The organism is Mycobacterium paragordonae (assembly GCF_003614435.1).
Taxonomy (GTDB): domain Bacteria; phylum Actinomycetota; class Actinomycetes; order Mycobacteriales; family Mycobacteriaceae; genus Mycobacterium; species Mycobacterium paragordonae.
In genome coordinates this window covers 4,415,476-4,473,146 of the sequence record NZ_CP025546.1, presented here as the reverse complement: position 1 = coordinate 4,473,146, position 57,671 = coordinate 4,415,476, and the positions used below count along the sequence as shown (strand labels likewise).

48 protein-coding genes, 1 tRNA gene and 3 pseudogenes (2 of these 52 only partly in view) are annotated in these 57,671 nt (G+C 66.5%); 27 read left to right on the top strand and 25 right to left on the bottom strand.

What is annotated here, in order from left to right; translation table 11 throughout:
• The 7 genes from ddaH to C0J29_RS20205 all read left to right on the top strand — a co-directional run.
• Positions 1–129 carry the end of a dimethylargininase gene (gene ddaH, locus C0J29_RS20235; protein ID WP_120793378.1) on the top strand. Its footprint begins 735 nt before the window's first position, so 129 of the gene's 864 nt are visible here — the last part of the coding sequence; the start codon falls outside the window, past its left edge; the stop codon is at positions 127–129.
• Positions 126–1,352 (top strand): ornithine--oxo-acid transaminase, encoded by a 1,227-nt coding sequence (rocD, locus tag C0J29_RS20230; protein WP_120793377.1) that lies wholly within the window; start codon positions 126–128, stop codon positions 1,350–1,352. Before ddaH ends, rocD begins: the two co-directional genes overlap by 4 nt.
• Positions 1,353–1,371: 19 nt before the next feature.
• Entirely contained in the window at positions 1,372–2,817 is a 1,446-nt protein-coding gene (locus C0J29_RS20225) for an amino acid permease (protein ID WP_120793376.1), read from the top strand.
• Positions 2,814–3,689 (top strand): universal stress protein, encoded by an 876-nt coding sequence (locus tag C0J29_RS20220; RefSeq protein WP_120793375.1) that lies wholly within the window; start codon positions 2,814–2,816, stop codon positions 3,687–3,689. Before C0J29_RS20225 ends, C0J29_RS20220 begins: the two co-directional genes overlap by 4 nt.
• 225 nt (positions 3,690–3,914) lie before the next feature.
• Positions 3,915–5,135, top strand: a complete 1,221-nt coding sequence (locus C0J29_RS20215; RefSeq protein ID WP_120793374.1) for an alkane 1-monooxygenase — start codon at positions 3,915–3,917, stop codon at positions 5,133–5,135.
• Positions 5,135–5,359 (top strand): rubredoxin, encoded by a 225-nt coding sequence (locus tag C0J29_RS20210; protein ID WP_120793373.1) that lies wholly within the window; start codon positions 5,135–5,137, stop codon positions 5,357–5,359. Before C0J29_RS20215 ends, C0J29_RS20210 begins: the two co-directional genes overlap by 1 nt.
• A 10-nt stretch (positions 5,360–5,369) precedes the next feature.
• A complete protein-coding gene (locus C0J29_RS20205; RefSeq protein WP_232004087.1) occupies positions 5,370–5,987 on the top strand; it encodes a TetR/AcrR family transcriptional regulator in 618 nt (205 codons plus the stop codon).
• Between the two features lie 34 nt (positions 5,988–6,021).
• On the opposite strand, the gene C0J29_RS20200 is transcribed toward C0J29_RS20205, so the two are convergent.
• From C0J29_RS20200 to C0J29_RS20175, 6 genes are all read right to left on the bottom strand, one after another.
• Positions 6,022–7,092: a 2Fe-2S iron-sulfur cluster-binding protein gene (locus C0J29_RS20200; RefSeq protein WP_120793372.1), complete on the bottom strand. Its 1,071-nt coding sequence runs from the start codon at positions 7,090–7,092 to the stop codon at positions 6,022–6,024.
• The gene (gene hcp, locus C0J29_RS20195; RefSeq protein WP_120793371.1) at positions 7,092–8,774 is read right to left on the bottom strand and encodes a hydroxylamine reductase; all 1,683 of its coding nucleotides are present in this window, start codon (positions 8,772–8,774) and stop codon (positions 7,092–7,094) included. Before hcp ends, C0J29_RS20200 begins: the two co-directional genes overlap by 1 nt.
• A 97-nt stretch (positions 8,775–8,871) precedes the next feature.
• Positions 8,872–9,606, bottom strand: coding sequence for a Crp/Fnr family transcriptional regulator (locus C0J29_RS20190; protein WP_120793370.1), 735 nt, complete (start codon positions 9,604–9,606; stop codon positions 8,872–8,874).
• Positions 9,607–9,645: 39 nt separating this feature from the next.
• Positions 9,646–10,965 carry an ABC transporter substrate-binding protein gene (locus tag C0J29_RS20185; RefSeq protein ID WP_242460494.1) on the bottom strand — a complete coding sequence of 440 codons (1,320 nt, stop codon included), beginning with the start codon at positions 10,963–10,965 and terminating at the stop codon, positions 9,646–9,648.
• Between the two features lie 257 nt (positions 10,966–11,222).
• Positions 11,223–12,044 carry a carbohydrate ABC transporter permease gene (locus tag C0J29_RS20180; RefSeq protein ID WP_120793368.1) on the bottom strand — a complete coding sequence of 274 codons (822 nt, stop codon included), beginning with the start codon at positions 12,042–12,044 and terminating at the stop codon, positions 11,223–11,225.
• Positions 12,031–12,903 carry a carbohydrate ABC transporter permease gene (locus tag C0J29_RS20175; RefSeq protein WP_120793367.1) on the bottom strand — a complete coding sequence of 291 codons (873 nt, stop codon included), beginning with the start codon at positions 12,901–12,903 and terminating at the stop codon, positions 12,031–12,033. The genes C0J29_RS20180 and C0J29_RS20175 overlap by 14 nt, the downstream gene beginning before the upstream one ends.
• A 33-nt stretch (positions 12,904–12,936) precedes the next feature.
• Here C0J29_RS20175 and C0J29_RS20170 point away from each other — a divergent pair, with 33 nt between their 5' ends.
• Genes C0J29_RS20170 through C0J29_RS20160 form a run of 3 tightly spaced genes read left to right on the top strand, consistent with a single transcriptional unit; the run spans position 12,937 to position 16,674 of the window.
• Positions 12,937–14,454, top strand: a complete 1,518-nt coding sequence (locus C0J29_RS20170; protein WP_120793366.1) for a TldD/PmbA family protein — start codon at positions 12,937–12,939, stop codon at positions 14,452–14,454.
• On the top strand, positions 14,451–15,824 hold the full coding sequence (locus C0J29_RS20165; RefSeq protein WP_065043112.1) for a TldD/PmbA family protein: 1,374 nt from the start codon (positions 14,451–14,453) through the stop codon (positions 15,822–15,824). Before C0J29_RS20170 ends, C0J29_RS20165 begins: the two co-directional genes overlap by 4 nt.
• Positions 15,825–15,834: 10 nt before the next feature.
• Positions 15,835–16,674, top strand: a complete 840-nt coding sequence (locus C0J29_RS20160; RefSeq protein WP_120793365.1) for a carboxymuconolactone decarboxylase family protein — start codon at positions 15,835–15,837, stop codon at positions 16,672–16,674.
• Here C0J29_RS20160 and C0J29_RS20155 read toward each other — a convergent pair.
• Complete coding sequence (locus C0J29_RS20155; protein WP_120793364.1) at positions 16,656–19,229, bottom strand: cation-translocating P-type ATPase; 2,574 nt, start codon at positions 19,227–19,229, stop codon at positions 16,656–16,658. The genes C0J29_RS20160 and C0J29_RS20155 overlap by 19 nt on opposite strands.
• 88 nt (positions 19,230–19,317) lie before the next feature.
• Between C0J29_RS20155 and C0J29_RS20150 the strand changes: the two genes are divergently transcribed.
• Positions 19,318–20,082 carry an Rv1352/Rv1906c domain-containing protein gene (locus tag C0J29_RS20150; protein ID WP_174814850.1) on the top strand — a complete coding sequence of 255 codons (765 nt, stop codon included), beginning with the start codon at positions 19,318–19,320 and terminating at the stop codon, positions 20,080–20,082.
• A gap of 28 nt (positions 20,083–20,110) precedes the next feature.
• The gene (locus C0J29_RS20145; RefSeq protein ID WP_172834700.1) at positions 20,111–20,623 is read left to right on the top strand and encodes a nitroreductase family deazaflavin-dependent oxidoreductase; all 513 of its coding nucleotides are present in this window, start codon (positions 20,111–20,113) and stop codon (positions 20,621–20,623) included.
• Position 20,624: 1 nt separating this feature from the next.
• On the opposite strand, the gene C0J29_RS20140 is transcribed toward C0J29_RS20145, so the two are convergent.
• Positions 20,625–21,866 (bottom strand): fatty acid desaturase family protein, encoded by a 1,242-nt coding sequence (locus tag C0J29_RS20140; protein ID WP_120793363.1) that lies wholly within the window; start codon positions 21,864–21,866, stop codon positions 20,625–20,627.
• Positions 21,867–22,255: 389 nt separating this feature from the next.
• Between C0J29_RS20140 and C0J29_RS20135 the strand changes: the two genes are divergently transcribed.
• The 4 genes from C0J29_RS20135 to C0J29_RS20120 all read left to right on the top strand — a co-directional run bounded on the left by C0J29_RS20135 (position 22,256) and on the right by C0J29_RS20120 (position 26,008).
• Positions 22,256–22,329, top strand: a tRNA-Ile gene (locus tag C0J29_RS20135).
• Positions 22,330–22,442: 113 nt separating this feature from the next.
• A complete protein-coding gene (locus tag C0J29_RS20130) occupies positions 22,443–23,630 on the top strand; it encodes an IS481 family transposase (protein WP_120791153.1) in 1,188 nt (395 codons plus the stop codon).
• Between the two features lie 558 nt (positions 23,631–24,188).
• Positions 24,189–25,196 carry a PE family protein gene (locus C0J29_RS34490; protein WP_120793362.1) on the top strand — a complete coding sequence of 336 codons (1,008 nt, stop codon included), beginning with the start codon at positions 24,189–24,191 and terminating at the stop codon, positions 25,194–25,196.
• A 287-nt stretch (positions 25,197–25,483) separates the two neighbouring features.
• Positions 25,484–26,008: a PE family protein gene (locus C0J29_RS20120; RefSeq protein ID WP_120793361.1), complete on the top strand. Its 525-nt coding sequence runs from the start codon at positions 25,484–25,486 to the stop codon at positions 26,006–26,008.
• Here C0J29_RS20120 and C0J29_RS33915 read toward each other — a convergent pair.
• From C0J29_RS33915 to C0J29_RS20095, 7 genes and pseudogenes are all read right to left on the bottom strand, one after another.
• Positions 26,008–26,185: pseudogene (locus C0J29_RS33915) on the bottom strand (transposase); the annotation flags it as partial. The gene C0J29_RS20120 and the pseudogene C0J29_RS33915 sit on opposite strands and share 1 nt — an antisense overlap.
• A gap of 70 nt (positions 26,186–26,255) precedes the next feature.
• Positions 26,256–28,217: a PE family protein gene (locus tag C0J29_RS34485; protein ID WP_120793360.1), complete on the bottom strand. Its 1,962-nt coding sequence runs from the start codon at positions 28,215–28,217 to the stop codon at positions 26,256–26,258.
• A 494-nt stretch (positions 28,218–28,711) separates the two neighbouring features.
• Positions 28,712–29,467: a nucleotidyl transferase AbiEii/AbiGii toxin family protein gene (locus C0J29_RS20110; RefSeq protein ID WP_120793359.1), complete on the bottom strand. Its 756-nt coding sequence runs from the start codon at positions 29,465–29,467 to the stop codon at positions 28,712–28,714.
• Positions 29,464–30,105: a type IV toxin-antitoxin system AbiEi family antitoxin domain-containing protein gene (locus C0J29_RS20105; RefSeq protein ID WP_120793358.1), complete on the bottom strand. Its 642-nt coding sequence runs from the start codon at positions 30,103–30,105 to the stop codon at positions 29,464–29,466. Before C0J29_RS20105 ends, C0J29_RS20110 begins: the two co-directional genes overlap by 4 nt.
• Positions 30,106–30,240: 135 nt before the next feature.
• The gene (locus C0J29_RS32915; protein ID WP_133450058.1) at positions 30,241–30,633 is read right to left on the bottom strand and encodes a hypothetical protein; all 393 of its coding nucleotides are present in this window, start codon (positions 30,631–30,633) and stop codon (positions 30,241–30,243) included.
• A gap of 126 nt (positions 30,634–30,759) precedes the next feature.
• On the bottom strand, positions 30,760–31,155 hold the full coding sequence (locus C0J29_RS20100) for a nitroreductase family deazaflavin-dependent oxidoreductase (protein ID WP_120793357.1): 396 nt from the start codon (positions 31,153–31,155) through the stop codon (positions 30,760–30,762).
• Positions 31,156–31,164: 9 nt separating this feature from the next.
• Positions 31,165–31,467 (bottom strand): limonene-1,2-epoxide hydrolase family protein, encoded by a 303-nt coding sequence (locus C0J29_RS20095; RefSeq protein WP_120794855.1) that lies wholly within the window; start codon positions 31,465–31,467, stop codon positions 31,165–31,167.
• 39 nt (positions 31,468–31,506) lie between these two features.
• On the opposite strand from C0J29_RS20095, the gene C0J29_RS20090 reads away from it, so the two are divergent.
• Entirely contained in the window at positions 31,507–31,830 is a 324-nt protein-coding gene (locus C0J29_RS20090; RefSeq protein ID WP_242460493.1) for a CoA transferase, read from the top strand.
• A 135-nt stretch (positions 31,831–31,965) separates the two neighbouring features.
• Positions 31,966–33,396, top strand: coding sequence for an adenylate/guanylate cyclase domain-containing protein (locus C0J29_RS20085; RefSeq protein WP_120793356.1), 1,431 nt, complete (start codon positions 31,966–31,968; stop codon positions 33,394–33,396).
• A gap of 116 nt (positions 33,397–33,512) precedes the next feature.
• Here the strand turns inward: C0J29_RS20085 and C0J29_RS20080 are convergent, their stop codons facing one another.
• Positions 33,513–34,829 (bottom strand): ABC1 kinase family protein, encoded by a 1,317-nt coding sequence (locus tag C0J29_RS20080; protein ID WP_120793355.1) that lies wholly within the window; start codon positions 34,827–34,829, stop codon positions 33,513–33,515.
• Positions 34,830–34,968: 139 nt separating this feature from the next.
• Between C0J29_RS20080 and C0J29_RS20075 the strand changes: the two genes are divergently transcribed.
• The 5 genes from C0J29_RS20075 (at position 34,969) to C0J29_RS20060 (ending at position 41,337) form a co-directional block, all read left to right on the top strand.
• Positions 34,969–36,264: a cytochrome P450 gene (locus tag C0J29_RS20075; protein ID WP_120793354.1), complete on the top strand. Its 1,296-nt coding sequence runs from the start codon at positions 34,969–34,971 to the stop codon at positions 36,262–36,264.
• 96 nt (positions 36,265–36,360) lie between these two features.
• Positions 36,361–37,365: an LLM class flavin-dependent oxidoreductase gene (locus tag C0J29_RS20070; protein ID WP_120793353.1), complete on the top strand. Its 1,005-nt coding sequence runs from the start codon at positions 36,361–36,363 to the stop codon at positions 37,363–37,365.
• Between the two features lie 147 nt (positions 37,366–37,512).
• Positions 37,513–38,583 (top strand): phosphotransferase, encoded by a 1,071-nt coding sequence (locus C0J29_RS20065; RefSeq protein ID WP_120794854.1) that lies wholly within the window; start codon positions 37,513–37,515, stop codon positions 38,581–38,583.
• Between the two features lie 314 nt (positions 38,584–38,897).
• A complete protein-coding gene (locus C0J29_RS32910) occupies positions 38,898–39,062 on the top strand; it encodes a hypothetical protein (protein WP_162951519.1) in 165 nt (54 codons plus the stop codon).
• Positions 39,063–39,102: 40 nt separating this feature from the next.
• Entirely contained in the window at positions 39,103–41,337 is a 2,235-nt protein-coding gene (locus C0J29_RS20060) for a molybdopterin oxidoreductase family protein (protein ID WP_120793352.1), read from the top strand.
• Positions 41,338–41,353: 16 nt separating this feature from the next.
• On the opposite strand, the pseudogene C0J29_RS20055 reads toward C0J29_RS20060, so the two are convergent.
• Positions 41,354–41,500, bottom strand: a pseudogene (locus C0J29_RS20055) (SUMF1/EgtB/PvdO family nonheme iron enzyme); the annotation flags it as partial.
• Between the two features lie 127 nt (positions 41,501–41,627).
• Between C0J29_RS20055 and C0J29_RS20050 the strand changes: the two are divergent.
• Positions 41,628–42,668, top strand: coding sequence for a hypothetical protein (locus tag C0J29_RS20050; RefSeq protein WP_162951352.1), 1,041 nt, complete (start codon positions 41,628–41,630; stop codon positions 42,666–42,668).
• A 138-nt stretch (positions 42,669–42,806) separates the two neighbouring features.
• Here C0J29_RS20050 and C0J29_RS32905 read toward each other — a convergent pair whose 3' ends face one another.
• The 3 genes from C0J29_RS32905 to C0J29_RS20035 form a co-directional block, all read right to left on the bottom strand.
• Complete coding sequence (locus C0J29_RS32905; RefSeq protein ID WP_133450068.1) at positions 42,807–42,989, bottom strand: hypothetical protein; 183 nt, start codon at positions 42,987–42,989, stop codon at positions 42,807–42,809.
• Between the two features lie 80 nt (positions 42,990–43,069).
• On the bottom strand, positions 43,070–43,585 hold the full coding sequence (locus C0J29_RS20040; RefSeq protein WP_065042720.1) for a GreA/GreB family elongation factor: 516 nt from the start codon (positions 43,583–43,585) through the stop codon (positions 43,070–43,072).
• Between the two features lie 127 nt (positions 43,586–43,712).
• Positions 43,713–44,993: an NAD(P)/FAD-dependent oxidoreductase gene (locus C0J29_RS20035; protein WP_120793349.1), complete on the bottom strand. Its 1,281-nt coding sequence runs from the start codon at positions 44,991–44,993 to the stop codon at positions 43,713–43,715.
• Between the two features lie 284 nt (positions 44,994–45,277).
• Between C0J29_RS20035 and C0J29_RS20030 the strand changes: the two genes are divergently transcribed.
• Both C0J29_RS20030 and C0J29_RS20025 read left to right on the top strand, forming a co-directional pair.
• Complete coding sequence (locus C0J29_RS20030; RefSeq protein WP_120793348.1) at positions 45,278–47,824, top strand: excinuclease ABC subunit UvrA; 2,547 nt, start codon at positions 45,278–45,280, stop codon at positions 47,822–47,824.
• Positions 47,825–47,981: 157 nt separating this feature from the next.
• Positions 47,982–48,932: pseudogene (locus tag C0J29_RS20025) on the top strand (PE family protein); the annotation flags it as partial.
• Between the two features lie 61 nt (positions 48,933–48,993).
• Here C0J29_RS20025 and asnB read toward each other — a convergent pair.
• On the bottom strand, positions 48,994–50,910 hold the full coding sequence (gene asnB, locus C0J29_RS20020; RefSeq protein WP_120793346.1) for an asparagine synthase (glutamine-hydrolyzing): 1,917 nt from the start codon (positions 50,908–50,910) through the stop codon (positions 48,994–48,996).
• A 270-nt stretch (positions 50,911–51,180) separates the two neighbouring features.
• Positions 51,181–51,840: a TNT domain-containing protein gene (locus C0J29_RS20015; protein WP_120793345.1), complete on the bottom strand. Its 660-nt coding sequence runs from the start codon at positions 51,838–51,840 to the stop codon at positions 51,181–51,183.
• Positions 51,841–52,101: 261 nt separating this feature from the next.
• Here C0J29_RS20015 and C0J29_RS34480 point away from each other — a divergent pair, with 261 nt between their 5' ends.
• Positions 52,102–53,574: a PE family protein gene (locus C0J29_RS34480; RefSeq protein WP_120793344.1), complete on the top strand. Its 1,473-nt coding sequence runs from the start codon at positions 52,102–52,104 to the stop codon at positions 53,572–53,574.
• Positions 53,575–53,586: 12 nt separating this feature from the next.
• On the opposite strand, the gene C0J29_RS20005 is transcribed toward C0J29_RS34480, so the two are convergent.
• From C0J29_RS20005 to C0J29_RS34470, 3 genes are all read right to left on the bottom strand, one after another.
• On the bottom strand, positions 53,587–54,102 hold the full coding sequence (locus C0J29_RS20005; protein WP_371872417.1) for an MTB12 family secreted protein: 516 nt from the start codon (positions 54,100–54,102) through the stop codon (positions 53,587–53,589).
• 239 nt (positions 54,103–54,341) lie between these two features.
• The gene (locus C0J29_RS34475) at positions 54,342–56,321 is read right to left on the bottom strand and encodes a PE family protein (protein ID WP_120793343.1); all 1,980 of its coding nucleotides are present in this window, start codon (positions 56,319–56,321) and stop codon (positions 54,342–54,344) included.
• Positions 56,322–56,635: 314 nt separating this feature from the next.
• Positions 56,636–57,671 carry the 3' end of a PE family protein gene (locus C0J29_RS34470; protein ID WP_120793342.1) on the bottom strand. The gene runs 3,464 nt beyond the window's last position, so the window shows 1,036 of its 4,500 coding nt (coding positions 3,465–4,500); its start codon lies beyond the right edge, outside the window — the gene reads right to left on this strand; the stop codon is at positions 56,636–56,638.

Here is a 57,671-nt window from a genome sequence, read left to right as displayed (position 1 = left end):
CCCGCTGCGGCAACGGGTTTCGCCCATCAGTTACGTGCCGCCGGCTTCGAGCCGATCGGAGTCGACCTGTCCGAACTACGCAAGGGTGGCGGTTCGGTGAAGTGCTGCACATTGGAGGTGCACTCATGACGGTATTGGCCGACCTGACCGACACGTCCATCGCGCTGGTGGAAAGGCATGCAGCGCACAATTATTCACCGCTGCCGGTGGTGGCCGCCAGCGCTGAGGGAGCCTGGATCACCGACGTCGACGGCCGCCGCTACCTGGACTGCCTGGCTGCCTATTCCGCGGTCAACTTCGGACACCGTCATCCCGAGATCATTGCGACGGCGCACGCCCAACTCGACACCGTCACGCTGGTGAGCCGCGCGTTCCATTCCGACCGCCTGGGCCCCTTCTGCGCGGCGCTGTCCGATCTCTGCGGCAAGGACATGGTGCTGCCGATGAACTCGGGCGCCGAGGCCGTCGAAAGCGGTCTCAAGGTGGCCCGCAAGTGGGGCGCCGAAGTCAAGGGCGTCCCAGCCGGCAAGGCCAACATCATCGTGGCCGACAACAACTTTCACGGTCGCACGATCAGCATCGTCAGTTTCTCGTCGGATCCGGTGGCGCGTGGGGGATTCGGCCCGTTCACACCCGGCTTCCGCTCCGTGCCGTTCGGTGACGCCGCCGCGCTGGCTCAGGCGATTGACGACAACACCGTCGCAGTGCTGCTGGAGCCGATCCAGGGCGAGGCGGGCATCATCGTGCCTCCGGACGACTACCTGTCCGCGGTACGCGCGCTCTGCAGCGAACACAACGTATTGATGATCGCCGACGAGATCCAGTCGGGTTTGGCGCGCACGGGCTACACGTTCGCCTGCGACCGCTGGGGCGTGGTGCCCGACGTGTACCTACTCGGCAAGGCGCTGGGCGGAGGCGTGGTTCCCCTGTCAGCCGTGGTCGCCGACCGCGACGTGCTTGGGGTGCTCAATCCCGGTGAGCACGGCTCGACGTTCGGCGGTAACCCGTTGGCGGCGGCGATCGGCACCACCGTGGTGGGCATGCTGGCGCGGGGGGAGTTCCAGGCCCGCTCGGCCGAATTGGGCGCGCACCTGCACGAGGGGTTGGGTGCGCTGCTCGGCAACGGGGTGACTTCGGTGCGCGGTTTCGGCTTGTGGGCCGGTGTCGATATCGACCCGGAGTTTGGCACCGGCAAGCAGATCAGCCTGCGACTGGCCGAGCGCGGGGTGCTGGTCAAGGACACTCACGACTGGACACTGCGTTTCGCGCCGCCGCTGGTGATCACCGCCGCGGAGATCGAATGGGTGGTGGAACACTTCGCCGATGTGCTGCGAGAGGCCATACTGAGCTGACACAGCGAGGGGAGCGCAGTTGCCGGCCACTTCGATCAGCCTCAAGGAGCAAATGCTGCGCCGCCGCCCGGTAGGTGGCGCACCCGTCGCTCAGGGAGCCGCTCCCGAGCTCAAGCGCAGTTTCGGCACCTTCCAGCTGACCCTGTTCGGAGTCGGATCGACCGTCGGCACCGGAATCTTTTTCGTGCTGTCCCAAGCGGTTCCCGAGGCCGGCCCTGGCGTGCTGGTGTCGTTTTTGGTGGCCGGCATCGCGGCCGGGCTTGCCGCCATCTGCTACGCCGAATTGGCCTCGGCCGTACCGGTTTCGGGTTCGTCGTACTCGTACGCCTACGCCACGCTGGGGGAGGCGGTGGCCATGGTGGTGGCCGCGTGCCTGCTGCTGGAGTACGGGGTGGCCACCGCCGCGGTGGCCGTCGGGTGGAGCGGTTACCTCAACAAGCTGCTGCACAACCTGCTGGGAGCGGAACTGCCGCATGCGTTGTCGGCGGCGCCGTGGGACACGACGCCACCGGGTGTCTCCCACGGCTGGGTGAACCTGCCGGCCGTCATCCTGATCGTCATGTGTGCGCTGCTGTTGATCCGTGGCGCCAGTGAATCGGCGAAGGTCAACACCATCATGGTGCTGATCAAGCTCGGCGTGCTGGGAATGTTCGCGGTAATCGCTTTCACGGCCTTCAACGACGACCACCTCAAGGACTTCGCGCCGTTCGGTGTCGCGGGCATCGGCACGGCGGCCGGCACCATCTTCTTCTCCTACATCGGCCTGGACGCCGTCTCGACCGCCGGCGACGAGGTGAAGGACCCGCAGAAGACCATGCCGCGTGCGCTGATCTCGGCACTGGTGGTGGTCACCGGCGTGTACCTGCTCGTGGCGCTGTCGGCGCTCGGCACGCAGCCGTGGCAGGCCTTCGCCGCCCAGGAAAACGCGGGCCTGGCGACCATCCTCGACAACGTCACGCACAGTCGGTGGGCCGGCACGGTACTGGCCGCGGGAGCGGTGATCTCCATCTTCACCGTCACCCTGGTCACCATGTACGGCCAGACGCGCATCTTGTTCGCGATGGGCCGTGACGGGTTGTTGCCCACCCGGTTCGCGACGGTGAACCCGACCACCATGACCCCGGTCAACAACACCGTGATCGTCGCGGTCGCGGCGGGACTGCTGGCCGCGTTCGTGCCGCTGGACAAGCTGGCGGACATGGTGTCCATCGGCACCCTGACCGCGTTCATCGTGGTGTCGGTCGGCGTCATCATCCTGCGGGTGCGCGAACCCGACCTGCCGCGCGGCTTCCGCGTGCCCGGATACCCCGTCACGCCAGTGCTTTCGGTGATGGCCTGCGGCTACATCCTGGCCAGCCTGCACTGGTACACCTGGTTGGCGTTCAGCGGGTGGATCGCGGTGGCGCTGATCTACTACTTCGTGTGGGGGCGGCATCACAGCGCCCTGAACGAGAATCCGCCGTGACCGTCTGCGTCGGGTACCGCGCCGACAAGGTCGGGCTTTCGGGTCTGTACCTGGCTATCGGCATTGCCCGCACGCTGCAGACCTCGCTGACGGTGGCCACCGTCGTTCCCCAATCCTGGCCCACACCGTCACTGGCGCGGGTCGACGCCGAATACGAGCACTGGACCCGGCATCTGGCGGAGAACTCCGCCAACGAAGTCCGTAGTTACCTGATGCCGCTGGTCGAAGGCCTGGAGGTCAACTACTGCCAGCGGGCACATCGGTCGGTGTCGAGGGGGCTGGCCGAAGTGGTCGAGGAAGTCGGGGCCGAGATCCTGGTGCTCGGGTCGTTGCCCAGCAGTGGGCCGGTGCACATGGTCGGCACCACCGCAGACTCGCTGCTGCACTCCTCGCCGGTGCCGGTGGCGATCAGCTCTCCGGGATACCAGTCGCGCACCGGTCGATTGACCCGACTCACCTGTGCGTACTCAGCCGTCCCGCAGTCGGTCGACGTGGTGAGCCGCTGCGCGGAGTACGCCGAGCGGATGCAGATACCGTTGCGCATCATGACTTTCGCCGTCCGCGGGCGCACGATGTATCCGCCGGACGTCGGGCTGGACGCCGAGGACAGCATCCTGGAGGCGTGGGCAGCGCAGGCGCGAGACACGCTGGGCGCCTTGAAGATTGACGGCGTCATCGGCAATGACGTTGCCTTGCAGGTGATTACCGGTCACAGCTGGCTGGAGGCGCTGCACCGGGCGGACTGGGTCGACGGCGAAATCCTCACGCTGGGCACATCGCCGAGTGGTGACCTCCGGCGGGTGTTTCTCGGGGTGCGCAGCGGCAAGATCATTCGGCACAGTCCGGTGCCGGTGCTGGTGCTGCCCGGCTGACGTCGGGCCTTGGCAGGCCACGAGTCGGTGTGTGTCGACACCGCGTAATGCACCCTTCGTCGCTCACGGCGAGGTCGCTTCCCTCCGCAGGTCAACGCCGTCAGCTTCTCTCCCGGGTTTGAACATATGCAGAAATTCATGCATGGGTTGAACAAATCAGCTGATATGTTCATTAGCGGACGACGACGTCTAGGGGGCCCTGATGATGAGTTGAGGAGGTTCGCGATGGCGAACATCGCAAGGCTGAGTCCCGACGCTGACGTCGCGGTATGGCGGGATCGCAAGCGTTATCTGTGGCCGTTGGGCTTGATTCTGCCGACGTCCTTGCTGGTGGCGGTCGGTGCCGCCTGGCTGTTCGGCACGCTGGGGTGGACCGCGGCCACGCCGGCGGTGTGGTGGGTAGGGCCGATCCTGCTCTACGTGTTGCTGCCGATTCTCGATACTTTCTTCGGCGCCGACGATCAGAATCCGCCGGACGAGGTGATCGACTACCTGGAGAACGACCGGTACTACCGGTACTGCACCTACGCCTTCATTCCGCTGCAGTTCGCCAGCCTGATCGTGGCGTGCTACCTCTGGTCGGCCGATGACCTGAGCTGGCTGGGGATCAGCGGTGGTCTGGGCTTGATCTCCAAGATCGGCGTGATGGCGACGATGGGCGTCATCGGCGGGGTGGGTATCAACACGGCTCACGAAATGGGCCACAAGCGCGAGGACCTGGAGCGCTGGCTGTCCAAAGTGACACTCGCGCAGACCCTTTACGGGCACTTCTACATCGAACACAACTGCGGCCACCACGTGCGCGTCTCCACCCCGGAGGACCCGGCCAGCGCGCGCTTCGGCGAGAGCTTCTGGATGTTCCTGCCGCGCAGCGTTTTCGGCTCACTCAGGTCGGCCTGGGAGCTGGAGAAGACCCGGATGCAGCGACTTGGCAAGTCCCCGTGGAATATTGAGAACGACGTGCTGAACGCGTGGTTGATGTCTGTGGTGCTGTTCGGCGCGCTGACCGCCGTTTTCGGCTGGCGGGTGCTGCCCTTCCTGATTATCCAGGCTGCTTACGGTGCCTCGCTGCTGGAATCGGTGAATTTCCTCGAGCACTACGGCCTGCTGCGTCAGAAGACCTCATCGGGACGGTACGAGCGCTGCGCGCCGGTGCACAGCTGGAATTCCGACCACATCGTCACCAACGTCTTCCTGTACCACCTGCAGCGGCACAGCGACCACCACGCCAACCCCGTGCGGCGCTATCAGACCCTGCGCAGCATGGACGGTGCGCCCAACCTGCCCAGCGGCTACGCCACGCTGATCGGGTTGACCTACTTGCCGCCGCTGTGGCGCCGGCTGATGGACCACCGGGTCATCGAGCACTACGACGGCGACATCACTCGGGTCAACATCGATCCGCGCCAGCGGGACAAGGTTCTCGCGCGGTACGGAGCCTGTTGATGGCCGCCTACAAGTGCCCGGACTGTGACTACACCTACGACGAAACAATGGGCGCACCTCAGCTGGGTTATGCGGCCGGAACCAGCTGGGACGACGTGGAAGACGGCTGGCGCTGCCCGGACTGCGGCGTCCGCGAGAAGTTCGACTTCAACCCGAGGCGTGCCCAATCGACAGCCCAATCGACAGCCCAATCGACAAGAGGAGCCGAGCGCGATGCGCAATAGTGTCGACTGGATGGTTGAGCCGACGTCCCCGCGGAATCGAAGTCCGTATCAGAACAACGCCATCGCCCTGATGCGCAACGGGGTGCTCGACGCGATGCAGCGGTTGCTGGTCGAACGCAAGTGGTCGACGATCACCATGGCCGATGTCGCCAAGGCGGCGGGAATCAGCCGGGGCACGCTCTACAACGAGTTCGGCACCCGGCGAGGACTGGCGCGCAATTACGCGCTGCGGCTTACCGACAGCATCATCACCGGTATGGAAGCGGCGGTCCATGACCATCCGGGCGATGGCTACGGCACCCTGCGGTCGGCATTCGGTCAGTTCTTCGGCTACGCCGACACCGATCCGCTGGTGCGGGCGCTGCGCACCGAGGACGCGCCCAACGATCTGCTCAGAATGATCACGGTGGAAAGCCAATTCATCGTCGACTATGCCGCGGAACACCTTGCCGAGATTTTCCAGCGGAGCTGGGTGGGGGCCGGTGCCGTCGACGCGGCCGTGCTCGGCCGGACGATCGCCCGTTCGGCGCTGAGCTTTCTCGCACTCCCTCCGGTCGGCACCGAGGACGCGGCGGAGACCATTGCCCACGTGTTGGCGCCGTTCCTCAGCGCGATCCGCTCGGGCTAGGTAACGGCTCAAGCCTGCTCGCGCCACGCGCCTTTTACTGCACGGCGGAGAACCGCTCGGCGTGGATCTGGTCGCGAGGTATGCCGACCGCGGTGAGCGCCGCATATGCCGCGTCGACCATCGGCGGCGGTCCGCACACGTAGACGTCCGGCCATTCGTCGAGCAGTGCTGCTTCCGCGGCGGCCAGCTCAACCGGATTGCCTGTGGCGCCCGGCCATTCGGGGTCGGAATGCCACACGACCGTGTCGAACCGGAAGTCCGGCAGCGACATGGTGAGCGCCCGCAACTCGTCCTGCCCGAACACCTCGGTGTGCCGGGTGACGCCGAAGAAGAGCCGCGCGGACTGGGCGTCTCCCCACTCGGCCATCCGGCTCAGCATCGACAGCAACGGGGACAGACCGGTGCCGCCCGCGATGAACCAGCGGGGCCGAAGTCCGTTCTCGCCCAAAGCGAAATCGCCGTTCGCGCTCGATACGGTCAACTCGTCGCCGATTGCGGCGGCGCCGATCAGGTATTCGGACATGAGTCCGCCCGGGAGCAGCCGGATGTAAAACTCAAGCACGCCATCCCAATTGGCGACGTTAGCCGGCGAGTAGGCACGCCGGGCCCCGGTGCCGGGTACCGTGACGCGGACGAACTGGCCGGATTCGAAGTCCGCGGAGCAGGACCCGTCGGCGTCGGGCAGCAGGGTAAGCCGTAGCCGCATCACCGTCTCGGCCACCAGGTCCAGGCCGACGATGCGCGCCCGGTGCAATGCGGGCGGGGCGGTGACGACCTGGCCGCGATCATAGGGCAGGTCTATTCGGCAGTCCGCCCGGGGAAAGCTGCGGCACAACAGGATTCCGCCCGCCTCTTCGGGTGTCTCGATGACATCGGGATCATGATCGCCCATTTCCACCTGCCCCTCGGACAGCACCGCCGAACACGCCCCGCAGCCACCGGCCTGGCACGCCGACTTCAGCACCAGGCCGGAACCCTCGGCTGCATCGAGCACCGTTGTCCCCGAGTCACATCGGATCGTGGACTGCACGCCCTCCTGGGTGACCAGGACGACGTCGTAGCACCGAAGTTCGGTGTCGACCGGGGTGTCGGCGATCTCGGTCATCAGGCGCCCGCCATCGCGTCGGCCAGGTCCTGGGCCGGGTCGCCGATCGGCTTGAGTGCGAACTTATCGACGAGAATGCCCACCACGGCCGGGGTGAGGAACGCGGGCAGGGTCGGGCCGAGCCGGATGTTGCGGATTCCCAGCGACAGCAGTGTCAGCAGCACCGCCGCGGCCTTCTGCTCGAACCACGACACGAACAGGCTCAGTGGCAGGTCGTTGACGCCGCAGTCGAAGGCGTCGGCGAGTGCCAGGGCGATCTGCACCGCGGAGTAGCTGTCGTTGCACTGCCCGATGTCCAGCAGCCGCGGGATGCCGCCGATGTCACCGAATTCGTGGCTGTTGAAGCGGTACTTGTTGCAGCCCAGCGTCATCAGCACGGTGTCATCGGGAGCATGGTCGGCCACCTCGGTGTAGTAGTTGCGTCCCGGCGCGGCCCCGTCGCAGCCTCCGATGAGCAGAAAACGTTTGATGGCACCGTCTTTCACGGCTTGGATGACCGTGTCGGCGACCGACAGCACCGCATCGCGCCCGAAGCCGGTGGTGACGGTTTCGGCGGGTACCTCGGTGGTGAAGCCGGGCAGCGACTGTGCCGCCTTGATCACCAGAGAAAGCTCAGCCGTGTCGAGGTGGCGGATGCCGGGCCAGCCGACCGGCCCGGTGGTGAAGATCCGGTTGCGGTAGGCCGGCCGCGGCTCGATGAGGCAGTTGGAGGTCATCACGATGGGGCCGGGGAAGGCGGTGAAGTCGCGCTGCTGGTCCTGCCACGCGCCACCGTAGTTGCCGATGAGGTGGGTGTGCTTGTGCAGTTCGGGATACCCGTGGGCGGGCAGTAGTTCACCGTGGGTATAGACGTTGATCCCGGTTCCCTCGGTGGCTTCCAGGATCCTTGCCAGGTCGTGCAGGTCGTGACCGGACACCAGAACCGCCTTGCCGACGACGGGGGTGACCCGCACGGGAGTGGGCACCGGGCTGCCGAAGCTGCCGGTGTTCGCCTCGTCCAGCATCGCCATCACCGCGTAATTCAACGAACCGAGCTCGAGGGCGTGCGCCAGCAGCGCGTCGGGGTCCGACGGTCCACCGGCCAGAAACGCCAGGCTCGCTTCGATTCCGGCGTCCGTCTCGTCGCTGCGATAGCCCAGCGCGTGCGCGTGGTGGGCGTAGGCGCAGACACCCTTGAGGCCGTAGAGGTTGAGGTTACGCAGGCCCACCACGTCGGCACCCAGGATGTCCAGTCCGGCGTCGACCCCGATCTCGAGGGCTTGCGCGACCACCTCGGAAATGGTTGTGGCCGGCAGGAATTGAGCCGCCCCGGACAGGGTTTCGGGTTCCACGCCGGCGGTGCGGGCGGCGTTCTCGTAGGCCAGCTTTGCCTGCTCCCGCATGCGGGCGGCTTCGGCGATCAGCGACATGAACCGCGTGGCGTTGAAGTTGACGTTGGTCAGGGTGGTGAACAGGTCGAAGCTGGCGTGCGCGGCGAACTGCGGGTCAGGAGAGCCGAGTTCGCGCGCCTTCTGCGCGTACTGACCGATGCCGAGGTTCACGTGGACCAGCACGTCCTGCAGCGCCGCGGTGGTGGCGTCTTTTCCGCAGTTGCCCTTGCTCGCGGCGCAGCCGAAGGTCAACAGGTTGGGGCGATCAGGGGAATCGGTGCGGTCGGTCTGTTCGCACTGGTAGCAGAACATGCGGGTCTCCTGTGGATGTGAGCGGCTGATGAGCTCACGCTAGGGAGACGCGGCGAGGCGGGGTTTGATCTAGATCAAGCGGTGGCTGTGTCAGCGGTCACAGAATCGACTGGCTGCGCGCATGTGCGTCCAGGGCGCTGACGTCGGGGATTTCGACGACGGATCCGTTCACCTGGATCAGCCCTTCGGCCGAGAGGGTGCGGATCGCCCGGGAGAAGGTCTCCGGTGTCATTCCGAGCCGGGAGGCGAGCACCTGCTTGAGCGCCGGCAGCTCGACGCTGGCGGAGTCGTGCCCGGGGGCGGTCGACGAATCCGCTCCGCCGGCCAGGTGGTAGGACCCGGCCCCCGCCGCGCCGAGCATGTAGGCGATGATCCGCTGGGTGGCCGACTGCAGTGACAGCATGGCGATGTCCTGGACTTTGGACTGCAGTCGGCGTGCCATCGAGGCCAGCATGATGCGGGCCATCGCCGGATCGCTGTCCAGCACCCGGTCAACGGCGCTGGCGGGGACGAAGAGCAGTTGGGTGTCGGCCAGAGCGGTGGCGTCGACCGGGTACGGCTCGTGCAGGAACATCACCGCATGGCCGAAAGCGCTTCCTGGACTCAAGATTTCGACTACTTTGATCACGCCCTCGGAGTTGGACACCGAAAGCTGCATCCGGCCCTCACGCACCATGTAGAACCCGGTCGACGGTGTTCCGCGGCGGAACAGCACCTGCCCGGCGGGCAGGAAGATGGGCCGGCTCTGCGCGGCCAGAAACTCCACGTGCTCCGGGTCCAGTCCGCCGAACATCGGGGCGGATGCGATGGCCTTGCGTAGGTCGTTGTTCATCGGGATCGACGCTAGCCTCAGCCTGGCGGCTCGCGCCACCTAGCGGGAGGCGGCGGCGTTGGCCGCGGTCTGCGCCTGCTGCAGCGTCGCCGCGATATCGCCGCGGCCCAGGAACATTTCGTCGAAGTAGGGTTGCAGTGCCTCGTTCCCGGCGGCGAACCCGGCACCGCCGGGAGCCGGGATCCGCGGTCCGCCCATGACCGAGAAGAACGGCGCGACGTCCACGCCCTTGGCCTTCCAATACGCGAAGTAGCCGGGCTGCGCCGAGAGCACCGCGGGGATGGCGGCGCCTTCGCGGCCCAGATAGGCATTGCCTTCGCTGCTGCCCATCCAGGCCAGCACCTGACGCACCGCGTCGGGGTGCTTGGATGCCGTATTGCCCGCTGCGGCAATGCCATTGGTCACGCTGACGCGGCCCTTGGGCCCGATCGGCATCATTGCCACCCCCCAATGGAAGGTGGCGTCGCGTGCCACGGCGGCCAGGCTGTAGGTCCCGGACTGGAAGAGCGCCATCTTGCCGGCCAGAAACTGGTTGCGCGAGAAGTCGCCGTTGTCGTTGGTGTCGGAGGCCGGCGGTGCGACGTGATCGGTGTTGATCAGGCCGACGAGGTAGCGGAACGCCAGCAGCGCTTCGGGATTGTCGAACGCGAATTCGTTGCCGCGCTGGAACACTCCGCCGGCCGAGCCGATGTAGTTGAGATAGATCGCCTGTGGGTCGTTGGCGGCGTTGTATCCCCACTGGCGCACCCGCCGGGGCTCGAAACCCGTTGTGCCGGCCAGATGTCCGTCGACGTCAACGGTCAGCCGGGTCAACAGCGCGCGCAGCGTGTCGTCGCTGCCCGGACTCCAGCGCAGCGTGTCCAACACGGCCGGATCGACACCGGCCGCGGCCAGCAGGTCGGCGTTGTAGAACAGCGCGATCCCGGCATCGGTGAGTTGCGGTACCGCCCACAGGACGCCGTTGCGGGTGAACTGCTCGGTGACCGCTGGGTCCCATCCCTGGTTGGGGCCGTCGATCTTGATCAGGCGACCGCTGTCCGCGTACGCATCGAGGTAGGCGTTGGACACCCAGAAGATGTCGTCGGCGCTGCCGCCGGCCACGTCGGTGCGCAGGGTGTCGAAGTAGTTCGAGAACGCCACCATGTTGGTGCGCACCTCGATGTCGGGGTGCGTGCGCGAGAATGCCTGGAACGACTCCTGATAGACCCGCGCGATGGGTTCGGCCCACAGTCGCACCGTCACCACGATCTTGCCATTGTCCCCGGAGCGGCCCATCAGCATCGCCGTCGTCAGCAGCAACGCCGCGATGAGGGTCAGCGCCAGGGCGAACAGTGTGGAGAACCGGGGCTTACTTCTCACTTGGGCCCCCTGGCGCGGCGTCATTTGGGCACCTGGTGCGTCGAGATTGCCCGGAGGGTCGTGATTCCGCGCGATCCGCAGCCGTGGCGGCAATCTCGGCGGCCTGAGGGGCCCGAGCGGGCCGCGCGATCCAGGCGACCCGCGCGACCCGCGGCGGCCCGTTCACTTGAGCCCCCGGGCGCGTCGAGATTGCCCGGAGGGTCGTGATTCCGCGCGATCGGCAGCCGTGACGGCAATCTCGGCGCCGAAAGGGGGGCTCATTTGAGCCCCGAGACGAGGATCGAGGACACGATATGCCGCTGGAACGTCAGGAACAGCACGATCAGGGGCACGATCGCGACCGTCGTCGCCGCCATCACCAGCGTCCACTGCGAGTTGTACCGGGACTGCAGGTCCGCGGTGGCCACCGTCAGCACCCGCCACTTGCGGCCGCTGGTGATCACCAACGGCCACATGAAGTTGTTCCACTGCGACACCACCGTGATCATCGTCAACGCGGCCAGCACCGGCTTGCTCGACGGCAGGATCACATGCACCAGCACGTCGAGTGTGTTGGCGCCGTCGAGGTGCGCGGCGTTGATCAGGTCATCGGGGATGAGCCGAAAGTGCTCGCGTAGCAGGAAGATTGCATACGGTGAGCCGAACATGAACGGAATTACCAACGCCCAGAACGTGTTCCGCAGACCCATTTGGGCCATCATCAGATACAGCGGCACCACGGTCACCGTGCCGGGCACCATCAACGTCGCGACATAGACCCAGAACAGGGCGTCACGCCCGGGAAAGTGCAGTCGGGCGAACGCGTAGCCGGCCAGCACCGAGAATGTCATCTGCCCCAACAGGATCACCGCGGTCATCAGCGCGGTCACCGCCGCCGCCCGGCCGAACCCGGCGCCGGCCAGGTCGGTGTAGTTGCTCAGGGTCGGCGGATGCGGCCACTGCAGCGGCGAACCCGTGGCGAACTGGTGCTCGGAGGTGAACGAGGTGAGTAACCCAAGCGCGAACGGCGCCAGCGTGATCAGTGCACCGGCGATCAGCCCCGCGTAGATCAGGCTCAACGGCACCCTAGACCAGGTCATAGCTGATCCGCTTGCGGAAGTAGAGGTGCTGAACGAACGTGACGCCGACCAGGATCACGAACAGCATAACGGCCATCACCGCGGCGCGGCCAATCGATGCCGCACCGAACGCCTCGGCGTAGATCTGGTGGGCCACCAGGTCGGTGCTGCCCTCCGGCCCACCGCCGGTCAGGGCATAGACGGTATCGAAAACCTGTGCGGTGCTGACGATCCCGGTGACCAGGACAAAGAACGTGGTGGGCCGCAGCATCGGCAGGGTGATGCGCCAGAACCGCTGCCACACACCGGCCCCGTCGGTGCGCGCCGCGTTGTGGACGTCCTCAGGGATGGCCAGCAGACCCGCCAGAAACGACAGCGACACGTAGCCGACGTTGGTCCAGATGACCACCGCCGAAACCATCGGTAGCGCCAGGTCGGGGTTGGTCAGCCATTCGATGCGGCGGCCCAGCAGGGTGCTGACCGCGCCGTCGGTGGGGGCCAGAATCCAGCGCCACAGCACCGCGATCGCCAGCGGCGCACAGATCCACGGCAGCACGTACAGCGTCCGGAACAACCCGCTGCCGGGAAGCCGGGGGGCCAGCAGCAGGGCGGCCAGCAGCCCCAGCGCCGTCTGCGCCGGCACCACCAGCGCGACGAAGATCGCGGTGACCACCAGCGAGTCAGCGAAGTCGCCGTCGTGCAGCACCGAGCGCCAGTTCGCGAACCCCACGTAATGCAACGGTCCCAGCAGGTCCCAGCGGTACAAGCTGAGCCAGACCACCACCAGAATCGGCAGCAACAGGAACGCGACGACGCCGAACAGGCTGGGCGCCAGCAGCGCATAGGCCAGCGCGGTGGAACGGCGTGGCGCGTCGGGCATGAATGTATTAAAGCCGGTCGATACGGTGTACCCGTGACAGCGAACCGGGGAATCGACGCCGACTTCCTTGACCTGCCGCGCCGCCAGTTGGCCGACGCCGCGTTGTCCGCGGCGAGGGCGGCCGGAGCCAGTTATGCAGACCTGCGGATTCACCGCATCAGCACCGAGATCATCCTGCTGCGCGACGGCGAGCTCGAGACGGCCGTGCTGTCCCGCGACATCGGGCTGGCGGTGCGGGTGATCGTGGCGGGCACGTGGGGCTTTGCCTCCCATGCCGAGTTGTCGCCGGAGGCGGCGGTTCGAACTGCGCGGCACGCCGTGCAGGTGGCCACCCTCCTGGCGGCGCTGAACACCGAACAGGTCAGGCTCGCACCCGAGCCGGTGTACGCCGACGCGATGTGGGCTTCGGACTACGAGATCGACCCGTTCGGGGTTCCGGCGTCGGAGAAGATCAGCGTGCTGGAGGACTACTCCCGGCGGCTGCTGGACGCCGACGGTGTCGACCACGTGTCGGCCACCCTGAACGCCGCCAAGGAACAGATCTTCTACGCCGACACCTTCGGATCCTCGATCACCCAGCAGCGGGTGCGGCTGCAGCCTCAACTCGACGCGGTGACCGTCAACGCCAAGGCGGGCAACTTCGAGTCGATGCGGACGCTGGCGCCACCGGCCGCACGGGGCTGGGAGCTCGTGGCCGGCGACGACATCTGGAATTGGTCGGCTGAGCTTGCGGAGCTGCCGGACCTGCTCTACGAGAAGGTGCACGCGCCGTCGGTGGTGCCGGGCCCCACGGACCTGGTGATCGACCCTTCCAATCTGTGGCTGACCATCCACGAATCCATCGGCCACGCAACCGAATACGATCGCGCGATCGGTTATGAGGCCGCCTACGCGGGGACGTCGTTCGCCACCCCCGACAAACTGGGCAGCATGCAGTACGGCTCGCCGGTTATGAATGTGACCGCCGACCGCACCGTCGAATACGGCTTGGCCACAGTGGGTTACGACGATGAAGGGGTCGCCGCGCAAAGCTGGGACCTGGTGCGCGACGGGGTGTTCGTCGGCTATCAACTCGACCGGGTGTTCGCGCCGCGACTGGGGGAACCGCGCTCCAACGGGTGCTCCTATGCCGACTCGGCCCACCACGTGCCGATCCAGCGGATGGCCAACGTGTCGCTGCAGCCGGGACCGGAGGATCTGAGCACCGAGGATCTGATCAGCCGGATCGACGATGGCATCTACATCGTCGGCGACAAGTCGTGGTCGATTGACATGCAGCGCTACAACTTTCAGTTCACCGGGCAGCGTTTCTACCGCATCCGCGACGGCCGCCTCTACGGGCAGTTGCGCGACGTGGCCTACCAGGCGACCACCACCGACTTCTGGAATGCGATGGAGGCCGTCGGTGGCCAGTCGACATGGCGACTGGGCGGCGCACTCAATTGCGGCAAGGCCCAACCCGGTCAGATCGCTCCCGTCAGCCACGGCTGCCCGTCGGCGCTGTTCCGCGGCATCAACGTGCTCAACACCCGGACCGAGGGCGGCCGATGATCACACCTCAGCACGTCATCAACATTGTCCTGGACGAGGCCGCCAAGATCGGGCGCGCCGACGAGACCATGGTGCTGGTCACCGACAAGGTCCAGGCATCGTTGCGCTGGGCGAACAGCACGATGACCACCAACGGCGTCGCGGTCACCCGTAGCGTCACGGTGATTTCCATTGTCCGGCAAGGCGATAGCGCCTATGTCGGCGCGGTGGTCACCGGAGAGGCGGACCCGACGGTGTTGCCCGGGCTGGTGGCGTCGTCCCAGGATGCGGCGCGCTCCGCACCGGAAGCCGGGGACGCGGCGCCGCTGATCGGCGACTCCGGTGAGCCCGCCGACTGGGATGCGCCGGTGCCCGGCACCGGCGCCGGGGTGTTCAGCGGCATCACCGGTGCGCTGTGCCGAGGTTTCCGCGGCAGTGACCGGTTGTACGGCTATGCGCACCACAGCGTTTCGACGACGTTCCTGGCGTCGTCGACCGGGCTGCGCCGGCGCTACACCCAGCCGACCGGGGCGATCGAGATCAATGCCAAGCGCGGCGACGCCAGCGCCTGGGCCGGCATCGGCACCTCGGATTTCATTGACGTGCCGATTGATTCACTGTTTTCGGATCTTTCGACCCGGCTCGGGTGGGCGTCGCGGTCGGTGGAACTGCCGGCCGGCCGCTACGAGACGATCATGCCTCCCTCGACCGTCGCCGACATGATGATCTACCTGGCCTGGAAGATGTCCGGCCGCGGCGCCGAGGAAGGCCGCACCGCGCTCTCGGCGCCCGGCGGCGGGACCCGGGTGGGGGAGCGGCTCACGGATCTGCCGCTCACCCTGTTCTCCGACCCGATGGCGCCGGGCCTGGCGTGCACGCCATTCGTCGCGGTGAGCAACTCCTCGGAGACCATGTCGGTGTTCGACAACGGCATGGAGATCAACCAGGTCGACTGGGTCCGCGAGGGCGTGATCAACGCGCTGGCATATCCGCGGGCCACGGCGGCGCGGTTCGATGCCCCGGTGGGGGTCGCCTGCGACAACATCATCATGACCGGCGGCACGGTCGAGCTCGCCGACATGATCGCCGCCACCGAGCGGGGACTGCTGCTGACCACCCTGTGGTACATCCGGGAGGTTGAGCCGACCACCCTGCTGTTGACGGGCCTGACCCGAGACGGCGTGTACCTGATCGAGGACGGCGAGGTGACCGGCGCGGTCAACAACTTCCGGTTCAACGAGAGCCCGTTGGACCTGCTCAGGCGGGCGACCGAGGCCGGTGTCAGCGAGAAGACGCTGCCGCGCGAATGGGGTGACTGGGCGACGCGGGTGGCGATGCCGTCGCTGCGGATACCCGACTTCCATATGTCCTCCGTGAGCCAGGCGCAGTAGCGTACGAAAGATGTCGCTTCCTGCTGACCAGCTGACCAAGTTGGTCGCGTTCACCGACGGGCGTCTGACGGGTCTGGTGCGCCAGGTGTGTGCTCAGACCATCTCGCTGCCGTCGTTGCCCAACCCCGTTGCGGTCGACGCGCCCGAGTCCGAGGCCGAGACCGTCGTCGCCGAGTTCGCCGAGCAGTTCAGCGCCGATGTCTCGGCGATCACCGTCGAACAACGGTCGCGTTTGTTCAAGTACTTGGGAGACAGCACTTTTCGCGTCGTCGTCGCGATGTTCATCGCCGACTTCGTACCCCGGGTGCGGGCCGGATTCGAGGCGCTGGGCGTCGGCGCGGAATACCTGGGCTGGGTGGACGGGCCGATCGAGTGGGACGACGCGCGCGATCCCTCGGACGAGTTGTTCAGTCGATTCCTGCCGAGGGTGGCCCGGGAGCGTGCCGTGGACCCGGTCACCTCCGAGCTGGTGCGACTGCGCGGGGCGACCGCCCACAACTGCCGGCTGTGCAAGTCGCTGCGCGAGGGACACGCCCTCGACGCGGGTGGTACCGAGTCGCTGTACGACGAAATTGCGCAGTTCGAGAACTCGGTCGTGCTGGATGAACGCGCAAAAGCAGCGCTGCGGTATGCGGATGCGTTAATTTGGACGCCTGCGCACCTCGCCGTCGACGATGCCGCCGAGGTGCGCTCCCGGTTTTCGCCGGATGAGGCCGTGGAGCTGACGTTCGACATCATGCGCAATGCCAGCAACAAGATCGCGGTGTCGCTGGGTGCCGATGCGCCGCGGGTGGAGTCCGGGACCGAGCGGTATCTGATCGACGTCGACGGTCAGACGGTTTTCAGCTGACGCGCGCGTAGCCGCTTATCCAGCGCGTCGACCGCGAGCAGGATCGGCATCGATGCGAGTGCCACGATCCATCCCCACAGCGGTGGATTCCACTGGCCCAGCAGCCGCGCTATCGGTGGCACCCACAGTTCGAGCAGCGAGATCACCAGCCCGGTCAGGGCCGCGGGGACCAGCAACCGGTTGGTGAACCAGCCCAGCGCTCCCGGCCACCGGGAGGACGATCGGCAGGCGAACACGTTGGCCGTCTGGGCCAGGACGACGGTGATGAAGGCCGCACCGGACGCCGCGGCCAGCGCATGCCCGGTGGGGAACGGGTTGCCGGGCCGCCAGCCTAAGGCCAGTAGGGACACGACGAAGGCGGCGAGCGAGAGAACCGCTTCCAGCGGACCCAGCAGACCGAAGGCCCGGCGCAGCACCGTCCGGTTCATCAGCCGGCCATGCACGGGCGGTCCCTCCAGCAGGTGCTTGGCGGGTGGTTCGGCGCCCAGCGCGACCGCCGACAGGGTGTCGGTGCCGAGGTCGAGCGCGATGATCTGCAGGACGCCGAGCGCCAGCGGGAAGTATCCGCCGGAGAGCGCCCAGACGAGAAACGGCGCCAGTTCGGCGACGTTGTCGGTCAGGTGGTAGGTGAGGAAGCGTCGGATGTTGACGAAGGTCGCGCGTCCCTGCTCGATGCCGGCGACGATGCCGGCGAAGGAGTCGTCGAGCAGCACCAGGTCGGCGGCCGCGCGGGCGACGTCGGTGCCCGAAAGTCCCATGGCCACACCGATATCGGACTCGTGCAGGGCCGGAGCGTCGTTGACGCCGTCACCCGTCATCGCCACCACGTGGCCGCGGGAGCGCAGTGCCCGGGCGATCCGAAGTTTGCCCTCCGGCGATACCCGGGCGATGACGACACCGTCGTGGTCCAGCAGAGCCGCGAGCTGACGCTCGTCGTCGGGCAGGTCAGTCCCCGACAGCACCGGTGAGTCGGGGAATCGCAACCCCACCTCGTCGGCGATGGCCGTCGCGGTGGCCGGATGGTCGCCCGTCACCATCGCCACCTTCACCCCGGCCGTGCGGCACGCCCGCAGTGACTCCGACACGTCGTCGCGCGGCGGATCCTGCAGTGCCACCAGGCCGAGCAGGCGCAGCCCCTGCTCGCAGTCGGTCTGATCGCGCGGGGTTCGGCCGTTCCTCGGGGCGGCGGCGACGGCGAGCACCCGCAGCCCGCGCGCGGTGAGTGCGTCCATCGCCTGGTGGGGCGTCGGGTCGTCACCGCAGAGCGGAAGGACGGCGTCCGGCGCGCCCTTGACCACGATCTCGTCGGCCAGCACGACCGCCATGCGGCGCAGTCGGGGGTCGAAGGGGAACCGCAGCTCGGCCGGTCCGGTGCGGCGGTCCTCGGCGGTGTCGACACCCAGGCGGCGGGCGAGGGCGTCCAGCGCCGCCTCCATGGGATCTCCGTGCGCCCGCCACTGTCCGTTTACTTCTTCGGCGTACCCGGTGGAGCAGCGTTCGGCAGCCAGTGCCAGTGTGCGCGCGGCATTTTGGGCTTCGGGTGCCGATGGCGTCAGGGTGGCGGTGGGCCCGTAACCGGCTCCGTCGACGCTGACTGTGCCGGCGGGCGTCCATGTTTCGACGACGGTCATCTGGTTCCGGGTGAGGGTGCCGGTCTTGTCGGTGCAGATGAAGGTCGTCGAGCCCAGCGTCTCGACCGCCTCGAGGTTGCGCACCAGGATCTGCCGCTTGGCCATCAGTTCCGAGCCCCAGGCGAGGGACAGCGTCACCGTCGGCAGCAGTGCCTCGGGTACCAGTGCCACGGTGACACCGATCGCGAACACGAAGGCCTGCTGCACCGGGTTGCCGATCAGCAGCGAGACGAGCAGAAACAGCACGCCCACGCTGACGGAGATCGCGGCGGTGAGCCGGACGACGCCGTTGAGGCCGCGGGTCAGCGGGGTGTCGGGCTTGGCGGTGGACGTCGAGAGTCGGGCGATCCCGGCCAGCCGGGTGTGCTCGCCGATTGCGGTGACCAGGGCGCGGGAATCGCCTTCGACGACGAAGGTGCCCGCAAAGAGCGCTTCGCCCTCGGCGACGGAATTGGCCTGGCTCTCGCCGGTGAGCATCGACGAATCGACCAGCAACCGATTCTCGGCCAGCACCACGGCGTCCGCCGGGACCCGGTCGCCGCTTTCCAGCAGCAGCACGTCATCGACCACCACGTCCTCGGCCTCGATGAGCCGCCGCCGGCCGTCGCGGAAGACTGTTACGCGGGTGGGCAGCATCTCCTGCAGTCGGTCGGCCGCGCGGTCTGCCCGGGCCTGCTGAATCAGGGCAAAGACGCCGTTGAGCACGATCACAGCGATGATTGCGACGCTGAGTTGCGGGAGCTTTGCGAAGAAGGCCAGGGCGGCGGCCGCCCACAGCAGCACGGCGAAGAAGTGCGTCAGCTCGCCGAGCAGGCGGCGGAAGACCGAGGGCCGCTTGGCCGCGGGCAACGTGTTGGCGCCGTCCCGCGCACGCCGCGCGGTGGCTTCCACGGTGGTCAGGCCCGCTGCCGTCACATCGGCCATATTCTCACTCCGGTTCAGATGCCCGCGGTCCCGTTCGCGGTAGCCTAAGCGCCAAACAAGATCACAGCAGCGGCAGCATCGAGGGGTCATGGCGGGTAGAGCGCTTTTCGCCATCATGTGGGTCGCGGTGTTCGCGATGGCCGGCTGTTCTGGCTCCGGCGATAAGCCGGCGCGGCAAACACCGACCGGTCACGACAATCCGTCCCGGCTACCACCGATCTACCCCGGCACCACGGTGTCGTTTCCCCCGTCCACGGAGTCGTCGTCATCGTCCCCGACGACTACGTCGTCGTCGGCTCCCGTGTCGCGCACCATCCCGGGTGACGGGACGTTCCGGACCGGCGTCGATCTGGTGCCGGGCACCTACCGGTCGCAAGGCGGCGACTCCTGCTACTGGGAACGGTTGCGGGGCTTCGGTGGTCAGACCGCCGACATCATCGCCAACGGGGCGGGAATCCTGCCCCAGACGGTCACGATCGCGCCGACGGACGCCGGGTTCCGATCGCAGGGCTGCGCTCCGTGGACGCTGATGACGGACGGCGCCACCACGACGACGAGCAGCACGACGACGACCACGTCGGTTGCTCTTCCGGCGGGTGCCCAGGCCTGTCCGCCGGCGTCCGGGCCGGCCGGCGGCTTCGCGCACTCCGCGGTCGGTTCCGCGGACACGTCATGTCCGTTCGCCGAGCAGGTCCGCGTCGCCTACGGTGCCGGCGGACCGGCCAGCGTCACACCGCGTCAGGTCGAAGCCGACAGTCCGGTGACCGGCCAGCACTACACCATGACCTGTGCGGCCAACGGCTCGATGGTGGTGTGCAACGGCGGCAACGGCGCCGTGGTCTACGTGTATTGAGTCGCGTGTCGATGGGTACCGTCTGTGCATGCCTTTTCTGCGTGAGAGTCCGATCCGCGGCCGGCGGCTGCGGCTGCATGAAGCCCTGGGGGAGCGGGTCGCGATGAGCCGTCTCGGCTCGCAACTCGGGATGCACCTGGCTCCCCGGATCGACAAGGTGCTCATTCCCCGGACCAACGGGCGGTTGAGCACCGCAGGGGTGAACCGGACCGGTCTGGTGACGACGACGGGCGCCAAGTCCGGTAGGCCGCGCACGAATCCTTTGACGCTGATTGAGGATTCGGACGGGTTGCTGGCGATCGGCTCCAATTACGGGCGGCCTTCGCACCCGGGCTGGAGTGCCAATATGTTGGCCCACCCTGAGTGCACCGTCGAGTACAAGGGGCCGCCGCGGCAGTATCGCGCCGAGTTGTTGAGCGGGGAGGCGCGCGCTGATGCGTGGGCCAAGGCGGTCGACTTCTTCATCGGGTACGAGAACTATCGCGCCCGCTGCGCGCCGCGGGAGATCCGGGTCTTTCGGCTGCGGCCGCTCGAGGGCTGATTCAGCGCGTTTTGGCTGTGGCCCTGCGGCGCACCCGGGTTATCGCGGTCTTCAGCCCGCGGCGGCGGCCGGTTATCAGGTCAGCGTCAATGGGCTTGAGGTGAGCGAACATTCGCTCGCTCCGGGTTTCCGGCGCGTCGTCAGCGGTGGCCCGCAGGAACTTGTTCGGCAGCGACAACTTCGCGATCGTGCGCCACGTCTTGCCATATTGAGCAGCGAAAGACGCTGTGGTGTAAGGCAAGTCGTACTTTTCGCACAGCGCCCGCACCCGTACGGAGGCCTCGTGGAGCCGGTTGCTGGGCAGGTCGGGAAAGAGGTGGTGTTCGATCTGATGGCACAGGTTGCCGCTCAAGAATCGCAACACGGGCCCGGCTTCGAAGTTGGCGCTGCCCAACATCTGGCGTAGATACCATTCGCCCCGGGTTTCGCCGGCCATGTCCGTGGTGGTGAATTTCTCTGCGCCGTCCGGGAAATGGCCACACACGATGACGGCGTGTGCCCAGATGCTGCGGATCACGTTGGCCACCGCGTTGGCTTTCAGGGTTGATGTGAAGTTTGCGGCCGGTGACAGCGCGGTGAGCGCGGGGAAGGCGACGTAATCCTTGACGATCTGCCGGCCGGCCTTGGTGATGAATTCGCGGGTCCGCTCGCGGGCGGTGTCGCCGTCGGGCCCGTCTTCGAAGTACTTCTCCAGGTCGACGGTCTGTAAGCCGATCGCCCACTCGAACGCGAGCGCGAGAACGAGGTTGTACGGCAGGTTTCCGATGTTGTAGGGCTGCCACGGCTGGTCGCGGGTGACTCGCAGGATGAAATAGCCCACGTCGTCATCCATGTCGAGGATGTTCGTGTACTTGTGGTGCTGGAAGTTGTGGGCGTTGCGCCAGTGCTTGGACGCCGCGTTCATGTCCCACTCCCACGTGGTGGAGTGGATCTCGGGATCGTTCATCCAGTTCCACTGGCCGTGCATGACGTTGTGGCCGATCTCCATGTTCTCGATGATCTTGGCCGCCGCGAGGGTCGCGGTTCCGGCCCATTTGGCCGGGCGTTTTGCGCTGCCGGCGAGCATGACCCGTGCGGTGAGTTCCAGGGCACGCTGAGCGGCGATGGTGCGGCGGATGTAGCGTGCGTCGCGCGCGCCCAGGGACTCCTCGATGTCGCGCCGGATGGCGTCGAGCTCGGTGCCCAGGTTTTCGATATCAGCATCGGTCAGGTGGGCGAACGCCGCAACGTCCGTGATCGCCATGTGTTTCCCCCGGTTGGTGTCGTTTCAGTGCCCGCGGTCGCGCCTGATCGGCCGAATCCCCCGTGTTCGGCCGAGAAATAAGGCTAATCGTGGTGCGGGTTCTTCGCGCGTCGAGGACTTAAGCGTTGCGCTGCGTCCAATGTCTCTGCGCGCCAATGTGGTACGTCTGTCGATCCTAACTGTCGCGATATGAGACAGGTGTTGGTGAAACTTAAGTAGCGGCTTTGTATGTGGTCGTTGCCGCCTCGCTGGGCCCTTGGGTCTGGGGTTAAGGCTATGCGGTTGAGCGCCGATGTCGCGTCAGGACGCGCCTGTGGCAGCGTGTTGTCACTCGAGGTCGGTGGGGGAGCTAAGGTCTAGGTCGTGCTCAGCGACGTTTCGGCGTCCCGGGGGCGGTAGCTCAGTTGGTTAGAGCCGCGGACTCATAATCCGTTGGTCGCGGGTTCGAGCCCCGCCCGCCCTACATCAGAGGTGTATTAGCTCGGCTGATGCTTCACGTTTCGGCTTCGGTTGATGCCTGACAGTGTTTCGGCTGATGCTTGACAGTTGTTTCGGTTGATCCTTGACACTCCCTAGATGAGGGAGTTAACCGTGGCCGAGCAGCGGTATCAGGCCGTGATGTCAGTGATTGCCGACGGCTTGTCGATTAGTCAGGCGGCCGAGAAGACGGGGGTGTCGCGGCAAACGCTGCATGCCTGGTTGGCCCGGTATGAGGCTGAGGGCCTGGAGGGGTTGGTGGATCGGTCGCATCGGCCGGTGTCGTGTCCGCATCAGATGTCGGCGGCGGTGGAGGCCGCGTTGTTGGAGTTGCGGCGGTCGCGACCGTATTGGGGTCCGCGGCGGTTGGTCTTTGAGCTTGAGAGGCGTGGGGTGCGTCCGGTGCCCTCGGAGTCGGCGGCGTACCGGGCGTTGGTGCGGGCCGGGATGATCGATCCGGCGTTGCGGGATCGGCGTTCGCGGAAGTGGAAACGGTGGGAACGCGGGGCGCCGATGGAGTTGTGGCAGATGGACGTGGTGGGTGGTTTCCCGTTGGTCGATGGCACCAGCGCCAAAGCCTTGACCGGTCTCGATGATCATTCCCGGATGTGTGTGTCGGCGCGGTTGATGGCCGCTGAACGCACGCGGGCGGTGTGCGACGGGCTGCGGGCCGCGCTGGCGGCCTACGGGGTACCTCATCAGCTGTTGACCGATAACGGCAAGGTTTTCACCGGCCGATTTCACCACCCCCCGGTGGAGGTTCTCTTCGACGCGATCTGCCGCGAGAACGGTATCGAGCACCTGCTGACCCAGCCCCGGTCTCCGACCACGACCGGCAAGATCGAGCGGTTCCACCGCAGCTTGCGTGCTGAATTCCTCAGCACGCAAAGACCTTTCACCAACCTCAAGGCCGCCCAGCAGGCCCTGGATGAATGGGTCGACTATTACAACAACACCCGTCCGCATCAAGCGTTGGAGATGGCCACCCCGGCGGAAAGATTCGCCGCGGGGGCGGTGCTGACTGCCCCATCGGAGTCGCGGAAAAGCCGCGAGGACCGCAGCGGCGACGACTGGGTCAGCCGGCGCGTGACGACCAACGGGGTAGTCAGCGTGGCCTGGCAGCAGGTCTGCCTGGGAGCACATCACGCCGGGGCCCGCTGCGATGTCCATGTCGACGGTGAGCTGCTGCGGTTCTTCATCGGCGATGAACTGGTCAAGACTGTCGCGCGCACCAGCCGCGGCGAGGTAAGAAACAAACGGGCCTTCCGCACCCGCGAACAGGCCTAACCCATAACCCAGAGTGTCAAGGATCAACCGACATAGAAACGTCAACCATCAACCGACGCTGAACAGCCCTACATCAGAGGTGCATTAGCTCGGCTGATGCTTCACGTTTCGTCTTCGGGTGATGCCTGACAGTGTTTCGGCTGATGCGTGACAGTTACTTCGGTTGATCCTTGACACTCCTTCGATGAGGGAGCTGAGCGTAGCTGAGCAGCGTCACCTGGTGTGATGTCGGCGAACTATCGATGATTTGTTGATTTTGCAGACAGCAGAGAAGACCGCGGTTAGCGGTAACCGTTGTTAAACGCGTTGACCAGTTGAAGGATGGTGACCCAGTGGTTGTGCCGCTCGCCCCCAGGCCTGGTCAAGGTGTCCGCGCCGGATGGTGGTGCAGCGGATGGGCGGACGTGCTGCGGTGTGGTCTGTGGACGGCGACCGGTGCCGGGACGTCAATATTTCGAGACGATTCGCCCCGCACTTGCCGCATGGGGTGGCTACCATCGCCGTGTCGCCAATTCGGGGGGTGACACCTGTCAGTGACTGGGCTGGTGGAGGTGTGGGGTGTCTTATGTGGCGGTAGTGCCGGAGGCTGTGAAGGTCGCGGCTTCGGACTTGGTAAGTCTCGGTTCGACGATCAGCGCGGCCAGTACGGCGGCGGCAGCGCCGACCACCAGCGTGGTGGCCGCCGCTCAAGATGAGGTTTCCACGGCGATCGCTGCGTTTTTTGGCAGCCATGCGCAGCAATTCCGCTCGCTGAGCGCCAGAGCTGCAGCGTTTCTCGACCAGTTCGTACAGGCCTTGACCGGCGGCGCGGCATCCTATGGTGAGGCTGAGGCCGAAAATGCGCTGGCGTTGCTGGTCGGATCTCCCGCCGGAGCGTTGAGCGCAGCGGCGGCCGGACCCGCGGAAGATGCCGGGATATTTACGATCTTCCAAAAGCTAGCTGAATTCGCTGGCAGAGCTGTTGGCGCACAAGTAGACCGAGCGATCTGGAAACAGGGCGTAGCGGCGATAGCGAAGCGTACTCAGGAGATTGTAGCTACCGGTGTGAAGATCCTTTCTCAGGACGGAGTGGAGATCTTTACCAACGGACAACAGATCGTCGTTTCCGGAAGCAAAATACCAGGCCTCTACGAGCCAGATTTCTTTCTCAAAGCCATCGTCGATCCAAATTACAAAAAGTTCTGGAATTTCAACCTCAATCCGAACGATGTGAGAAGTCTTCTGGGATCGGAATTATACGCCTTTGCGCGGGGTGACGGACTCGCCCAAAGTTTTTTCCAAAGAGTCGGTAATCAGGTGTACCAGTTTGACACTAACGCCCAGGGCGAAATTCTGCGATACTACAAGACGACGGAAGCGATGTTCAACGACTTTGTGAGACAGGCACCTCTCATAGAACAAGCCCTGGGCGACGCCAGAAGGGCTGTTGAACAAGCTGAGCAAGAATTTTTGAGACAAGCAGAACAAGCGACAAGAAAATTAGCTGAACAAGCAGAAAAAGAAGCCCAAATAGCTATTCAAGAAGCACGAATAGCATATTACAACAGTACCGGAATGCGTTTCTGATCCAACGGACGGCGAACGGCGACTACCCGGCCCAGCAATGTAGCCGTCGCCGGCTGCCCCGCCAGCTGTGGCAACTACCGAGCAACGCATACGGTTAGGGCCGGCACGGGCGTAGCGGGCGTGGCGACACCAGGACCAGAATCGGTCAGTTTTGCGCCGTCCTATCCAGGCCAGTGGCGTCACCATGCCCGCGCGCAAATCAGGGGACGAAAGCCCCTAGTAGACATCACACGGTCGCGCAACACTTCGTTCCACTGATGAGTCGATGGGGCAGACGGAGGCCAGCGATGTCAGCAGTGATCATGACGCCGGACCTGGTGGAGGCCGCGGCAACGAATTTGGCGACTATTGGTTCCACGCTCAACGTCGCACATAGGGTGGTGGCGGCACCGACTCGTTCCGTGCTGCCCGCGGCCGCCGATGAGGTTTCGGTGGCCATCGCACACTTGATGTCCGATTACGCCGAGGACTATCAGAAACTGGCCGGGGACGCGGCGGCGTTTCACGAGCAGTTTGTGCAGCATGTGACTGCCAGCGCAGTTGCGTATGCCAACGCCGAGGCCGCGAGCACCGCATTGCTGCAGCCCTTGACGGCGATCGCGGCCCCGGTGGCCGCTGCTGCCGCAGCCGCTCAGTCCACGTTGAACAGTCAAATCTTTGAGTTAGTAACGAATATTCAACTGGTAATAGCGAACATTATTTTACTTATTACGGCACCGTTGTGGTTGCCATTTATTTTACCTTATGTTCTATTCCTTTTGGCATTCGGGCCTGCATTGTCGATATTTGTTGGTCCGCTCTCCCAAATTTAATACGGCCAGTCCTTGGCGGTGATGGCCATCAGGTTCGCGGCCTGGTGGGTGCGACACCGCTGCCGGGATGTTCCTGGCAGCCGTGGCCCCTATCGCGGACAGCAGTCCGGCCGTGCGCGTCTGGTCATTTAGTGCTACCGCGGATAGGCCGCGGGCGATTAATGAGCGCATAAACGTGGACCCGACTCCCGATGGATTGCCGACTTGTCAGGTGGCCGCGAAGTCGGGGGAGTCGCCCCACTTGCTCTCAGGACTGACCGCTGACGCCGCCGCCCCCACCAAACCACTTGGCGCCGGCACCGCCCTCGCCACCGGTACCACCGACAGCGACGATGGCGCCTTTGCCGCCGCGGCCTCCCATGGTGGTATCCCAGTTGTTGCCGGTGGCCCCGCCTGCCCCGCCGGCGGCACCGTCGGTGCCGGCCCCGCCATTGGCAACCCCGGCGCCAAAGAACCCCCCATTTATCGCGAAGGCGCCACCACCGCCGCCGCCGCCGGTGCCGGCTCCGCCAATTCCGGGGTTGCCGCCCTGGCCGGTGCCGGGTGCGACACAGGAGGCCCAACCGCCCACACCGCCTGTGCCGCCGACACCCGCGGCGGAGGCGGCCCCTCCGCCGCCACCACCGCCGCCGCCGGTCGCGACACCGCTGTCGGTGACACCGCCGCCACCGCCGCCGCCACCGGCGCCCCCGAGTCCGCCTGCGCTCCCGGAAGCAGTGGCACCGGCACCGCCGCCCCCGCCGTGGCCGCCTCCCGCCCCCAAGTTGAGGCTAAAGCCGTCGTATTCGAAGGCGCCGCCGCCGGTGCCGCCGACGCCGCCCGTGCCGCCGGTACCGCCGCCCCCACCGCCGCCGGTGCCACCGATACCGCCACCTCCGGCGCGGCCGCCTACGCCGCCGCCGCCACCGCCGCCGCCGACGAGCACGTCGGCGTCCGTCCCCAAGATGCCCAGGTTGTAGCCGCCGGTGCCCCCCGCGCCGCCGGTACCGCCGCCGCCGCCGGTGCCGTTGATACCGGCGCCGCTGGAGTTGCCGCCAAAGCCACCGGCGCCGCCGATACCACCATTGCCGCCGAAGCCGCCGAAGCTGAACACGTTCAGACCGTTGCCGGCGCCGCCCGTGCCGCCGGCACCGCCGGTGCCCCCGGTGCCGCCTAGGCCGCCGGTGCCCGGGTGGCCCAACAGGATTCCGCCAGCGCCACCAGCACCTCCCGCACCCGCGGCCCCGCCAGCCCCGCCGGTGCCACCATTACCAGCGACGGTGTGGGCTGCATCCGCTGACGCGCCGGCGCCACCCGCCCCGCCGATTCCGCCGGTGCCGCCGGTTCCGCCGAATCCGCCCAGCAGCGCCTGGTTGGCGCCGCCGGCGCCACCTTGGCCACCCGCCCCGCCTGCAAGACCCGTACCGCCCTTCCCTGCGGCGACGGTGCTGTCGACGCCGGCATGACCGGCCCCGCCGGTACCACCGGCCCCGCCGGGTCCACCGGCGCCGTTGAGCGACAACAGCTGAATGTTGGGCCCGCCGACTCCGCCGTTGCCGCCGGGCGCGCCAGTTCCGCCGGTCCCGCCAGGCCCGCCGGCCCCGCCATTGCCGCCTCCGATCCACCCATTGGCACCCCCGGCCCCGCCATTACCGCCGATCCCTCCCGACGAGCCGCCGATCCCCCCGGCCCCACCGTTACCGCCGTGGCCCCACAGGCCGGCCGCGCCGCCGGCCCCGCCAATACCGCCGGCCCCGTTGCCGGTGCCTGGCTTGCCCGACCCGCCATTGCCGCCGCTCCCGATCAGCCACCCGCCGGCCCCGCCGGCTTGTCCGGTACCCGGCAGCCCGTTGGCGCCATCACCGATCAGTGGGCGCCCGGTCAGCATCAGGAAGGGTGAATTGATTGCGCCCATTACCGCGTCCTGCGCAGCCTGCAGCGGTGAGGCGGCGGTGGCCTCCGCACTGGCATAAGCGCTGCCACTTGCGGCCAAAGCCCGCGCAAATCCGTCATTGAACGCGGACGCCTGCGCCTTGAGCGCCTGGTACTCCTGGCCGTGGGCGGAAAACAGCGCCGCGACCGCCTGCGACACCTCGTCCCCTGCAGCAGCCAGCACCTGCGTTGTCGACGTTGCTGCAGCCGCATGCGCGGCCCGCAGTGCCGACTCGATGCGGGCCAAATCCGCTGCGGCCGTGGTCATCAACTCCGGCGCCACAATCACAAACGACATGTCGACTCCTTCGGCTCGTCAGCCCAGTCCCGACTCCGAGAAACGCCGTGGCTCGTAAGAGGGTCCGGCTCGGTTGCATCTGTGCCCGAACGTCGCCGGCCATGGGCTTGCATTCGAGGATGTGCGCGGGTTGCGGTCATGGTGTCTTCCTCCGTGTGGCTCGGCGGCTACCGCACGACCCAAGCGTTGCCCCAAACGACGGAGGTGTCTTAAGTAGGTCACTACTTCAATCGCCGCACACTGAACCGCGCCGATCTACGCGCAAGGCGAATTGACAGCGTCGCGAATCTTAGGCTCGGTAACGCCCGGCGCGTCGATCGCCCGAACTCGTCGACTGGAGAAACAACCGAAAGTCTTGTCTTGCAGGCGGTCTCCTGCGATCCACTAACCCGTTCCACTAATCGTTGGCGGCTCCGAAGTGACTCGGAATCCGTTAGAAGCGGCTTCGAGCCACGCTCGCCCCACGTCAGACGCGCTTTTTCAAAGCTCAGAGTTCAGGTGGACCCGCTGACCTGAGCCCAGGCGTCCCGTACGGCGCGTAAAGCGTCCCTCGCCGTGAGCTTGAGGCGGGTTTGGCCGGCGAGCTGGTTCTGCCATTCGCGCTCCGTGGGTGTCTTCGTGAAGTCGTGCCGGGCCGGCGGCTGGTTCGTCGGACCGAGGCGCCGGTAGAGATCCTTTGCCGAGGTGTCAACGGCCCCCAGGCAAGTGAGGGCCCAGAGGTCCCAGAGATCGCGGGCCGCGTGGCGGTCGACCCACGTCGCCGTCTTGGAAGCGGCGAAGGCGGGAAGCGTGGGCACAAACAACTCGGCGGCGGGGGCATCGGCGTAACGCTGGACCAAGGACCGTCGCTCGGTCGGCCATACGACTCGGTCCCGCGACGAAAGCAGCTGTACGCGCACCGTCAGTCCGTCGGATCTGCGGAGCGTCGCCGGTCGGGTGTCGGGAACACGGCTAAGTGCTGGGTCGAGGGTGAGTCGCCCATGGGTGCGTGCGAGCGCGCGGGGCAGGGCAGCATCCAGATCGGCAGCGACGGACTTGCGGTCGCCAATTGCGATGAGGTCGATGTCTTCGCTCAGCCGCCCGTCCGGCAGGTGGGTGCGGGCCAACGCTGTGCCGCCGATGAAGTGGATTCTGTCGCCGAAGTCCCGGGCCAGGAACGCCAAGAGGTGAGAGATGAGGTGATCACGTTCGACCTGTTCAGCGGCGACGCCGAATTGTTCTGCTACGGAGGCCTTTTCGTCGCTGTTCATTGATGGGTCCAGCCCTTTGCCCGCTCCAGTGATGCCCCACGTCGCTGTTCGATCGCCAGGGCCTTCAGGCGGTCCTCATCGCTGTGCTCATACAGTGCCGCGACGGCGGTCGGAACATCGATTTCGGCGTCGCCAAGTTCAGGGCGGTGGGCAAGATCCAGGATGGTCTGCTCGGGTGTGGTAATCAGCGTCGATCCGAGTTCGGTCTCGTAGCGTTCGGCGTCTAATTGTTGGGTGTGCCGCTTGACGAAGCGAACCACCGCAGTGCGGTCAGACAACGCGATAGGGCGATGCTGGGCTGGGACGGCGACCGTCGCCGTGGCCAGTGCGCGTGGAATCGCTCCGTGTAGCCGCGCGGCGCTGACGCCCATGACGACAATGTCGTCCGGGCCGTAGATCGCCGAAGCGATACCTGCCGCTGCGGTTTCCAGGCCCGGCATCCAGCTGCGACCCACCATGTCCCGCGGCACGACGACGTAATAGCCGTCGGTGAGACGGTGCAGGAGTCCGCGTTCGCGCAGACGCGCCACCTCCGCAGCGGGGTACGCGTAGGTGTGTTTCGCCTGTGCCGGACGGAACGTGCCGAGTGGATGCGCGGTCAAGCCGGCGGGGACCGCTGTGCTGCGCTTTCGCGCCATGCTTGCTCCTTCGTTATGCAAATCATAGGCTAAAAACCTATGAAATGCATACTTGGACTCAACGCCGCCTCTCTCGCGCACGATTCAGCGGGTCCTTGCTCCTATGGCGGGTGCAGGGGTGGTGTGGCGGAGGATTTAGTCCTCGTCGCAGGATGGGCACTTGCCGGTCACCGATAGTTGATACATGGAGCACCGGGGGCACATTCTGGCGTCGGACTGATTGTGGCTAGTACCTCCACCGTTTGCGCCTATGTCGCGGCAGGACTTGCAATCGGGTAGCGGCTCGCTCACATGCTCACCAGCCCACTCTCGTACCTCATCTGCGGTTCTTCCGCAGACTTTTACGTAGTGGTCGGTCAGCTTGAGCCCGGCGACGATTGGGGCGAGGAGCGAGCTGCAGCTGACATCATGCAGATGCGCGTCGGCCGGACTGTGGTTCCGGTGGATGTTGAGTACATAGCCGTGTGGATTCTTGTCGCGCCAATTGAGATAGCCGGTGTCGTCGTCGCGGTATTCGCGGGCGCTCATCGCTCTATTTTGCGGCAGGTTGGGACGGAATCACCAGCATTTGCACTGCATGAGGAGCCGGATTCCGGCGTAAAACCAAGCTTTCATCCCGCGGATCACGTCCGCGATAGACGCTCGTGCTCAAAGTCACTGCGTGGCATCAACTTTGGTCAACACCAGCGCCCCTTCGTCGTACGGAAACAGACGGTAAAACACACCAGGTAGCCCGTTCACGAGCGTTGCGCCCTCAGCTTTACTCAGGACACGGGGATTGCCTAGCGCAATACTCTTGCCGCGCTTGTGCAGCACCGCCCGTCCACCGGCGAGTACGTTCTTCAACCAGTCCGACTTCGGTCCATACCCGATGAGAACGACAAAGCCGTCGCGGATAGGAAAGACCAACAGCGGCGTTCGATAATGCCTGCCTGATTTGCGTCCGACGTGTTCGAGAGTCCCCAGGCATGGAAGCCACGGCGTGATCGAAAGAGCCGTTGGATTGGTGACTCGACTGTTGAAGTCTGCGATGGCCCTTGGCATTCGCATGGAACCCCCTCATGTCGTCGCGGGCACCAGGCCGCTGATGTCCTCGTCTTGCAGGAGCTTCATGATCAGATTCAGGTCGAAATAGTCGGTCCAGCGAGTGATCCTCCCGTCGTCGTCGACGACGAAGGTCCCCATCACCGGGATGGCCGGCTTACTTCCGTCAGGAGCCTGAATGTAGTCCAGGCGTTCGGTGAGCACCACGGGACCATCGCTGGCGAGGTTGACGATTTCGAAGGCGTAGGACTCCGGGAACATCGAAAACTGGCCGGCCATGTTCTCCACAATGGCATCCGGTCCGGTGAAGGCGGGCATTCTCACGTTCTGATAGACGGCCCGCGGCTGCGCGGGGAGTTGACGGCGATATTCAAGGAGCGCACCCGCAAGGAATGGACCGACTTCTTCATTGCGACCGATATCGCCGGCGCCCCAGCATTTTTGGGCGCCGATCTGTTCGACGACGACCACGCGAAGGTTCGCCGACTCGTCTACGACGAGGCGCAATCCGACGGGACGTCGCAACGATTGATGGGAACGTGCATCAAGACCAAACCCGACGACGAATTCGCGCCGCCGGCAGCACCTGACGTCGGGCAGCATACGGAAGAGTTACTCACCACGCTGGCCGGTTACGACGCGGCGGAAATGTGGTGCCTTGGTTCGTCGGGCGCAATCTGAATACCGACGGATGCCCCGCTCACGGTTCAAATATGCGGGCGATCACGGAATAACGGAATAAGAAGTACCGGTCCGTTGTTGTCGGTCTAGCGCGCGAATTCGGTCGTCCCGACCGGCGCCAATCCGGGAGGTGCCATGACCACCGCTGTCCTCCAGAGCCGCCTTGCAGCCGTCAAGAACGTTGGCCACTTCGACGCCACAGCCGTAGGCAGGTTTGCCCGCTACATAGCCGAGTCGCCAGACGAGAAGCTCTTCCGCATGAACCCCTATCGCTACGCGAGTGAGACGGGTACGCCTGAGCGCTTGGCGGTGGACCTGTTCCTTCACGCGGCGCATGCGGGGGTGGTCGAGTTCGGTTGGGGCGTCCTCTGCCCGGCCTGCGGTTGTTTCATCACCACCGATCACGCGCTGCGCGCGCTCAACGAGGACCGCTTCTGCGCAATCTGCGAGATCTCCGTACCCCCGGTGATCGACGACAACGTCGAGGTCACCTTCAATGTCGCGCCATCGGCGCGAGCGATCCGCTTCCACAACGCGAATGAGCTCGACTTCCTGCGCGACAGTCTCACACTGTTTTTCTCGCCGAGCGTCGCTGACAGATCACACATCGACCGCGCCGTGGAAAACCCTGTGTGGTTCGGTACCGCTCCGGCTGGCGCGAAGCTGGAGACCGAGATGTCGCTCGCGCCAGGGCATTACGTGCTGGCTCTGCCGCAGTACCACTCGTTGCGGCGGTTCACGGTCGAAGAAAAAGCGGGCGGTTCCGCATTGGACTATGAGGTCCTTGCCGGTGGCGAGCTCGTTCAGGATGGTGACCAGCTTGCGGCCGGCCAAGTGCACATGACCCTGCACAACCGGCTCGGCCGGCCGGTGGTCTTCGGAGCCTTCGCCGACCCGCGTCCGTCCTCGCCGGAGGCGCTCGCCGCGAAGCTCGCCCTATTGGCTGGGCAGTCGGGCGGAAAGTTCCATCGGTTCTTTTCCGTCCAGGAGTTGGTAACTACTCAAGCGTTCCGCGATCTGTTCCGCGCCGAGAGCATTCCGGCGCAGGGTGGCCTGGCCCTGAAGAACCTGACCATTCTCTTCACTGATCTCAAGGGCTCGACCGAGTTGTACTCACGCATGGGCGACATGCGTGCCTACGCCCTCGTCGGCGAACACTTCGGCATTTTGCGCGAGGTGGTCGCCGCACGCGGCGGCGCGGTGGTGAAGACCATCGGCGACGCGGTGATGGCGAGTTTCCCGACGCCGGCGCCGGCCCTGGAAGCGGCCATGGTGATGAACCGTGAAGTTGGCAGGGTTGGCGATCTCGAGCTCAAGATCGGCCTGCACGCCGGCCCGTGCATCGCGGTGGACCTGAACGAGCGCCTCGACTATTTCGGCCAGACAGTGAACATTGCGGCCCGCGTCCAGGCGATCGCGGACTCGCGCCAGATCGTCTGCACCGACCATGTGCGCGAGGCGCCGGGTGCGGCCGAGGTGATAACCGAACTGAACCCGGTAGGCGCGCGCGAGATGGCGGCTCTCAAAGGGGTCGACGGTCAGGTTGGTGTCTGGCGCTACCAGTAGGTCGGCACCATCCAGCGCGGTGCGGGTCTCGAACTATAGTGCGCCACTAGGTATTTCATTGCCCGACCAGCAACCCTGAACGTCGTGGCCCCGGCTATCCCCGCCAAACCTCAGGACTAGGCGGGCTTGCGGGCCGCGTTATCCGCGCCGGGCGGTGGAACCGGCTCGTCGCCGTCTGTCCGGGCCACGCCCGCGGCGAGGTGCTTCAGCAGCTCAGCCTGGATCAACCGGCGCCCGGGCGCGAGCCGGTGCGAGAGCCCGTTCAGCAGGATCAGCGTGCGCCCAACGAGCGCGAAGTCCTCCGGAATCTTGCGCAGGCTCGTCTCGCCCAGGATCTCGAAGAAGCCAGCTTCGGTGTCGCTGTCGCCGATCGTCATCAGCATCAGCGTGCGCAGGTTCTCGGGTTTCATTGAGGCGACGTCGAAGCCGAGTTGCTCGGCAGCAGCGAACGCGGATCGCGAGTCGCCGATCATCGAAGAGACCATCATTGTCGCGACGAGCCGCGCGAACCCTGGTGGCAGCTCCTTGGCCAAGCCGAAATCGAGGAGGCCGATCCGGCCGTCGGGCAGGATCAGGAGGTTCCCGGGGTGCGGATCGCCGTGGAAGAAGCCCTGTTCGAAGATCATGGTGCCGTAGAGCGCGCCGATGTTTCGCGCGATCTCAGAGAGTTTATGGCCTGCCGCGACAAGCTCTTTCGTGCGCGCGACCTGAATGCCTTGCAGGTACTCGAGCACGATCACGTTGTCGCCGCACAGCTCCGGATATACGCGGGGGACGACCACGACGGGGACGTCAGTGAGGTTCTTCGCGAGCCGCTCGGTCGAGCGCACCTCGCGCCGGAAGTCGAGCTCAAATTCGATGAAGCGCGTCGTCTCGGTGACGAGCGCTCGCAGGTCGATGCGCCGCTGCACGAGCATGACGATCCTGACGACGCGGCGCAGCATGCCGAGGTCGAGCGGAATGATCCTCGGGATCTCGGGATAGCGGATCTTCAGGACGACCTGGCTGCCGTCGCGCAGCGTTGCGCGGTGCACCTGCGCCAACGAAGCGGCGGCGAGGGCCCGGCGGTCGATCGTCGCGAAGACCTCGTCGAGGGGGCGGCCGAGGTCGCGCTCAACGAGCGGTCGCAGCGTCTCGAAGGGCCGCGGCGGCACTGCGTCGTGGAATTGGCTCAGTTCCTCGATGAAGGGCGCCGGGAAGAAGTCGGCCCGTGCGCCCTGGATTTGGGCGGCCTTCGTGAAGGCGCCGGCCAGCGAGAGCGCGACGCGCTTGATCTCGCGTGCGGCTGCGCCGTGCGCGCGCTGCCAGTCGGCGTCGTTGGTCGGCCACAGCGCGCTTCGATCGCGCGCCAGCAGCAGCAGGTAGCGGGGCAGGACGCGCACGACCGCAAGCGCCACGCGCAGGACTCGGACGATTCGGAAGTGCTGGATCACGAAGCCGCAGCGCGCCTTTGCTATCGATGTACCGATAGGGGAGGCGCTTCGCGCGCGCTTGAGGCGGTCGTGGGCACGGTGTTATTGTGGCTGGTCAGTCGGTCATTCTCAACACTGTGCTCGTCCAGAGGACCTCGCCATGACGTCTCGTGTCTGGCAGCGCTCGGCGCACTCTCGCGACGGGTCGTCACCCCTTCCTTCTCCTGAGGGCTCCGCTGACTTCGACCTTTTCCTGCCGCTGCGCAGTGCCGGCTCGCTCGAGAACCCCTACCCGATTTACTCCGTGATCCGCACTGTGCGGCCCGTGCTCGAGGTGCCGGTCCCGAACTACGCCGGCCCCGGCGCGTGGATGCTCACGCGCTACCGCGACGTCCACTCGGTGTTGCGCGACCCGCGTTTCTCGGTCGAGCGGCTGCGCGCGCCGCTCATGCGCGACAACCTCGACCGCATGCCGGAGTTTCTGCGCCAGAGCGCGACCGGCATGCGCTCGATGCTGGTCATGGACCCGCCCGACCACACGCGCGTCCGCAAACTCGTCAATAAGGCCTTCACGCCCAAGCGCGTCGCCGCGCTGCGCGGCCACATCGAGGCGATCGTCGGCGAGCTCGCCGACGAGGCGCAGGCCAAGGGCACCTTCGACCTGATTCACGACGTCGCCGAGCCGCTCCCGGCGATCGTGATCGCTGAGCTGCTCGGCGTCCCGGCGGAGGACCACCGTCAGTTCCGTCAGTGGTCGAGCGCGATGATCAACGGCTTCGGATCGCCCAATGCCGAGGCACGCGCGACCAGCGCGGAGGCGGCGCGCCAGGTCTTCGACTACCTCGCCGATGTCATCGCCGCCCGACGCCGCTCACCGCGCGAGGACCTGATCAGCGCGATGATCGCGGCTCAGGAGGAGCGCGACGCGCTCTCCGATGCGGAGCTGCTCGCGACCGGCAACCTGCTGCTGCTCGCCGGGCACGAGACAACAACGAACTTGATCGGCAACGGCACGCTCGCCCTGTTGCGCGAGCCCGATCAGTGGAACCGGCTGTGCGAGGAGCCCGCGCTGCTCCCGACCGCGATCGAAGAGCTGCTCCGCTACGACGGGCCCGTGCAGGCGACGGTGCGCGTCGCGCTGGAAGACGTCGCGATCGACGACCAGGTGATCTCGGAGGGCTCGCTCGTGCTGGTGAACATCGGCTCGGCGAACCACGACCCCGAGACGTTCGAGGACCCAGACCAACTCGACCTCGCGCGTGCCCCGAACCCGCACCTCGCGTTCGGGTTCGGCACGCACTTCTGTCTCGGGGCGCCGCTCGCGCGGCTCGAGGCGCGGCTCGCGTTTGATGCGCTGACGAAGCGGTTCCCGAGGCTCTCGCTGGTGGATGACCGGCCGGTGTACCGGACGAATCCGGTGCTACGCGGGCTCACGAGCCTGAACGTGGCGGCGTAGGCGCAAAGCTTGCGGCCGCCCCACTCAAATCATGTATCGCGCCGGCTGTTGGTGACATCGGGATCCGCAGGGGCGAGGCGAGTACCGTCAGCTCACGTGGAGATCTCCTGCGCGTTCGCGACGTCGTCAACCACTCCCAAACACGTTGAGCTGGCGGAAGAGCTGGGCTACAAACGTGCATGGCTCTACGACTCGCCGGCGCTCTACCCCGACGTGTGGATGGTGCTGAGCCGGTGCGCCGAGCGCACGACTCGCATCGGCCTCGGTCCTGGGGTGCTTGTCCCCAGCCTGCGACATCCGATGGTCAATGCCGCCGCGATCGCCGAGCTCGCCGATCAGGCACCCAATCGTGTGGCCGTCGCGATCGGCTCGGGGTTCACGGGGCGCTTCACGCTGGGGCAGCGACCGATGCCGTGGCGGCGCGTCGCCGAGTACGTCCGCTGTCTCAAGGCGCTACTGGCAGGCGAGCCGGCTGAGTGGGACGGCGCCACGATCCGGATGCTGCAGCTTCCCGGCTTCGGCGCGCAGCGCCCGCTCGCTGTGCCTATCCTGATCGGCGCGGACGGTCCCAAAGGGTTGGCGGTCGCGGCCGAGCTGGGCGACGGCGTCTTCTCCGCGGCCGTCCCTCAGCCGGACGCTGTGAAGGCGGCCGGCTGGCGCGCGTTGCTGGCATTCGGCACCGTCTTGGACGACGGTGAGGAGTTGACGTCGCCGCGGGTGGTCGCGGCCGCCGGCCCGGCAGCTGCGGTGCTCTACCACGCGATGTACGAACGGGGCGGCGCGGCGGCGGTCGACGCGTTGCCCGGCGGACGTCACTGGCGCGAAGCGATTGAGGCTGTGCCCCAACACGAACGGCATCTTGCGATCCACGCCGGCCATCTCGTCGAGGCGAACCCGCGGGACGCACCTCACGTCGCAGACCTGATCCCGATGGCGAGCTCGATGGCTTTGACGGCGACTCGTGACGAGATGCCTGGCAAGATCGCCACTTTAGGCGCTTCGGGCGTCACCGAATTGGCGTATCAGCCGGCGGGTCCGGATATCGAGCGTGAACTACGTGCGTTTGCGTCCGCTGCCGGCCTGCCCGGCGTCGGCAACTAGCGGCAGTACCAATCACGCACTGCCACAACGTAGTGCGGGACGCCTTGTCGAATGCTTCTTGGCGAACATCTAGTCGTCCGGTCGGTCCGGCGGCACATTCACGACGACCGCCCTAGGGAGCCGCATGACACACGTAAGGTGGCACCGATGGACGGTGTTGCAGAACTGGTACCGGTGCTACCGGCGCACCGCTTTGATGAGGGCGCCCTCGCACGGCACCTGCGCGGCCAATTGCCGGGCTTCGACGGTCCACTGAGCGTTCGCCAGTTTCAAGGCGGGCAGAGCAACCCGACCTTTCACCTGCACACCGCCGAGGGCGAGTACGTCCTGCGTAAGAAGCCCCCGGGCACGTTGCTGCCGCGGGCGCATGACGTGCAACGCGAACACCGTGTGATGTCGGCGTTGCGCGACACCGATGTGCCGGTACCCCGCATGCGGCTGATGTCCAACGACGAATCCGTCATTGGCACAGCTTTTTTCATCATGGATTACGTCCCCGGACGCATCTTTCACGACCCAGCCTTGCCCACCTGCAGACCGGCGCAGCGTGCGGCGATCTACGAGGATCTCGCTCGGGTGCTGGCCGCGCTGCATGGTGTGGACTGGCGTGCGGCAGGACTGGAGGGGTTCGGCCGGCCGGAGGGCTACCTGCAGCGTCAGGTGGCGCTGTGGACGAGGCAGTGGCAGGGCGCGCGCGTGGAAGACATGCCGACGATGGACATGCTGGCGCAATGGCTGCCAGAACACCTGCCCTCCGATGATGAGCCGGCGTGCATCGCGCACGGCGACTACCGCTTGGGTAACGTCCTGATCCATCCCAGCGAGCCGCGGATTGTCGCGGTCTTGGACTGGGAACTGGCAACCATCGGCCATCCGTTGGCCGACCTCGGCTATACCTGTCTGACCTACCATCTTTCGCCGGAATTCAGCGGCACCAAAGGCGTGGCGGGGCAGGACCTCACGGGCACCGGCATACCCGATGAGCAAGCCTTCGTCGCGAGCTACTGTCGGCATGCGGACCGGGAGCCACCCCGGTCGCTCGACGCCTTCATCGTGTTCTCCATGTTCCGCCTTGCCTCCATCACCGCCGGCGTGTGGCGGCGCGGGCTCGATGGCAATGCGGCCGACTCCAGGGCCGGCACATCAGAGGTCCGGGACCGCTACCGCGCCCTGGCGCGAATGGCGTGGGCTTTGGCGCAACGACTTTCGGATGGGTGAGGCGGCCCGACTTGCCATTTCTCCGTTCGGCAGCGTTGTTCGGCCAATACGCGGCAACGAAGGCTGCGCGAGGGGTTCAAGGAGCAAGCTTCAATTAGCTCAAATTGATTGCAGTACAGGTGATTTAACAGTTACGTACGTGCTTTCACAGCTCGAGCACCGCATAAAACGGACACTGTGAGCGATGGATGGCCGATCTGCGGTAGGTGCTGCGAAGTTGCGTACTTTTCTTGGATGGGTGGCGCGCACGAGTGTCCGACTGCCGAGCACAGGAGGTCGCCCACCCGACGAGCACATTGACAACAGCCAGGATAATGCTGGGCTACGCCGGACCCGAGGGCGCGGCCATTAACGGCGACGAGGAGACTGTTTCCGAGCGCCTCGATGAACTGGCCGCGGCGGGCATCGACGTGTTCGTCGGAATCGTCTTCGACCCGTCCCGAGAGGTGCCTGAACGGAGCGTTCGTTGCTGCTATTGAAGGACCAGAGTGCCCAAAACGGACCTGGGAAGGAACTGGCATGACAGCAGAAACCGGGACAGCGTTGCGGATCTGCCCGCTGTGCGAGGCGACCTGCGGCCTTACATTGACCATCGTCGACGGCAGGGTGGTCGGTGCTCGCGGCGACCGTGATGACGTGTTCAGTGCGGGTTTCATCTGTCCGAAGGGCGCGAGCTTCGGCGAGCTCGATAACGATCCCGACCGGTTGACCGGGCCCCTCGTCCGGCGTGAGGGAGTGCTGACCGAAACCAGCTGGGAGGAGGCGTACGCGGTCGTCGCAGACCGCCTGGGTGAGGTTATTCGCGAGCACGGCGGCCCATCCGTCGGCGTCTACTTCGGTAATCCGAGCGCACACACCGTCGCGGGTAGCCTGTACTCGCCGTTAGTCATTCGCGGTCTTGGCACCCGGCAGGTGTACAGCGCGAGCACGCTCGATCAGATGCCCAAGCACGTCGCGCTCGGCCTGATGTTCGGCAGCCCGGTCGCGTTCACGGTGCCCGATCTCGATCGCACCGACTATCTGGTCATCATCGGCGCTAATCCATTGGTGTCCAACGGCAGTTTGGCCACCGCCCCCGACTTCCCCGGTAAGCTGCGTGCGCTGCGTAAACGCGGGGGCAAGCTCGTCGTCATCGATCCCGCCCGCACGCGGACGGCCGAACTGGCTGACCGCCACCTCGCACCGCGACCCGGCACCGACGCCGTACTGCTGTTCGCCATCGTGCACGCGCTTTTCGAAGAGGGCCTTGTCGCAGAAGACCTCGGCGGAATCGCGCAGCACGTCAACGGCGTCGACGAAATCCGCGCACTGTCCGATGAATTCGCGCCGGAGGCGGTCGCTTCGCACTGCGGAATATCCGCTGATGACATTCGCGTGCTGGCCCGCGAGATAGCGGCGGCCCCGACTGCGGCCGTGTATGGCCGAATGGGTACCTCCACAGTGGAATTCGGTGCGATTGCCAGCTGGTTGGTAGACGCAATCAACATCCTGACCGGAAACCTCGACCGACCGGGCGGAGCGATGTTCCCCCTCGGCGCGACGGCGCCCACACCCCGCCCGCCGAAGCCGGGCCGAGGGTTCCGAATCGGGCGTTGGCACAGCCGTGTCTCGGGCCACCCCGAGGTGATGTCGGAGCTTCCCGCCGCCGCGCTCGCGGAGGAGATCGACACCGCGGGGGAGGGTCAGATCAAGGCGATGATCACGATCGCCGGAAACCCCGTGTTGTCGGCGCCGGACGGCGATCGGCTCGACCGCGCGCTCGACAGCGTTGATTTCATGCTCAGCATCGACCCCTACCTCAACGAGACCACCCGTCACGCCGACGTGATCCTGCCGCCGCCCCCGCCGGCGCAGAGCGCCCACTTCGACTTCGCGCTCAACAACCTTGCGGTGCACAACAACGTGCGCTACTCACCGCCAGCTCTGCCGCTGGACGCACGGCCCGACGAGCCGGAGATCCTGTCGCGCATCGCACTGATTCTCTATGGCCTGGCACCGGACGGCGACGTCGCGTTGGTGGACGATCAGGTGATTGCGATGACGTTGACCAAGGAGGTCGCCGACGCGGACTCACCCGTCGCCGGGCGCGCGGTCGACGAATTGACCGCGATGCTTGCCCCCGGCCCCGGCTACGAACGACGCCTGGACATGATGCTCCGGCTCGGGCCCTACGGCGATGCCTTCGGCGCCAACCCCGACGGGCTCACTCTGGAACGGCTCAAGGCCGCGCCGCACGGCATCGACTTAGGTCCGTTGCAACCACGGCTTCCCGAGGTACTCCGAACCCAAACGGCGCGAATCGAACTCGCGCCCGAGCCGCTGATCGCCGACGTGGCGCGGCTGCGCGAATCGGTCGGCCTCCGCGAAGGCCCGTTCATGCTGATCGGCCGGCGCCATCTGCGCTCCAACAACAGCTGGATGCATAACGTGCCGGCGCTGTCAGGCGGCACCAACCGCTGCACCCTGCGGATCCATCCGGACGACGCCGCCGACCTCGGGCTCAGCGATATTGCGGTGATCAAGGGCCCGGGCGGTGAACTCATTGCTCCGGTCGAGGTGACCGATGCCATGCGGCGGGGCGTCGTCTCGCTGCCGCATGGGTGGGGACACGATCGCGGCGGCACGGGACAGAAGCTCGCGGCAAGCCAGCCCGGTGTCAACGTCAACCAACTCAACGACGGCACTCATCTTGACCCGCTATCAGGCACCGCTGTGCTCAACGGCATCCCGGTCGACATTGCCCCTGCGGGCTGATGAGTAGGCGCTTCGCTCACGCAGCCGATGGTGGGCGCACGATACAGCGAAAGCCGATGTGGCTCATGCCGGTATCGATAGGTTGCGGTCTGCGGCCGGCCGGTCGGTAAGGCCGGCAGTAGCTATCAGCGCACAGGAACGAGCCGCCCTTGACCACCTTGCGCCAGTAGTTAGCCAGACGATGCCTCGGCCGCTCGGGTTCGTCGCCCAGCTGTACGTCGCGTGTTCCAGGCCACCGCGGGACCCGAATGTTGGGCTCGGTAGCCGCGCGGCGCCGGATACTTCTGAGCATGAGCGTCAACGACCGATCGGCGGTGTCGCGCCAGTTCGTGGCATTCTCCCCGCCCGTCTCTTCCCGAATGAACGAGTTCGTCACCGGAAAGAGAAAGGGAGTCTTTTACGTCGTATACACCGCGGTGGCGGCGGCGGTCTTTGCGTTGACCATGGTCAGGTCGTTGAGACCGTGGATGCAGTGGGGCTTGGGTGCGGTGATCGCCCTAGCCGTGGTGGTTCCGCTGATTTGGTTGGCCTATGTGTGGTGGCGTTCGCGCCAAAAAATTCTCCTGGACGTCACGAGCGATGGCCTGACCGTCAATCACGTTCCGGCCAGGGTCTTTTCATTCGTTGACGCAAAGCTGGGCCCTTGGGCGGCGATGGGTGTGGCGCTTCACCTGGAATCAGGTTCACACCGGTTTGTTCTCGGCGGACGAGATCGTCGGATCAGTCCGTCGACACGGCTGGACGCCCAGCCAGTTGCGGCCGTCGACGCGTGGTTGTGGTCGTCAGAGTTCGATGAGCTTCTCGCCATAGCCAGCAGCCTCGGGGGAGCGGAGGTACGCGGTCCCGCACTGGCGGAACCGACTCGCTGCTTGCTATTTCCCAACCCGTATCTGGCCGAGCAGTTCGGGTCGTTTGCCTTCCGTGAACACCTGCGCCATCAGCAGTCGCTTTCGCGGCCGAGCCTGATCGTTGACATGGACGATGATGCGATCCGGCTGATCGACCCGGACAGCGGTGCGGTCACCGCCTCGGCGTCGCGTGCGCAGGTCACCGCGACACCGGCGGTCTTCCAGCCCGACAGTGTCACGAGCGGCGACGGAAGCACCTATAACTACCCTGCGATCACCGGCCTCGTCCTGCGCCTTCCTGGTGTGCAGCCGCTGACCATCGGGTGTCTCGACCTCGTCGGGTCGCGATTCAGATTCACGTGGCGAGGAAACGCGCCCAGGCAAAATGAACGCTCTGCTCATGTGGTCTCCGGCGGTGACTGGCTGGCGCTCGCTGAGAAGTTCGGGTTGACGTCGCACCTGGAAGACAGCGTGCGGCAGTAGGGCTGCCCACGGCTTCGTTCCAGGCCTACGGGATCACCGAGGTGTCCCCGATCGCCACCCTGCGTAAGGTGGCCGAGATGGGGATGTCGCGTCGCCCGCTGTCAGGACTGGAGGCGACGGTCAGCCTCCTGCCCGCCGCTACCCCAGGTACCCGCCGGCCGAGATCTCGTCAACCGAATGCACTGCACCTCCCTCGGATTCCCACCGCTGGAGGGCACGCAGCCGGAACGATAGATCCTCGTGGCTGTCGCCGCCTGCGCGGCGCGGCCCGGTCAGCGGGCTAATGCCTGTGGTGGCGGGCTTCTCAGTGATTGTTGACATGTAGCCATCTCCTCCTCTGTCCGTTGTTGGCCGACGCCTGGGAAGACGTGTACTGGTAATGCGCGCGCGTATGCGAGTGATCACGCTGCGGCTGACCCGGACTCTCGGGCTGAAACCGGTTGGTCGGGTTTGCTTGTCGATGCATAGGTCCCGTAGGGCGCCGCATCGAGCAACGTGACGGACAGCTTGACACCGTCGGGGTTGTAATACGATCGCCGGTCACCCGGGCGAGCTCCGACGATCGCTCTGCCAAGCGGCGACTGCGGCGAAAACACCTCGATGTCAGCATCTTCGACGCCGCGGACACCCAGCAGAAACGTCTCCGTCTCAGCGGTGTCGTCGTAGCGGACCGTCAACACCATGCCGGGTTCGGCCAGCCCGTCATCTGGCGGATCCTCACCGACGATTGCGTTGGCTATCAGGTCGTGAATACGGCTGATGCGTGCATGGCGAGCCTGATGCTCAGCCGCGATGATGTCGCTGGCATTTTCCCCGGTGGATACTTCGCTGTCAGCTCCTGCCCGCAGGGCCGCAAGCCGCATATGCAGGCCGATATAGGCCTTTCTCGTCATCCAAACTCGTTCGTTGCCAGTCATTTCGATGGAATCCTTTCGTGGGTTCAAAAGATTTACGCAGGGACGAGTTGTAACATCAGCGTCGCCCCTGGTAAAACGTTATCCTGTTGGCGCGGTGAACATTCCGTGGTGATCCTGCAGGACCTGGCTACCGATCGACCGCTGGACCACCTGTTCGTCGCAGCGGGTCGAATGCGCGCAGGCTTTCGGGTTGCTTGCCGGTGGTGATGTACTCGGCCAGCAATCGACCGGTCACCGGGCCGTGCGTCAGTCCCCACATGCCATGTCCACCGGCCACATAGATGCCGCGCGATATCTGCCCAATCAGCGGGCGGCCGTCGGGGGTTACCGGGCGCGGACCAACCCAAATGTCGCTTCGTTCGCCCCACCGCACGCCCTCCAGTGATGGGCCGGCTGAGGCGACAATGGCGTCGACTCGCTCTGGTCGCACAGGCTCATCGGGGTCGCGCAACTCCATGGTTCCCGACACTCGCAACGCGCCGTGGTACGGCGTGAACGCCACCCGCGCGTGCGGCAGATAAAAAGGGCCGGGGACCGGGCGGTTTACCGGCACGGTGAACGAGTAACCTCTGCCGGCCTGCACAGGCACACGTATGTGGCCCTTGGTCAGCCGCGGTAGCCATGCTCCCGTGGCGATGACTGCGGCGTCGACGGTCAGCGGCGTCCCGGTGCGGGGGTACACCGAGACGCCGCCGCCGGAACCGACCACGCGTCGGACGTCCAGCCTGCGGATCGTCGCTCCACGCTCCTCGACCGCACTGCCCAACGTGTGCACAAAGCGGCCGGGGTCGACGAAGCGCTGACCGTTGATATTCAGCCCAGCGGTGATGAAGGGCGATGCCAGCGGTACTTGTTCCCGCAACGCCTCACCCACCAACTGGGTGATATACGTTGCCTGGCCGGACTTTTCGAGTTGGTCAAGCTCTCCCATCATGACTTCGGCATCTTTGGCGGTGCGGAACAGCGCTGTGATAGGCGCATCCGTCACTGGTACGTCGACACCATTGCCTACCAGTACATCGAACGCTTCAATGCATTCCTCGTTGAGCGGTGCGATGGCCCGCACCGCTCGATTCCAGCTCGACCGCCGACAATTGGCGGCAAATTGGGTCAAGAAGCCAGCCAAGGCAGGGTTTGGGGTCAGCGGGATGCTCAGCGGAGATGCCGGATCGAACAGAGCACGCAGCCCGGAGCGCAGCGTGGCAGACGAGTTCAGCGGGATGGTCAATCCCGGCGCGATCCATCCGGCGTTGCCCCACGACGCGCCGGCCGCCACGCCGATACGGTCCGCCACCGTGACCTCAACCCCGCGTTCTTGCAAGAACCAGGCCGTCGACAACCCGACGATGCCCGCACCCACGACGACCGCTGAGCGCGGCCCGCCGTCGATGCTCCCGAAACCACTCACTCCACACCTCCGCGGTTCCAAACTGGCTAGACAACTCCAGGTTGGCTGCGAATGCGACTCAACGGGTTGCCCGTTTCCGACAATCGGCCTGCTGCCCGCTGTCGCTGACCGACAAGCAAGCGGCCGCGTCCTATGCCTCGCGCCAGCCCGGGTTCCGCATGCAAGCCGATTCCATTGCCACCGTCAGTACCCCCACTGCCCCCCGACCAGGCGTCAGCTGCTTCTACAAAGAGTGTTCCTAGTCCCTCAGCATGGGTACTCGTCTGAGCGCGATGACAGACACGATGACTGATACGACTTACCGAAGCACGGATGACGTAGACCCTTGCGTGCGTGTTTACGGGACGCGGGTTCACAATCTGCGGGGAATCGACGTCGTCGCCCCTCGCGACGCCTTGGTCGCGTTCACCGGCATCTCCGGATCCGGAAAGTCGTCGTTGGCGTTCGGGACCATCTATGCCGAGGCCCAACGCCGCTACTTCGAATCGGTCGCTCCGTACGCCCGTCGCCTACTCTTGCCAACCGGCGCGCCAAAGGTGGATGACATCACCGGGCTGCCGCCTGCAGTCGCGTTACAGCAGCGTCGTGGCTCGGCGACGTCGCGGTCGACGGTCGGCACGGTCACCACCTTGTCGAATCTGCTGAGGATGTTGTTCTCCCGCGCCGGAACCTATCCGCGGGGAGCCAAGGAACGACTGGACTCCGACGCCTTCTCCCCTAACACCGCGGTCGGGGCGTGCCCGGAATGTCACGGGCTGGGGCGAGTCCACCGGGTGACCGAAGAGACACTGGTGCCGGACCCGTCGCTGACCATTCGGGAGGGAGCTGTCGCAGCGTGGCCAGGGGCCTGGCAGGGGCAGAACCTGCGCGACATCCTGATTACGCTGGGCTACGACATCGACAAGCCGTGGCGGAAACTCCCTAAGCGGCAACGCAATTGGATCCTGTTCACAGATGAGCAGCCAACAGTCGAGATCGATCCGACGCAGCATCCCGTGCAGGCCGATTATTACTACAACGGCACGTTCTCCAGCGCCGAGCGTCATGTTCGGCACACGTTGGCCAACTCGCACAGCGCGAAGATGCGTCGCCGTGTGCTGCAGTTCGTCGACAGCGTCGACTGCCCGGTGTGCGACGGATCCGGGCTCAGGCCCGAAGCACTCGCGGTGACATTCGCCGGGCGCACCATCGCCGACTACGCGGCGATGCCGTTGACCGATTTGACAGAGACGCTGCGTCCGACGGCATCTCGGAGCGATGCCGCCGCCGCGTACGAGTCGACGGAATCCGGCGAGCTCACGGAAGTGGCGACCATGATTGCCGCCGACCTGGTCGCACGCCTTCAGATACTCATCGATCTGGGCCTCGGCTACCTCACGCTCAGTCGCCGCACTCCGACGGTCTCGCCCGGTGAATTGCAGCGATTGCGGCTGGCGACCCAACTGCGTGCCGGCCTGTTCGGCGTGCTCTATGTGCTCGACGAACCGTCCGCCGGTCTGCATCCCGCCGACGCCGAACCACTGCTCGATGTACTCGATCGGCTACGGCGCGCGGGCAATTCGTTGTTCGTGGTCGAGCACGACATGGACGTGGTCCGCCGTGCCGACTGGATCGTCGACGTCGGACCCGGCGCCGGCGAGCTTGGCGGACAGCTCCTCTACAGCGGTCCGGTAGCGGGTCTCGCGGAGGTCGACGAATCGGTCACTCGCAGATACCTTTTCGGCGGCCCTGGGCGGGCGCCGCGTGAGCCCCGCACTCAGTCAGGACAATTGCGACTTCGCGGGATCTCCTTCCATAATTTGAGAGACCTCGACGTCGATCTGCCGTTGGGTCTGTATACCGCCGTCACCGGAGTGTCCGGTTCCGGCAAATCGACGCTCGTCGTCAAGGTCCTCGGCGACGTCGTGAACAGTCATCTCGGAGCGGCACGCGCGGCGGAGCCCGCCGAATCCGACGACGACGAAGCCGACGGCGGGATCATCGACCTTGATCGCGACGCGAGTGTGGGTGTCCAGGCCGACGGTGTCGAGGAGATCGACCGGTTGGTAATGGTCGACCAGCGCCCGATCGGGCGCACGCCGCGCTCGACGTTGGCGACCTACACCGGGTTGTTCGATGCCGTGCGCCGCGAGTTCGCCGCGACCTCCCAGGCGCGTCGACGCGGTTGGACCGCGGGCAGGTTTTCGTTCAACGTGGCCGACGGTCGCTGTTCCACGTGTCAGGGGGAGGGGTTCGTAGCGGTCGAATTGTTGTTCCTGCCAGGCACATACGGCACCTGTCCGGCGTGCCGGGGTGCGCGGTACTCCGACGAGACGCTGAAGGTGCGCTATCGGGACAGGACGATCGCCGATGTGCTCGCGATGACGGTCGATGAGGCCTTCGAGTTTCTTGCCGACGTCGCCAGCGCTGTGCGCAGTCTGACCACGCTGCGGGAGGTGGGACTGGGTTATCTCCGTCTTGGACAACCCGCGACCGAACTGTCGGGCGGTGAGGCGCAGCGGATCAAGCTCGCCTCCGAACTGCAACGACCCCGGCGCGGGCATACCCTCTACGTTCTCGACGAACCGACCACCGGGTTGCATCCCGCGGACGTGGACCGGCTCGATGAGCAGCTGCATCGCCTGGTCGACGCGGGCAACACCGTTGTCGTGGCAGAACACGACATGCGCATGGTCGCCGGCGCCGACTGGGTGGTCGACCTTGGTCCGGGCGCCGGCAGCAATGGCGGCAAGGTGATTGCGGCGGGCCCGCCACGAAAGGTGGCAAGCGCCGAAAACAGCCGTACAGCAACGTATCTCGCGAAGTGGCTGGCGCAGTCGGCTGTCGATTGAGAGTGTCAGGACGCGTACTTCTCCTCGACTCGGATCCGGAATTCGCGACTGACACCAGCTCTCTTCTGTGAAATGACCCGGCCGAGTTCGCTGCTGCGTAGCATGTGGGATTCCAGTGAAGCTGATTTGGCTTTCACTGCGGTCAGTAGGAGGGGCCATGTCGTTCGTTGTCACAGCACCGCAAGCGTTGGTCGCAGCGGCGGGAGATATGGCGAGTGTCGAATCGTTGATCAGCGCGGCGAACGCCGCGGCGCAGCCGGCCACCACGAGGCTGTTGGCCGCTGCCGGCGATGAGGTCTCGGTGGCCATCGTCGCCCTGTTCAACGCGCACGCCCACAACTACCAGACGATCAGCGCGCAGGCGACGGCGTTTCACGCACGGTTTGTCCAGGCGCTCAGCGCCGGCGCGGAGGCGTATGGGACCGCTGAGGCCGCCAGCACCTCGCCGCTGCAGAGTTTCGGACAGGACGTCCTAGCTCTGATCAATGCCCCCACGTTGACGCTGCTGGGGCGTCCGCTGATCGGCGACGGCGCCAACGGGACCGCTGTCAGTCCGAACGGTCAGGCTGGCGGCCTGTTGTACGGCAGCGGCGGCAAGGGCTACAACGGCGCCGGCGGCGCCGGGGGCGCCGCGGGGTTGATCGGCAACGGCGGGGCCGGGGGGACTGGTGGGACCGGCCAGCGCGGTGGCGCCGGCGGCAGCGCGTTGTTGATTGGCAATGGCGGCATCGGCGGGTCTGGCGGTGACGGGCTTGCCGGCGCAGCTGCCTCCGGCGGGGCCGGCGGCATCGGCGGAAGTGGCGGGTGGCTTTGGGGCAACGGCGGAACCGGCGGACTCGGTGGTGCGGGCGGTAGCGGTGTGGCGACCGGCGGCGTCGGCGGGCCGGGCGGCGCGGGTGGCCCCTCCGGGCTGATAGGCGACGGCGGCCGCGGCGGCGGCGGCGGGGTGGGCGGAACCGGCGTCACCGGGGGAGCGGGCGCCACTGGCGGCAGCGGCGGTGTCGCACTGGTCGGCAATGGCGGTACCGGTGGCGTGGGCGGGATCGGCGGCACGGGAACGACTTCCGATGGCGCCACCGGGTCGAACGGCGCCGGCGGCATGAGCGGGGCGCTGCCTTACCTAGACGTCATACGCCGCAAGCTCGGCCTGCCGTGATTCCTCGCTGCCCTCATGTCATCGAAAAGAGCTGCTGCATCACAACCACGCTCGCAGCACGCTGCAGACCGCCCTCCACCGCGATGCGCTGATCGTCCGGGGACTCGAGCAGTTGATCGAGCGCCGTGGAGACCTTTTTCATGTCGTAGATCGGCTGATCCTTCGCCGCTTGCGAAGCAAACGTATCCCGGTAGAAGACGAGCATCGGATCGTTCGGATCGCGGGTCGGCGGCGTCGTGAAAGGATGTTTCTGGCGGTCGTAAACCTCCGGTATCAACACGTCTTTCGCCGCTTCGCGAAGGACGTGCTTCTCGCGAATTCCCTTGACTTTCATCTGGACTGGTACGCGGGCCGCGGCTCCGGCGACACGATGGTCCAGGAAGGGTACCCGGCCTTCGATGGAGTGCGCCATCTCCATGCGGTCGGCGAGGTAGTTCAGAATGAAATTCGGCAGGACCGTTTTCGCGTTGATGTACAGCATCTGATTCAGGTGGTCGCGACCCGCGACGCGCTGCGCGATCGGCAGGCGGTCCAGCGCGGCGATCAGCGGCTGGAACTCCCGCACTGCGGCCGGAAGGTCGTCGCGCAGCAACGGTGCCACGCTGTTCGTTTGTGCCGCACCGACATTGAGCGTTGCCGGCAGCCAGCCGAGCCTGCGCTCGACCGCCTGCATTTCCTGGCTGCTGACTCGATCCGGCATCATGAGCGCGCGAGTCGCAGCGTTGGCGCCGAGCATCTCATCGAGAAGTGCCAGTCTCTCGTCGGCGCTCAGTGTCGCGTCGTTGTTCAGCGCGTCGACGCGATAATACGGATACCCGCCCAGCATTTCGTCGGCGCCTTCGCCGGTGAACACCACTTTGATGCCGGCACCCCGGACGGCACGGCTCAGTAGGTATTTGGCTACGCCATGTCCGTTGAACATCTGAGTTTCGGCATGCCAGACCGCATCTGCGAATGAGTCGGCAATCTCTCGCCCGGTGATCGGTATGGGGTGGTACGTGGCGCCGACCCGTTTGGCCTGTTCTTCGGCGACACGGGCCTCGTCGTAGAGCGGGTTCTCGAAGGTGAGTGTGAACGCGCGAATCGGCCGGTTCATCTCCTGCTGGGCCAGCCCGAGGACGGCACAGGAGTCGATGCCGCCACTGAGATACGACGCGACCTCGACGTCGGCAACCAGTCTCTCCCGCACCGCATCCCGGAGCGCCTCACGAAATTCGGCGACGATCTCGTCTTCACTTCGCGAGTCTGCCCGCATCTGATCGGCAGTCGGGATCTCCCAATCCCAGTACGGGTAGATGCGAACATCACCATCGCGGGCTATCGCATAACACCCCGGCGGCACGGCACTGATGCCGGCGAACTCGGTTGTCTCGTGGGATCTTCCGAACCCTCCGGTAGCGCCCTCGAGGTCCCATTTAGCGGGCACACCGAGCGCCAACAGCGCTTTGATCTCGGACGCGAAGAACACCTCACCGTCTACCGCCGCGTAGTAGAGGGGTTTGACACCGAAGCGGTCACGGATTGCATACATCGCGCGCTGGCGTTCGTCGGCAATGATCACTGCGAACTCGCCGCGCAATTGCGTCGCGGCCTGGATGCCACGCTCGGCATACAGATGCAATGCGATCTCGCTGTCGCTGGCTGTCGAAAAGTGGTATCCGCTCGCACGGAGTCGCTCGCGGATCTCGCGGTAACCGTAGAACTCGCCGTTCACAACCAGGTGCACCGCGCCGTCCGGGCTCGTCATCGGCTGACTTCCGTTGTGCAGACCGATGATCGACAACCGGGTGTGCCCGAGCGTCCATTGCCCGTCCCGCGATGTCCACGTGCCGGAGCCATCCGGCCCACGATGTTCCAAGAGCTTGAGCGCGGTATCGCACCGTTCAGTCGGAAGACCCCGGCGGGTCATCGCAGCGAATATCCCGCACATCGTTGTGCCCTCCGCAATCTTTCCCGGTCGTTACGCGCCGATCTCCTGCCTCGGCGCGATCGCACGCCACCGAACTGGCAGCGCGGCCACTCGAGCCTAACGCGGGGGATCTCAGCATTCGCCGGCAGCGGCGTCGAGGTGGGCTATACGGGCACGTCTGACGGCTCGCGACGCTCTGTTGGCCTTGAATATCCTGTCGCACAGGTCATTTGGCGCTAACGTGCCAAACCCGCAATGCGAGTCCTATAGGCGCGTCACCGTTCCGTGCGGCTAGTTGCCCTCGAGCCCGTACTTCGGCGCCACCTCGATCAGCTGGCCGGCGGCGAGGAGGTCCTTCACCCTCGTGTTGCCCAGGAAGTACTGGACGCCGCCGCCGGGCTGCCCGGCGAATCCCTTGATCTTGCCGGACTGCACCGTCAGGTCCTTCATGACGCAGTAGACGTGATAGTTAGCTTCCGGCGAGCCCTTGTAGGTGTTGAGCGACGACGGCGGCAAAGCCCGAGCAGCGAACGGCGTGTGCTTTTCGTTCGCCAGGAAGTTTGCTTCATCGGGCTGCCCGAACCGGTCGAACAGATGCCCCTTCTTCATCGTGAACGGCGCGGCCGGTCCGTCGAAGCCGAAGTTGGTCGGCCACTTCCAGCCCCTGTTGGGGTCGTAAAACGTGTCGAGGAAGGCCTTGGGTTGTAGCGCTGGCGTTCCGAGCCGTTGGTAGTCGGTCAGCAGCCTTTTCACCGGTCCGGTGGGCAGGGTGTTCGGTCCCAGCAAATTGCCGGAGTACGGGTCGGGGACGGGGAAGGGCTGGGAGTTCTCCGCCGCGGCATCCCCGGTCCCAGCTTCCGGGCATTGCTTGTCCGCGTTGGCAGTGGCTGGAAACAAAAGAGACAACACGAGCGCGATCAGCGCGCTGATGATTAAGGACTGGCGCCGCATCCACGGACTCCTTCAGGGTGCTGTTGAGACTGAAACGCACACTAGCAAATCGCTACCCAGCCGTCTCGAAATTGACAGTTAGGTAACACCCACAGCCTTAACGCGGGTGGATCCGCCCTCGGCTGATGCAGCGGTCCCGGTCATGTTCGCCGCGCCGGCGGATCAATCCCCGCTGAAGAACTTACGTAGTCAACTACTCAAGCCCTCAGCGACTGGCCTGGATACGTTCAGATTCGAGGTGACGCAGAAGGGCGGACAGCAATGTCGTATGTATTTGCGGTACCGGAGTCGGTGGGTTCGGCGGCCGCGGACATGGCGCGGATCGGCTCCATGCTGCGCACCGCGCATGCGGAGGCGGCGGCCTCGACGAGCACCGTACTTAGCGCCGCTGCGGACGAGGTTTCGGCGGCGGTAGCTTCGCTCTTTTCGGGCTACGGGCGGGAGTACCAGGCGCTCAGTGCCCGGGTGTGGGCGTTTCACGACCAGTTCGCGGCGGCTTTGACCAGCGCGGGGGCCGCCTACGCCGCCGCCGAAGCGGCCAACGCGAGCCCACTGGAAGCGCTTACGCAGGGTGTGCTGAACGTAATCAATGCCCCCACCAATGCGTTGCTGGGCCGTCCGCTGATCGGCAACGGCGCGGACGGTGTCGCTGGGACCGGTGGAAACGGCAAACCGGGCGGGTTGTTATTCGGCAACGGTGGCACCGGGGGCTCAGGCGTTGCCGGTGGCGGCGTAGGCGGCCGAGGAGGCGACGCCGGGCTGTTCGGTGATGGTGGCCGCGGCGGGGCCGGCGGAACCGGGGCGACCGGGACTCAGGGCTACAGCAACCCGCCCTTCGGCAACGGGGGTGTCGGCGGCCCCGGTGGGCGGGGCGGGGCCGGCGGCGCAGGCGGGTTGGTATGGGGCAACGGCGGCGCCGGCGGTAGCGGCGGCACCGGCGGTTGGGGCGGCTACGGCGCCACTGCCTCGAGCGTGTTCTCGGCCGGCGGCACCGGTGGCAACGGCGGTCCCGGAGGTGCGGGCGGCGCAGGCGGGGCCCACGTGTCTCTTTTAGGCCACGACGGCGCCGCGGGCCAGATGGGCGACGGCGGTCGCGGCGGCAACGGCGGCAGCGGATCCATCAACGGTGGCGCCGGCGGTCTGGGCGGCAACGGTGGGGTGGGCTCTACCGGAGGCCGCGGCGGCGATGGCGGCAGCTCCAGCGTGATCACAAGCGGCACCAACTACACCAACGTCATGGGCGGTCGCGGCGGCGACGGGGGCGCCGGCATCGCGGGCGCCGGTGGTGCGGGCGGCAACGGCGGCAGCGCGTTCATCTATGCCGGCGGCGGAACCGGATCGGCCGAAGGCGGGCACGGCGGTGCCGGCGGCTCCGGTAGCACCATTGGCGGAGCGGGCGGCGACGGGGGACTGGGCCAGATCACGGGTTATGTCTATGGGCCCGGAGGCGGCAGCGGTGGCGCCACCGGTGGCACCGGTGGTCTGGGCGGACCCGGTCCGATCGGCGGTCGCGGCGGCGACGGCGCCGATGCCTTGAATTGGGGCACCGGATACGCCTTAGCCGGCCCGGGTGGGGACGGCGGCGACGGCAGTGCCGGCAACGCTGGCAACGGCGGTGACGGCGGCGATGCCCTGAAGACTTCCTTGAACGGGACTGGCCCAGGCTACGGCGGTGCCCCAGGGAACGGGGGCGGTGGCCGAACCGGTAATGCGGGAAAGCGCATCCTGCTCTGAAAAGCGCTGGCGTCAGTTCCCGGCGACGGCCTGCACCAGCATGGTCGCGGACGGGCTCGACAACACCCAGTTACCGTTTTGGTTGACGAACATGAGGGGCTTCGTGACCGGTGCTGGCAGCTTCGACCCCGAGACGGCGACATCGGACATGACCGTGGCCGGACCGTTCTGCTGAATGTTGGAGACGACGAACGACAACGGGAGTTGCCCGTTCCGATATGCCACTCTCAGCTCGTGATCCATCTCATGGCCCTCGCCCGACCCGATCCCGCCTTCGACCAGACCATCTTTGGTCCGGTACGAGACCCCCGGATTGGAAAGGTTATTGAGGATGCCGGTCAACTGGTCAGAAGTCGGCAGGTTCAGTGTCGACGCGGGTTGCGGGTCCTGGGGTAGGGGCGCGCCGGTTGAGGCCAGTTGCACCTGAGACAGGTTCGAAGGCGCAATGCCCGGCGCGCTGGATGCCAGCCCGGCGGCGCCACCGCCAACGACAGCCAGTGCAGCCGCGCTGACAGCAATGGATTTCATGGATTTCACGGTTCCCCCAAATTCGGGCACGAACGTGCGGGACCGTTTCCCGCATCTGAATGCCGACAATTTCTGCTGGGCACATCGTGCATCAATATGAGGGCTCAAAACTGCTCTGCATCAACCGGTATCAACCTGTTAGGGAACTGTAGTACCGCCGCTCATTGCCAGCTCATGGCGAATCGACGATTCGAGCGTCCATTACACCGATGAACGGAACCGCCCCGATGGGCCGTGCGTCAGGGCTGACCGGCGCCGCCGTCATTGCTGTTGGCAACCGCGCCGTGGCCGCCGGAGCCGCCCGCGCCAGCGGTGCCTGCGTCACCCCCGGCGTTGACAAAAACGCCACCGTTGGCACCGAGGCCACCGGTTCCTCCGCCGGCACTGTCTGTGCCGGTGCCGCCTGGGTAGTTGCCCGCGGGGACAACGACGCCACCGCCACCGCCACCACCACCGGTGCCGCTACCGCCACTACCCCCGGCACCAGAGGCGCCAGTCAAGTTCAACGGGATGTTGGCCGCGGCGCCACCCGCGCCGCCGGCTCCCGCAAGGCCTCCGGCGGCAGCGGCCCCACCGCCGCCGCCTCCGCCTCCGCCGGCAGCTCTGTTCTGCAGGGCAGCCACTGCGGTACCGCCCGCGCCGCCGCCGCCACCGGCACCGCCGGACCCGCCGGGGGCGCCGGCCCCGCCGCCGCCACCGTCGCCGCCGGACCCGGAGACCACGGTGTTGCCGCCGCTATCGGTTGTGGCGGTGCCGCCAGTGCCGCCGGTGCCGCCGGTGCCGCCTACGCCGTCACCGCCGGCGTAGGCGCCGCCGCTACCGGCGTGGCCGCCACTCCCACCGGCGCCACCACCACCCCCGCCGCCGCCGAAGACCGCGTTACCGCTGGCCGAATCGGTTTGGCCGGCACCGCCGTGACCGCCGGTGCCACCGTGACCGCCGCCGCCACCGGCGCCGTTGACTCCGCTGCCGCTGGCGTTGCCGCCTGCTCCACCGGCGCCGCCGTTGCCGCCGTGGCCACCTTGGCCGGCGTAACCCTTGGCAAGGGCGCCGTCGGCGGCTCCGCCGGTACCGCCGGTGCCGCCGCCGCCCCCAGTGCCGCCCGCGCCGCCGGCGCCGGCCTGCCCGAGGAACCCTTGCAGGAATCCTCCGACGGACCCGTTCGCGGCGCCGCCGGCCCCACCAGCACCGGCGTCACCGCCATCGCCACCGATACCCCCGCTGCCCCCGGCCAGGGTGGGCAGGTTGTTGACGCCGTCGGCACCGGTGCCGCCGTTGCCGCCCTGGCCACCGTTGCCGCCAAGGCCACCCGCTCCGCCAACCCCGCCAAGCAGGGCCTGGTTCGCGCCGCCGGACCCGCCGTGGCCGCCGACTCCGCCATGTCCGCCGTCCGCACCGGCCCCGATCACGAGGCCGGAAGGCAGCGTTCCGCCATACCCGCCGGCGCCACCCGCACCGCCCGCACCGCCGGAGCCGCCGAACAGGGAGATCAATTGCCGGTTAGCTCCGCCGGACCCTCCGTCCCCGCCATGCCCGCCACCCCCGAACGGGGCGGTGATGCCGTTGCCGCCGGCTCCGCCTGCCCCGGGCGCGCCGCCGCCGATCCACCCGTTCGCCCCTCCGGCACCGCCGTTTCCGCCTGCTGGGCTGGAGAGGGGCTTGCCGTTTCCGCCCGCGCCACCGTCACCGCCGTGGCCCCATAAGCCCGCCGATCCGCCGGCCCCGCCTGCTTTCCCGAGCGCACCGGACCCCCCGTTGCCGCCGTTGCCGATCAGCCATCCGCCGTCGCCACCGTTCTGCCCGGTCCCTGGCGCCCCATCGGCGCCGTTGCCCAACAGCGGGCGACCCGTCAGCAGCTTGACCGGGTCGTAATTGAATATCCCGGTGCCCTGGATTTGACCGACCAGGGATGTCAGCGGGTCCGCAGCGGCCGCCGCATTGGCCGTCTCCGCGGTCGCATACACCCCTGCTCCCGACGTCATCGCCTGGACGAATTGCTCATGAAACAGCGCCGCCTGTGCGCTGACTGCCTGAAATTGCTGGCCGTGGGCGCCGAACAGCGCTGAGACCACGGCCGACACCTCATCCGCACCCGCCGCCAGTACCGCCGTCGTCGAGCCCGAAGCCGCCGTCCGGGCAGCCTGCAGCGCCGAGCCGATGTTCGCCAAATCCCCTGCAGCCGCACCCAGCAGCTCCGGTGCCACGCTCACAAATGACATGGTTCCTACCCCTTACCTCGGCGCGACAAAACCCACATCACAGCTGGGCCGACATTTGCCAGCCCGCCGGTCATCTGATGTTGTCGGACGCGCCGCGCGTGCGGCAGAGGCCGAAATACCCAATTGCCGGCGTCGGTCAACGCGGCTTTGTATGACGGAGAGGCCCGGCCATCACTTGGAATTTGCCGAGCCGAGGACGAACTCGGTCAGCGCGTCGACGAAGCCGCCGGGGCCCTTTGAGCGTTGGGGTGAGCAGGCCTTAAAGCGCGACGCGCCTGGATTACAAGGGCCGGTGGGAGCTACGGCCCGAGGTTTTAGGTGCCGCCGTTGCCGCCGGCGCCGCCGCCGCCCCCGCCGCCGCCATTCGGGTTGTTCCCCCCGCCGGACGGGCCGCCGCCGGGACTACCGGGGCCGCCGCCGACGCCGGCTCCGCCGTTGCCGCCGACGCCACCGGTGCCACCACCGCCTCCGCCGCCGCCGTTACCGCCGGTGCCCCAGTTACCCGAGCCGCCGCTCGTGTTACCGCCGCCGCCGTTCCCGCCAGTGCCGCCGGAACCACCTTTGGCGCCGGAGATGCCGGGCATGGTTCCGGCTCCGCCGGTGCCGCCGCTTCCGCCGGTACCTCCGTTTCCGCCGTTGCCGTTGGTGCTGAGAATGTCAAACCCGCCATAGCCGCCGTTCCCGCCGGTGCCACCGGACCCACCGGCGCTGGGGGTGCCGCCGGCGCCGCCATTGTCAGCCTTGCCACCGTTACCGCCGTTGCCGCCGCCGCCGCCGCTGCCGCCGCCGCCGCCGTTATAGCCGCCGTCAGTCGAGTTGCCTTCGCCGCCGGTGCCGCCGTTGCCGCCGTTGCCCGCGGTGCCGGCATTGCCGCCGTTAGCGAAGTGGCCGGTGCCGCCGCTGCCGGCGTTGCCGCCTTTCGCGCCGCTGGCGCCGCCGCCACCGGCCCGGCCGACTCCGGCGGTGCCGCTGCCACTGCCGCCGGTGCCGCCGTTGCCGCCGGTGGCACCGCTGCCGCCGTTGCCGCCTTTACCGCCGAACAGGCCCCCGTCGCCGCCGTTGCCTCCGCTGCCGCCCGCGGCGGCGCTGCCGCCGCTGCCGCCGTTGCTGAACGAGGCGGCAGTTCCGCCGGTGCCGCCGCTACCACCGACGCCGCCGTTGCCGCCGTTGCCGCCATCGGCCGAGCCGCCGGCAAATCCGAGAGCGAGGCCGCCGTTGCCGCCGACGCCGCCGTTGCCGCCGACGGCGCCGCTGCCGCCCGAATAGGTACTCAGTCCGCCCTTGCCGGCGCCGCCGCCGCTGCCGCCGCTGCCGCCGCTGCCCGCAGAGCCGCCCTTGCCGGCCGCGGCC

Coding starts and splice junctions, on each gene's coding strand:
- rocD (WP_120793377.1), top strand. CDS start 126: ATGACGGTATTGGCCGACCTGACCGACACGTCCATCGCGCTGGTGGAA.
- C0J29_RS20200 (WP_120793372.1), bottom strand. CDS start 7,092: ATGACCGAGATCGCCGACACCCCGGTCGACACCGAACTTCGGTGCTAC.
- C0J29_RS20180 (WP_120793368.1), bottom strand. CDS start 12,044: ATGACCTGGTCTAGGGTGCCGTTGAGCCTGATCTACGCGGGGCTGATC.
- C0J29_RS20140 (WP_120793363.1), bottom strand. CDS start 21,866: ATGGCGATCACGGACGTTGCGGCGTTCGCCCACCTGACCGATGCTGAT.
- C0J29_RS20145 (WP_172834700.1), top strand. CDS start 20,111: ATGCCTTTTCTGCGTGAGAGTCCGATCCGCGGCCGGCGGCTGCGGCTG.
- C0J29_RS20100 (WP_120793357.1), bottom strand. CDS start 31,155: ATGCGAATGCCAAGGGCCATCGCAGACTTCAACAGTCGAGTCACCAAT.
- C0J29_RS20175 (WP_120793367.1), bottom strand. CDS start 12,903: ATGCCCGACGCGCCACGCCGTTCCACCGCGCTGGCCTATGCGCTGCTG.
- C0J29_RS20150 (WP_174814850.1), top strand. CDS start 19,318: ATGGCGGGTAGAGCGCTTTTCGCCATCATGTGGGTCGCGGTGTTCGCG.
- C0J29_RS20030 (WP_120793348.1), top strand. CDS start 45,278: ATGACTGATACGACTTACCGAAGCACGGATGACGTAGACCCTTGCGTG.
- hcp (WP_120793371.1), bottom strand. CDS start 8,774: ATGTTCTGCTACCAGTGCGAACAGACCGACCGCACCGATTCCCCTGAT.
- asnB (WP_120793346.1), bottom strand. CDS start 50,910: ATGTGCGGGATATTCGCTGCGATGACCCGCCGGGGTCTTCCGACTGAA.
- C0J29_RS20095 (WP_120794855.1), bottom strand. CDS start 31,467: ATGCCCGCCTTCACCGGACCGGATGCCATTGTGGAGAACATGGCCGGC.
- C0J29_RS32910 (WP_162951519.1), top strand. CDS start 38,898: ATGCTGGGCTACGCCGGACCCGAGGGCGCGGCCATTAACGGCGACGAG.
- C0J29_RS20060 (WP_120793352.1), top strand. CDS start 39,103: ATGACAGCAGAAACCGGGACAGCGTTGCGGATCTGCCCGCTGTGCGAG.
- C0J29_RS20130 (WP_120791153.1), top strand. CDS start 22,443: ATGAGGGAGTTAACCGTGGCCGAGCAGCGGTATCAGGCCGTGATGTCA.
- C0J29_RS34480 (WP_120793344.1), top strand. CDS start 52,102: ATGTCGTATGTATTTGCGGTACCGGAGTCGGTGGGTTCGGCGGCCGCG.
- C0J29_RS34485 (WP_120793360.1), bottom strand. CDS start 28,217: ATGTCGTTTGTGATTGTGGCGCCGGAGTTGATGACCACGGCCGCAGCG.
- C0J29_RS20165 (WP_065043112.1), top strand. CDS start 14,451: ATGATCACACCTCAGCACGTCATCAACATTGTCCTGGACGAGGCCGCC.
- C0J29_RS20005 (WP_371872417.1), bottom strand. CDS start 54,102: ATGAAATCCATTGCTGTCAGCGCGGCTGCACTGGCTGTCGTTGGCGGT.
- C0J29_RS20120 (WP_120793361.1), top strand. CDS start 25,484: ATGTCAGCAGTGATCATGACGCCGGACCTGGTGGAGGCCGCGGCAACG.
- C0J29_RS34475 (WP_120793343.1), bottom strand. CDS start 56,321: ATGTCATTTGTGAGCGTGGCACCGGAGCTGCTGGGTGCGGCTGCAGGG.
- C0J29_RS32905 (WP_133450068.1), bottom strand. CDS start 42,989: ATGTCAACAATCACTGAGAAGCCCGCCACCACAGGCATTAGCCCGCTG.
- C0J29_RS20190 (WP_120793370.1), bottom strand. CDS start 9,606: ATGAACAACGACCTACGCAAGGCCATCGCATCCGCCCCGATGTTCGGC.
- C0J29_RS20215 (WP_120793374.1), top strand. CDS start 3,915: ATGGCGAACATCGCAAGGCTGAGTCCCGACGCTGACGTCGCGGTATGG.
- C0J29_RS20065 (WP_120794854.1), top strand. CDS start 37,513: ATGGACGGTGTTGCAGAACTGGTACCGGTGCTACCGGCGCACCGCTTT.
- C0J29_RS20160 (WP_120793365.1), top strand. CDS start 15,835: ATGTCGCTTCCTGCTGACCAGCTGACCAAGTTGGTCGCGTTCACCGAC.
- C0J29_RS20105 (WP_120793358.1), bottom strand. CDS start 30,105: ATGGCGCGAAAGCGCAGCACAGCGGTCCCCGCCGGCTTGACCGCGCAT.
- C0J29_RS32915 (WP_133450058.1), bottom strand. CDS start 30,633: ATGAGCGCCCGCGAATACCGCGACGACGACACCGGCTATCTCAATTGG.
- C0J29_RS20110 (WP_120793359.1), bottom strand. CDS start 29,467: ATGAACAGCGACGAAAAGGCCTCCGTAGCAGAACAATTCGGCGTCGCC.
- C0J29_RS20155 (WP_120793364.1), bottom strand. CDS start 19,229: ATGGCCGATGTGACGGCAGCGGGCCTGACCACCGTGGAAGCCACCGCG.
- C0J29_RS20040 (WP_065042720.1), bottom strand. CDS start 43,585: ATGACTGGCAACGAACGAGTTTGGATGACGAGAAAGGCCTATATCGGC.
- C0J29_RS20050 (WP_162951352.1), top strand. CDS start 41,628: ATGAGCGTCAACGACCGATCGGCGGTGTCGCGCCAGTTCGTGGCATTC.
- C0J29_RS20075 (WP_120793354.1), top strand. CDS start 34,969: ATGACGTCTCGTGTCTGGCAGCGCTCGGCGCACTCTCGCGACGGGTCG.
- C0J29_RS20085 (WP_120793356.1), top strand. CDS start 31,966: ATGACCACCGCTGTCCTCCAGAGCCGCCTTGCAGCCGTCAAGAACGTT.
- C0J29_RS20210 (WP_120793373.1), top strand. CDS start 5,135: ATGGCCGCCTACAAGTGCCCGGACTGTGACTACACCTACGACGAAACA.
- C0J29_RS20015 (WP_120793345.1), bottom strand. CDS start 51,840: ATGCGGCGCCAGTCCTTAATCATCAGCGCGCTGATCGCGCTCGTGTTG.
- C0J29_RS20205 (WP_232004087.1), top strand. CDS start 5,370: ATGGTTGAGCCGACGTCCCCGCGGAATCGAAGTCCGTATCAGAACAAC.